Annotated in this window: 50 protein-coding genes and 2 pseudogenes (1 of these 52 cut by a window edge); 21 read left to right on the top strand and 31 right to left on the bottom strand. The window is 64.9% G+C overall.

Annotation, left to right across the window (positions count from 1 at the left end; translation table 11 throughout):
- The 8 genes from hpnN to ubiT all read right to left on the bottom strand — a co-directional run.
- Nucleotides 1-1,763, bottom strand: the 5' portion of a protein-coding gene (gene hpnN, locus CCR94_RS08010; RefSeq protein WP_104507345.1) for a hopanoid transporter HpnN. 853 nt of this gene lie to the left of the window's left edge; the window shows 1,763 of its 2,616 coding nt (coding positions 1-1,763); the start codon lies at nucleotides 1,761-1,763; the stop codon falls past the left edge of the window.
- A 102-nt stretch (nucleotides 1,764-1,865) separates the two neighbouring features.
- Nucleotides 1,866-2,963: an adenosyl-hopene transferase HpnH gene (hpnH, locus tag CCR94_RS08005; protein WP_104507344.1), complete on the bottom strand. Its 1,098-nt coding sequence runs from the start codon at nucleotides 2,961-2,963 to the stop codon at nucleotides 1,866-1,868.
- 103 nt (nucleotides 2,964-3,066) lie between these two features.
- Entirely contained in the window at nucleotides 3,067-3,585 is a 519-nt protein-coding gene (locus CCR94_RS08000; protein ID WP_104507343.1) for a hypothetical protein, read from the bottom strand.
- 25 nt (nucleotides 3,586-3,610) lie between these two features.
- Complete coding sequence (locus CCR94_RS07995) at nucleotides 3,611-5,956, bottom strand: efflux RND transporter permease subunit (protein ID WP_104507342.1); 2,346 nt, start codon at nucleotides 5,954-5,956, stop codon at nucleotides 3,611-3,613.
- Between the two features lie 271 nt (nucleotides 5,957-6,227).
- The gene (locus CCR94_RS07990) at nucleotides 6,228-7,769 is read right to left on the bottom strand and encodes an acetolactate synthase large subunit (RefSeq protein ID WP_104507341.1); all 1,542 of its coding nucleotides are present in this window, start codon (nucleotides 7,767-7,769) and stop codon (nucleotides 6,228-6,230) included.
- 160 nt (nucleotides 7,770-7,929) lie between these two features.
- The gene (ubiV, locus tag CCR94_RS07985; protein ID WP_104507340.1) at nucleotides 7,930-8,838 is read right to left on the bottom strand and encodes a ubiquinone anaerobic biosynthesis protein UbiV; all 909 of its coding nucleotides are present in this window, start codon (nucleotides 8,836-8,838) and stop codon (nucleotides 7,930-7,932) included.
- 1 nt (nucleotide 8,839) lies between these two features.
- Nucleotides 8,840-9,832 carry a ubiquinone anaerobic biosynthesis protein UbiU gene (ubiU, locus tag CCR94_RS07980; protein ID WP_104507339.1) on the bottom strand — a complete coding sequence of 331 codons (993 nt, stop codon included), beginning with the start codon at nucleotides 9,830-9,832 and terminating at the stop codon, nucleotides 8,840-8,842.
- Nucleotides 9,829-10,383 (bottom strand): ubiquinone anaerobic biosynthesis accessory factor UbiT, encoded by a 555-nt coding sequence (gene ubiT, locus CCR94_RS07975; protein WP_104507338.1) that lies wholly within the window; start codon nucleotides 10,381-10,383, stop codon nucleotides 9,829-9,831. Before ubiT ends, ubiU begins: the two co-directional genes overlap by 4 nt.
- An 81-nt stretch (nucleotides 10,384-10,464) precedes the next feature.
- On the opposite strand from ubiT, the gene CCR94_RS07970 reads away from it, so the two are divergent.
- Both CCR94_RS07970 and CCR94_RS07965 read left to right on the top strand, forming a co-directional pair.
- Nucleotides 10,465-11,988 (top strand): UbiD family decarboxylase, encoded by a 1,524-nt coding sequence (locus CCR94_RS07970; RefSeq protein ID WP_104507337.1) that lies wholly within the window; start codon nucleotides 10,465-10,467, stop codon nucleotides 11,986-11,988.
- Nucleotides 11,985-12,554 carry a UbiX family flavin prenyltransferase gene (locus tag CCR94_RS07965; protein ID WP_104507336.1) on the top strand — a complete coding sequence of 190 codons (570 nt, stop codon included), beginning with the start codon at nucleotides 11,985-11,987 and terminating at the stop codon, nucleotides 12,552-12,554. Before CCR94_RS07970 ends, CCR94_RS07965 begins: the two co-directional genes overlap by 4 nt.
- A gap of 387 nt (nucleotides 12,555-12,941) precedes the next feature.
- On the opposite strand, the gene CCR94_RS07960 is transcribed toward CCR94_RS07965, so the two are convergent.
- The 6 genes from CCR94_RS07960 to CCR94_RS07935 all read right to left on the bottom strand — a co-directional run bounded on the left by CCR94_RS07960 (nucleotide 12,942) and on the right by CCR94_RS07935 (nucleotide 21,193).
- Nucleotides 12,942-13,721 (bottom strand): hypothetical protein, encoded by a 780-nt coding sequence (locus CCR94_RS07960; protein ID WP_104507335.1) that lies wholly within the window; start codon nucleotides 13,719-13,721, stop codon nucleotides 12,942-12,944.
- 80 nt (nucleotides 13,722-13,801) lie between these two features.
- On the bottom strand, nucleotides 13,802-14,998 hold the full coding sequence (locus CCR94_RS07955) for a hypothetical protein (RefSeq protein ID WP_104507334.1): 1,197 nt from the start codon (nucleotides 14,996-14,998) through the stop codon (nucleotides 13,802-13,804).
- A gap of 350 nt (nucleotides 14,999-15,348) precedes the next feature.
- Complete coding sequence (locus CCR94_RS07950; RefSeq protein ID WP_104507333.1) at nucleotides 15,349-16,785, bottom strand: ATP-binding protein; 1,437 nt, start codon at nucleotides 16,783-16,785, stop codon at nucleotides 15,349-15,351.
- Complete coding sequence (locus tag CCR94_RS07945; protein ID WP_104507332.1) at nucleotides 16,785-17,495, bottom strand: response regulator; 711 nt, start codon at nucleotides 17,493-17,495, stop codon at nucleotides 16,785-16,787. The genes CCR94_RS07950 and CCR94_RS07945 overlap by 1 nt, the downstream gene beginning before the upstream one ends.
- 78 nt (nucleotides 17,496-17,573) lie before the next feature.
- Nucleotides 17,574-19,031 carry an HlyD family type I secretion periplasmic adaptor subunit gene (locus CCR94_RS07940; protein WP_104507331.1) on the bottom strand — a complete coding sequence of 486 codons (1,458 nt, stop codon included), beginning with the start codon at nucleotides 19,029-19,031 and terminating at the stop codon, nucleotides 17,574-17,576.
- On the bottom strand, nucleotides 19,028-21,193 hold the full coding sequence (locus CCR94_RS07935) for a type I secretion system permease/ATPase (protein ID WP_104507357.1): 2,166 nt from the start codon (nucleotides 21,191-21,193) through the stop codon (nucleotides 19,028-19,030). Before CCR94_RS07935 ends, CCR94_RS07940 begins: the two co-directional genes overlap by 4 nt.
- A gap of 745 nt (nucleotides 21,194-21,938) precedes the next feature.
- On the opposite strand from CCR94_RS07935, the gene CCR94_RS07930 reads away from it, so the two are divergent.
- The 3 genes from CCR94_RS07930 (at nucleotide 21,939) to CCR94_RS07920 (ending at nucleotide 24,737) form a co-directional block, all read left to right on the top strand.
- Nucleotides 21,939-22,145 carry a hypothetical protein gene (locus CCR94_RS07930; protein WP_104507330.1) on the top strand — a complete coding sequence of 69 codons (207 nt, stop codon included), beginning with the start codon at nucleotides 21,939-21,941 and terminating at the stop codon, nucleotides 22,143-22,145.
- 182 nt (nucleotides 22,146-22,327) lie between these two features.
- Nucleotides 22,328-23,962 (top strand): NRAMP family divalent metal transporter, encoded by a 1,635-nt coding sequence (locus tag CCR94_RS07925; protein WP_104507329.1) that lies wholly within the window; start codon nucleotides 22,328-22,330, stop codon nucleotides 23,960-23,962.
- 67 nt (nucleotides 23,963-24,029) lie between these two features.
- Nucleotides 24,030-24,737 carry an MgtC/SapB family protein gene (locus tag CCR94_RS07920; RefSeq protein WP_104507328.1) on the top strand — a complete coding sequence of 236 codons (708 nt, stop codon included), beginning with the start codon at nucleotides 24,030-24,032 and terminating at the stop codon, nucleotides 24,735-24,737.
- A gap of 160 nt (nucleotides 24,738-24,897) precedes the next feature.
- On the opposite strand, the gene frdD is transcribed toward CCR94_RS07920, so the two are convergent.
- The 7 genes from frdD to CCR94_RS07885 all read right to left on the bottom strand — a co-directional run bounded on the left by frdD (nucleotide 24,898) and on the right by CCR94_RS07885 (nucleotide 30,540).
- A complete protein-coding gene (frdD, locus tag CCR94_RS07915; RefSeq protein WP_104507327.1) occupies nucleotides 24,898-25,272 on the bottom strand; it encodes a fumarate reductase subunit FrdD in 375 nt (124 codons plus the stop codon).
- Nucleotides 25,269-25,667 (bottom strand): succinate dehydrogenase/fumarate reductase transmembrane subunit, encoded by a 399-nt coding sequence (locus CCR94_RS07910; protein WP_104507326.1) that lies wholly within the window; start codon nucleotides 25,665-25,667, stop codon nucleotides 25,269-25,271. Before CCR94_RS07910 ends, frdD begins: the two co-directional genes overlap by 4 nt.
- A gap of 4 nt (nucleotides 25,668-25,671) precedes the next feature.
- Nucleotides 25,672-26,457 (bottom strand): succinate dehydrogenase/fumarate reductase iron-sulfur subunit, encoded by a 786-nt coding sequence (locus tag CCR94_RS07905; RefSeq protein ID WP_338052979.1) that lies wholly within the window; start codon nucleotides 26,455-26,457, stop codon nucleotides 25,672-25,674.
- Nucleotides 26,450-28,243, bottom strand: coding sequence for a fumarate reductase (quinol) flavoprotein subunit (frdA, locus tag CCR94_RS07900; RefSeq protein ID WP_104507325.1), 1,794 nt, complete (start codon nucleotides 28,241-28,243; stop codon nucleotides 26,450-26,452). The genes CCR94_RS07905 and frdA overlap by 8 nt, the downstream gene beginning before the upstream one ends.
- Nucleotides 28,244-28,451: 208 nt before the next feature.
- Nucleotides 28,452-29,267: a purine-nucleoside phosphorylase gene (locus CCR94_RS07895; RefSeq protein ID WP_158254666.1), complete on the bottom strand. Its 816-nt coding sequence runs from the start codon at nucleotides 29,265-29,267 to the stop codon at nucleotides 28,452-28,454.
- Nucleotides 29,251-29,700: a cytidine deaminase gene (cdd, locus tag CCR94_RS07890; protein ID WP_104507323.1), complete on the bottom strand. Its 450-nt coding sequence runs from the start codon at nucleotides 29,698-29,700 to the stop codon at nucleotides 29,251-29,253. Before cdd ends, CCR94_RS07895 begins: the two co-directional genes overlap by 17 nt.
- Nucleotides 29,701-29,712: 12 nt before the next feature.
- A complete protein-coding gene (locus CCR94_RS07885; protein WP_104507322.1) occupies nucleotides 29,713-30,540 on the bottom strand; it encodes a hypothetical protein in 828 nt (275 codons plus the stop codon).
- A 315-nt stretch (nucleotides 30,541-30,855) separates the two neighbouring features.
- Between CCR94_RS07885 and CCR94_RS07880 the strand changes: the two genes are divergently transcribed.
- Nucleotides 30,856-31,374: a methylated-DNA--[protein]-cysteine S-methyltransferase gene (locus CCR94_RS07880; protein ID WP_158254665.1), complete on the top strand. Its 519-nt coding sequence runs from the start codon at nucleotides 30,856-30,858 to the stop codon at nucleotides 31,372-31,374.
- 59 nt (nucleotides 31,375-31,433) lie between these two features.
- On the opposite strand, the gene CCR94_RS07875 is transcribed toward CCR94_RS07880, so the two are convergent.
- Complete coding sequence (locus CCR94_RS07875) at nucleotides 31,434-32,759, bottom strand: hypothetical protein (RefSeq protein ID WP_104507320.1); 1,326 nt, start codon at nucleotides 32,757-32,759, stop codon at nucleotides 31,434-31,436.
- Between the two features lie 124 nt (nucleotides 32,760-32,883).
- Here CCR94_RS07875 and CCR94_RS07870 point away from each other — a divergent pair, with 124 nt between their 5' ends.
- The 6 genes from CCR94_RS07870 to CCR94_RS07845 all read left to right on the top strand — a co-directional run bounded on the left by CCR94_RS07870 (nucleotide 32,884) and on the right by CCR94_RS07845 (nucleotide 37,111).
- On the top strand, nucleotides 32,884-33,072 hold the full coding sequence (locus tag CCR94_RS07870) for a hypothetical protein (RefSeq protein WP_104507319.1): 189 nt from the start codon (nucleotides 32,884-32,886) through the stop codon (nucleotides 33,070-33,072).
- Between the two features lie 76 nt (nucleotides 33,073-33,148).
- On the top strand, nucleotides 33,149-34,114 hold the full coding sequence (gene trxB, locus CCR94_RS07865; protein ID WP_104507318.1) for a thioredoxin-disulfide reductase: 966 nt from the start codon (nucleotides 33,149-33,151) through the stop codon (nucleotides 34,112-34,114).
- Between the two features lie 162 nt (nucleotides 34,115-34,276).
- Complete coding sequence (locus CCR94_RS07860) at nucleotides 34,277-34,663, top strand: response regulator (RefSeq protein ID WP_104507317.1); 387 nt, start codon at nucleotides 34,277-34,279, stop codon at nucleotides 34,661-34,663.
- Nucleotides 34,664-34,784: 121 nt separating this feature from the next.
- The gene (locus CCR94_RS07855) at nucleotides 34,785-35,156 is read left to right on the top strand and encodes a phage holin family protein (RefSeq protein ID WP_104507316.1); all 372 of its coding nucleotides are present in this window, start codon (nucleotides 34,785-34,787) and stop codon (nucleotides 35,154-35,156) included.
- A 222-nt stretch (nucleotides 35,157-35,378) separates the two neighbouring features.
- Nucleotides 35,379-36,302 (top strand): SPFH domain-containing protein, encoded by a 924-nt coding sequence (locus CCR94_RS07850; RefSeq protein WP_184421463.1) that lies wholly within the window; start codon nucleotides 35,379-35,381, stop codon nucleotides 36,300-36,302.
- A gap of 329 nt (nucleotides 36,303-36,631) precedes the next feature.
- A complete protein-coding gene (locus tag CCR94_RS07845) occupies nucleotides 36,632-37,111 on the top strand; it encodes a cache domain-containing protein (protein WP_184421460.1) in 480 nt (159 codons plus the stop codon).
- A gap of 222 nt (nucleotides 37,112-37,333) precedes the next feature.
- Here CCR94_RS07845 and CCR94_RS07840 read toward each other — a convergent pair whose 3' ends face one another.
- On the bottom strand, nucleotides 37,334-38,032 hold the full coding sequence (locus tag CCR94_RS07840) for a phosphodiester glycosidase family protein (protein ID WP_244593978.1): 699 nt from the start codon (nucleotides 38,030-38,032) through the stop codon (nucleotides 37,334-37,336).
- Nucleotides 38,033-38,139: 107 nt separating this feature from the next.
- Between CCR94_RS07840 and ribB the strand changes: the two genes are divergently transcribed.
- From ribB to CCR94_RS25645, 3 genes are all read left to right on the top strand, one after another.
- A complete protein-coding gene (gene ribB, locus CCR94_RS07835) occupies nucleotides 38,140-39,435 on the top strand; it encodes a 3,4-dihydroxy-2-butanone-4-phosphate synthase (protein ID WP_104507314.1) in 1,296 nt (431 codons plus the stop codon).
- Nucleotides 39,436-39,514: 79 nt separating this feature from the next.
- Nucleotides 39,515-40,945, top strand: a complete 1,431-nt coding sequence (locus tag CCR94_RS07830; protein WP_104507353.1) for a cobyric acid synthase — start codon at nucleotides 39,515-39,517, stop codon at nucleotides 40,943-40,945.
- A gap of 74 nt (nucleotides 40,946-41,019) precedes the next feature.
- A complete protein-coding gene (locus CCR94_RS25645; RefSeq protein ID WP_104507313.1) occupies nucleotides 41,020-41,238 on the top strand; it encodes a hypothetical protein in 219 nt (72 codons plus the stop codon).
- A gap of 7 nt (nucleotides 41,239-41,245) precedes the next feature.
- On the opposite strand, the gene cbiB is transcribed toward CCR94_RS25645, so the two are convergent.
- Nucleotides 41,246-42,220, bottom strand: a complete 975-nt coding sequence (cbiB, locus tag CCR94_RS07820; RefSeq protein WP_104507312.1) for an adenosylcobinamide-phosphate synthase CbiB — start codon at nucleotides 42,218-42,220, stop codon at nucleotides 41,246-41,248.
- Here cbiB and cobD point away from each other — a divergent pair.
- Nucleotides 42,219-43,223, top strand: coding sequence for a threonine-phosphate decarboxylase CobD (cobD, locus tag CCR94_RS07815; RefSeq protein WP_104507311.1), 1,005 nt, complete (start codon nucleotides 42,219-42,221; stop codon nucleotides 43,221-43,223). The genes cbiB and cobD overlap by 2 nt on opposite strands.
- A gap of 48 nt (nucleotides 43,224-43,271) precedes the next feature.
- Here cobD and CCR94_RS07810 read toward each other — a convergent pair whose 3' ends face one another.
- Nucleotides 43,272-44,111: a DUF1499 domain-containing protein gene (locus CCR94_RS07810; protein ID WP_158254664.1), complete on the bottom strand. Its 840-nt coding sequence runs from the start codon at nucleotides 44,109-44,111 to the stop codon at nucleotides 43,272-43,274.
- Nucleotides 44,112-44,219: 108 nt separating this feature from the next.
- Here CCR94_RS07810 and aroC point away from each other — a divergent pair, with 108 nt between their 5' ends.
- Both aroC and CCR94_RS07800 read left to right on the top strand, forming a co-directional pair.
- A complete protein-coding gene (aroC, locus tag CCR94_RS07805; protein ID WP_104507309.1) occupies nucleotides 44,220-45,329 on the top strand; it encodes a chorismate synthase in 1,110 nt (369 codons plus the stop codon).
- Nucleotides 45,330-45,402: 73 nt separating this feature from the next.
- Nucleotides 45,403-47,226, top strand: a complete 1,824-nt coding sequence (locus CCR94_RS07800) for a phospholipase D-like domain-containing protein (RefSeq protein ID WP_104507352.1) — start codon at nucleotides 45,403-45,405, stop codon at nucleotides 47,224-47,226.
- A 4-nt stretch (nucleotides 47,227-47,230) separates the two neighbouring features.
- On the opposite strand, the gene CCR94_RS07795 is transcribed toward CCR94_RS07800, so the two are convergent.
- Nucleotides 47,231-47,917, bottom strand: a complete 687-nt coding sequence (locus CCR94_RS07795) for a fumarylacetoacetate hydrolase family protein (protein WP_104507351.1) — start codon at nucleotides 47,915-47,917, stop codon at nucleotides 47,231-47,233.
- A gap of 10 nt (nucleotides 47,918-47,927) precedes the next feature.
- On the bottom strand, nucleotides 47,928-49,178 hold the full coding sequence (locus tag CCR94_RS07790; protein ID WP_425332321.1) for an MFS transporter: 1,251 nt from the start codon (nucleotides 49,176-49,178) through the stop codon (nucleotides 47,928-47,930).
- 116 nt (nucleotides 49,179-49,294) lie between these two features.
- On the opposite strand from CCR94_RS07790, the gene CCR94_RS07785 reads away from it, so the two are divergent.
- Complete coding sequence (locus CCR94_RS07785; RefSeq protein WP_104507308.1) at nucleotides 49,295-50,923, top strand: FMN-binding glutamate synthase family protein; 1,629 nt, start codon at nucleotides 49,295-49,297, stop codon at nucleotides 50,921-50,923.
- 211 nt (nucleotides 50,924-51,134) lie between these two features.
- Here the strand turns inward: CCR94_RS07785 and CCR94_RS07780 are convergent, their stop codons facing one another.
- Complete coding sequence (locus tag CCR94_RS07780) at nucleotides 51,135-52,607, bottom strand: ATP-binding protein (protein ID WP_244593977.1); 1,473 nt, start codon at nucleotides 52,605-52,607, stop codon at nucleotides 51,135-51,137.
- A gap of 51 nt (nucleotides 52,608-52,658) precedes the next feature.
- Nucleotides 52,659-52,958 (bottom strand): annotated as a pseudogene (locus CCR94_RS26590) (PAS domain-containing protein); the annotation flags it as partial.
- Between CCR94_RS26590 and CCR94_RS26585 the strand changes: the two are divergent.
- On the top strand, nucleotides 52,944-53,171 hold the full coding sequence (locus CCR94_RS26585; protein ID WP_158254662.1) for a hypothetical protein: 228 nt from the start codon (nucleotides 52,944-52,946) through the stop codon (nucleotides 53,169-53,171). The pseudogene CCR94_RS26590 and the gene CCR94_RS26585 overlap by 15 nt on opposite strands.
- Nucleotides 53,172-53,516: 345 nt before the next feature.
- Here CCR94_RS26585 and CCR94_RS07775 read toward each other — a convergent pair whose 3' ends face one another.
- Both CCR94_RS07775 and CCR94_RS07770 read right to left on the bottom strand, forming a co-directional pair.
- Nucleotides 53,517-54,074, bottom strand: coding sequence for a hypothetical protein (locus CCR94_RS07775; protein ID WP_104507306.1), 558 nt, complete (start codon nucleotides 54,072-54,074; stop codon nucleotides 53,517-53,519).
- A 92-nt stretch (nucleotides 54,075-54,166) separates the two neighbouring features.
- Nucleotides 54,167-55,831 carry an electron transfer flavoprotein-ubiquinone oxidoreductase gene (locus CCR94_RS07770; RefSeq protein ID WP_244593975.1) on the bottom strand — a complete coding sequence of 555 codons (1,665 nt, stop codon included), beginning with the start codon at nucleotides 55,829-55,831 and terminating at the stop codon, nucleotides 54,167-54,169.
- A gap of 138 nt (nucleotides 55,832-55,969) precedes the next feature.
- Between CCR94_RS07770 and CCR94_RS07765 the strand changes: the two are divergent.
- A pseudogene (locus tag CCR94_RS07765) lies at nucleotides 55,970-56,155 on the top strand (hypothetical protein); the annotation flags it as partial.

The following is a 56,155-nucleotide window of genomic DNA, read 5'->3' as shown; positions in this document are numbered from 1 at the left end:
GCGGCTTCTTCCAGCCTTTGCGCGGCCTCGTTCAACGAGTCCACGACTTCGGCGTCGGTTGGCGCCGGCTGGACGTCGGCGGGTTTCAACGAATCCTTGAGCGCCGCCGCCGCTTGACCGATCACGGACAGTTTTTCGTCCTGCTCGGTCGGGACCATGTTCGCCAGCGTGCGCACATAGGCCACCTCCGGCACTTGCGCGAGGCGCGCGGCCTTCTTGTCGGCTTCGGCCAGATTGGGCGCGAGCAACTGGATGTTGTCGATCTCCAGGTTGCGGTCGCGCTTCAGGTCGAGATAGGTGGCGACGGATTCCGTCCTGGAATCGCGCAGGTGGATGGGGTTGAAGTCGAAGGTCAGCCAGTGGAACAGCGGCAGACCCGCTGCGACGACCAGCGCGACGCCCGCGATGATCGCTTTGCGGTTGCGCGACATGAACGCGTCGACCGGCGCGAGGCTGGCGTAGCCCATCGGCTCCGGCTCGCCGGCGGGATTGAGCAGGTAGATCAGCGCCGGCAGCAGGGTCACGCTGACGATAAAGGCGACGATCATGCCCTGTCCGGCGATGATTCCCAGTTCCGAAACGCCCTTGTAGTCGGTGGGCGCGAACGACAGGAAGCCGCAGGCGGTGGCGAGGCCGGCGAGTGTGAGCGGCGCGCCGAAATGATAGCCGGCGCGCGCGATCGCCTCCGCGAGATTGTCGAACTCGTGGCGCTCGGCTCGGTAGCGCACGCTGTACTGGATGCCGAAATCGACGCCGATGCCGACGAACAGCACGAAGAAATCGACCGAGATCAGATTGAGCGAGCCGACGATCGCGAGGCCCGCCGCCGCCGTGATGGAGAGGCCGGCGACGATGTTGAGCACGACGGCGCCGATCAGACGCCAGGAGCGCAGCGCGCGCCACAGGATGAACAGCACCACCGCGCCGGTGATCGCGCCGTTGCGGGCGGCGTTTTCCTTGATCGTGCCGAATTCCTCGTCGGCCATGGCGACCGGACCGGTGAGGCGCAGCCGCGCCTGGAAGCGCGGCAGGATGTCGGCCGCCGCGTCGCGCAGCGCCGTGCTCGCCGCCAGACCGGCCTGCACCTCCTTGAAGTCGAGCACGGGGCGGACCTCGATCACGCCGCGCAGGTCCGCGGGTGTCGCTGGCGCGCCCTGGGCCAGCACGCGCCAGGAAAACGAGGCGGGACGGCCGGCGACGACATCCTCAAGCGTCTGTGACGAGGAGGCGAACAGGCGCGTCATGTCGTTGAGTTGCAGCTTGTTCGAATTCACGCCGATCAGGCCGTCCTCGAGCGCGGAGACGAGGCCGCGCAGGCTGGGATCGGACGAGAGATCCTGAATCAGCGGGCCGCCCCGCGACAGCCCGCTCATGGCGCGTTGCAGATCGGGCAGGGGCAGGAACAGCAGGCCGTTGCGCGCGAAAAACGGCAACCCGGCTATGTTCACGACGCCGCGAAAATGAGTCTTGTCGGTTTCCAGCTTGTCCGTCAGCGCGCGCGTCGCTTGCGACGCCAGCTCCGGGGTCGGCGCTTCGATCACGGCATAGAGCGTGTCGTAATGATGAAACGCCTTTTCGAAGGTCTGCTCGGTTTTGCGCCAGTTCAAGTCCGGCGACAGCATGGCGTTGATGTCGGAATTGATCTTGAAATGCACGCCGGCGTAATAACCGCACAGCAGCGTGATCAGGGCGAACAGCGCCACCACCGCCCGCGCATGGCGCACGCAGAATTTCACCTGTTTAACGATAGCGGATGTCAGCATTCTCGCCAAACCTCAAAAATCTCGCTATCGCCAGGAATCAGTCAAGTCCGATGGTCAGTGTTAGCGCAGGTCAAACCCAAAGAGAACCCCGCCTCCTCTCGATCATTCGGCGGGGTGGGGCGCGCCTTGCGGCGGCGGCGCTGTCGGCGCGGGCATGGGTTCGGGGGTGAAGGGTTCGGGGGCCATGGGGCCTTGCGTGCGCGGCCCGCGAAAAGTTCGCCACAGCCCCGCCAGCGGATGGCGGATCGCCTCGTCGACGGCGGTTGGCTCATAGCCGCAATGGGCCATGCAATTGGCGCATTTTTCGTGCTTTCCGGTCCCGTAATTCTCCCAATCCGTGGCGTCCATCAATTCGCGATAGCTGGCCGCATGGCCTTCGTCGAGCAGGTAGCAGGGTTTTTGCCAGCCGAACACGTTGCGCGTCGGCATGCCCCAGGGCGTGCAGGCATAGGCGCGGTTGCCGGCGAGAAAGTCGAGGAAGAAGCTGGAATGAAGCAGGCGCCAGTTCCGGCCCTTGCCCAGTTCGAAGATGCGGCGGAACAAGGTATTGGTGCGCCGCCGCGATAAAAAGCGCTCCTGGTCCGGCGCGCGCTCATAGGCGTAGCCGGGCGAGATGGAGACGCTGACGTCGAGGGTTCCCGCAAAATCCATGAAGGCGGCGACCTGCTCCGCCGCCATGCCCTCGAAAATGGTGGCGTTGACATTCACGTTGAAGCCGCGCGCCCGGGCCTCGCGGATCGCCGAGACCGCGATGTCGAAGGCGCCGGGCAGATTCACCGCCTTGTCATGCGCCTCCTTCAGCCCGTCGAGATGAATCGACCAGCAGAAATAGGGCGAGGGTTCGAACAGGCGCAGCTTCTTCTTCAGCAGCAGGGCGTTGGTGCAAAAATTCACAAATTTCTTCCGCGCCACGATCCCGCGCACGATCTCCTCGATGTCGCGGTGGATCAGCGGTTCGCCGCCCACAAGGGCGACGATCGGCGCGCCACATTCGTCCACGGCGTCGAAGCATTCCTGCGCCGACAGGCGTTTGTCGAGGACCGCGTCGGGGTGCGCGATCTTGCCGCAGCCGGCGCAGGCGAGATTACAGCGGAACAACGGTTCGAGCATCAAAACCAGCGGATAGCGCTTTCGGCCGAGCAACTTCTGCTTGAACAAATAGAAGGCCACCATCGCTTCGCGACGGAAATCTCTCGTCATAAGCAACTCCGCGGGAGAGGCGACGCCCTCGGGCGCGCGCCGCGGGACGCGCGTCGGTCCGGCGCTTGAAACGTCAACGCCTCAAGCGCGGCTGTGGTTCCGTTCAGCGCGACAGGCTGACTTCGACGCGGGACACATCGCCGTCGCTCGGCGCCAAGGTCATGGACAGGCCGTGGCCACTGGCGCGCAGCGAAACCGAGGCGCGAAAGGTTCCGCCATCGACGCCGCCGCTGAAATGGCCGTCGCTCACGCGGCCGGAAATCGAGCCGGATACGCCGCGCGTGGTCTCGGACCATTCGCCGCTGACACGGCCGCCCTGGGCGACGACGTTAAGGTTGATGCTAAAGCGATAGCTGTCGCTGGCGCAGACGATGGTCTGCGACAGCGACTGGCCGCCCTCGCTCACGCCGCCCCTGGCGCGGCAGGAAATGCGCTCGCGGTGGCCATCCGAGCCGACCACCGAGCCGCCGCCGTGGAAGCTGCCGGCGAAACCTGAAAAGGCGCCGGCCGATTGCGCCAGCGCCGGAGCGGCGCCTGCCAGGATGGAAAAACCGGCGCCGACAAGCATGGCAAGCGCGAGGCTGCGCAGTGGGACGCATGTGGCCTTGGTGTCGAGGGGCATAGCGCACTCCTTTGTCATATTTTATTCAAATTGCGGGTCGCGGGCGCCGGGCCAGCCGCATCAGGGCGGCCACGGTCGGGCGCAGAATCAGCAGATCGGCGGTCAGGGCCGCGATCATCGCGAAGGCGCTGAGCCAGCCGAACAGCCGCAGCAGCGGCAGGTTGGAAAACGACAGCGCCTCCAGCCCGCAGGCCAGCACGAAAGCGGTGAGGATCAGGGCCGGTCCGATCAAGACAGTGGAGCGCGCCACCGCCCGCGTCGGATCCGCCTTGGGATCGTCTTCCCGCTGCATCCGGTTGATAAAATGAATGGTCGCGCTCAACCCCAAGCCGAAGGACACGATCAGGGCGATCACGCTGGCGAATTGCAGGCCGTCGCCGAGCACGCGCAGCAACGCGCCGGCGGCGAAGACCGGAAACACGCCGGCCGGCACGCAGGCCAGCGCGACGGGAAACGAACGGAACGCCAGTCCGATGAAGGCCGCGACAAAGGCGAATTCGATCGTCAGCCCGCGATTGAGCTTGCCGATCATATCCGCGCTGTTGCGCGCGGCGATCACCGACAGGCCGTTGGGACGAATCTCGAAGCCGGGATGTTTCAGGCGGATCGCGTCGAGCCGCGCGTTCAATTGTTCGACGATGGGCAGGAGGTTGCCGGCGTCCTTGTCCGGCACGCGGCCGGAAATCAGCGCGGACTCGCGGCTTTCCGCGATGAAGCGCTGCACCAGGAACGGCGGGAGCATGTCGACATATTGCTTGAGCGTGGCGACATCGCTCTGCCCGAGCTTGTCGGCGAGCCAGCGGCGCAGCGTCTCCAGCGACCAGACATTGGCGATTCCCGGTTGCGTCTCCATCGCGCCATGGACTTCGCCGAGGACATTTAACGTTTCCGGCGCGAACAGGTCCGTGTTCGGCGGAAAGGCGACGTAGACGTCGATCGGGTTGGCGCCTTTCAGCTTGGCGTCGAGGCGCTGGCTGGCCTCGACCACATGCTCCTGGTCCGGCGTCAGGTCGGCGAGGCGATAGCGCGGCGACAGGCCGGAATAGGCCCAGCCCAGCGCGGTCACCACGGCGAGGCCGATGAGCGCGTTGGCGCCGGGACGGCGCAGCATGCGATCGGCGACGAAACTGCAAAAACCGCGCAGCGCCTGCACGCCGCCGTCGCGGCCCCTGGCCGGCAGCGAGTCGCGGCGGGGGGCGAGCAGCACGCCAAGCGCGGGGAGCAGGGTGAGCACGGTGACCAGCGCGATCAGGATCGACAGCATCCCGGCGTGGCCGAAGGCGCGGATCAGGTCGGAGTCCGAGAAGAACAGCCCGAACATCGACAGGCCCGCCGCGCCATGGGTGAGAACGCAGGCCGGGCCGACGATGCGCACGGCGTCCGCGAAGGCCTCACGACGCGTCGCGCCGGCGATGAGCCGGTCGCGCGCGGCGAAGGTCATCTGCATGCTGTCCGAAAAACTGATCACCATGATCAGCGGCGTCATCACGTTCAGAAACATGTTGAGCTGGAAGCCGAGCCAGCCCAAGGCGCCGAGCGACAGCAGGATCGCGGCGAGCGGCGGCGCGGCCGCGATGATCATGAAGGCGACGCGGCGGAAGAAGAGAATGGCGATCAGGCAGCCGGCGGCGAGGCCGAGCGCGTTATAGACGATGCGGTCGCGCTCCAGCGCCTTGCGGATTTCGATCTGCATCGCCGGCACGCCGGACAGTCGGGCCGTGATCGGCGCGCCCGCGAGATCTTCGTCCAGCGTTTTCCGGATTTCGTCGACAGTCGGGCCGAGTCGCCGGCCGTCCACGATGTCCGGCTCCAGCGACAGCACGACGAGGGCGAAATCGCCCGATTCCGAGACCAGCCGGCCGCGAATCAATTCGTTGGCCAGAACCTTGGTCACGAGATCCTGGTAGGCTTGGCCTTCGGGCAGCGGATCGGGGAACAACGGACTGGGCAGTCCGCCGTTTTGGGCGGGCTGGCGCGCCGAAAACATCGAGATGACGCCGCGCGCGCCCTCCACCAATTGCAGATCGGTGACGGCCGTGCGCAGTTTTTCGATCGTGTCGCGCGCCAGCAGCCCCTGGCCCTCGATCACGACGAGCACGTCATATTCGGAGGAGGGGAATTGACGGGAAATCTGCTCGAACTGGCGAAATTCCACCGAATCCGTGCGAAACAGCTGGCTCAGGGAATCGTCGATGGCGATGCGCTGCACGCCGAATACGGCGGCGAGGGCGAGCAAGACCGCGACAACTACGGTCGCCAGGGGGGCGCGCAGGCCGAGCAGGCCGATGCGTTCGAGCCCGAGTGCGATCGCTCTCTCCGCGCGGGGGGATTTCCGCGCGTCGATTACCGCCTTCGGTACATTATCATCCATGCCCTGCAGATCCGGGAACGAGCGGCTGCCGCCGCGTGGGGGCTAAATGCTGAATTTGGGCTTTCTGTCCCAGAATCTTAAAATCACTCTCGATTCTTCTGATTAGAAAGGGACGGCGGCGCTTTGTCAACGCTGTCGGGCGGCTTGACCTCGGCGGCTGAAAATGAAACGACGGCGGCTCCTTTGTCCACCAGGGCGGCCCGATCACGGCGCGAGGACGCGGTCGAAATGGCGCGGAGGCGCGGTGCGATGGGCGCGACCTTGCCCTTGATCAGAGGCAGACTTCGATCAGCATTGGCCCCGGCTCCGCGCAGGATTTTGTCAGGCCGCGATGGAAATCCTCGACCCCTGCGACGCGGAGCGCGGGAACCCCCATGCTTTTCGCCATCGCGACCCAGTCGATTGTCGGCTTGTCGATGTCGATCATCGCGCTCGCCCGCGGTCCGAGGGCGCCGAAACCCATATTGGCATATTCGGTCCGGAGAATCTCATAGGCGCGATTGGCGAAAATGATGGTGGTGACGTTGAGCCCCTCGCGCGCCTGCGTCCACAGCGCCTGGATCGTGTACATGGCGCTGCCGTCGCCGGTCATGCAGATCACCCGGCGCTCCGGGCAGGCCAGCGCCGCGCCGGTGGCGACCGGCGTGGAAAAGCCGATGGAGCCGCCCATGTTCTGGATCATGTCGTGCGGCGCGGCGCCGGCGGTCAGGCCCATGGAGTTCCGGCCCGTGGTCAAGGATTCGTCAACCACGATGGCGTTTTCGGGCAGCGCGGCGGCCAGCGCCAAGGCGATGCTGGTCGGGTCGAGCTTTCCGGTGGGCGCGACGGTTTTGTCGCGCGGCTGCTTGCGGGCGACGGTTTTACGCGCGTGTAAAAGATCGAGCAGCATGGCGAGGGCCGCCGCGCCGTCCTCGTCCTTTTCCGCCAGCCCATGCACCGCGCAGGATTCGGGTTTGAGCAGGCTGGGGCAGTCGGGATAGCTGAAGAAGGCGACGGGCTCGTCGGTCTCGACCGTGACGATGTGGCGGAAATCCTTCAAAAACTCCAGCGCCGGCGCGACGAAATAGGGGATGCGCTCCAGCGGGACTCGGCCCGCGCCGCGCTCGATGCGCGCGGAAAAGAATTGCGTGGCCAGCCGGCAACCGGTCGCCGCCGCCAGTTTGCCGGCCAGGTCCAGCGCCTCGCCCCGGCAGGCGCGGCCGCCGAGAATGACCAGCACCGGGCCTTCCGGTTTTTTCAAGACGCGCGCCAAAGCCTCCACGCGCGCCGAAGGCGGCGCCTTGAACGCGGGGGATTCGACGGGGCAGGGCGCTGGCTCGCCGGCTTCGCCCCATGAGGCGTCGCCGGGCAGGATCAGCGTGGCGATGCGGCCGGGGCGCGCCGCCGTGACCGCCCGCGCCGCGTCGGCCGCGATGGTGTGGGGGCCGTCGGCACGCCGCACCCAATGGCTCAGCGGACGGGCGAGGCCGTCGAGGTCGCTGGCCAGCGGCGCGTCATATTTCAGGTGGTTTGTTGCGTGGTCGCCGACGATGTTGACCATGCCGGAGCCGGCCTTGCGGGCGTTGTGGATGTTGGCGAGGCCGTTGGCGAGGCCCGGCCCGAGATGCAGCAGGGTCGAGGCGGGCGTTCCCTTCATGCGGAAAAAGCCGTCGGCCGCGCCGGTCGCCACGCCCTCGAACAGGCAGAGCACGCTGCGCATCGCCGGATTGTCCAGCGCCTTGAGGAAATGCATTTCCGAGGTGCCGGGATTGGCGAAGCAAATGTCCACGCCCTGGGAAACCAGGGTTTTGACGAGGCTTTCCGCGCCGTTCATGTCATGCCTCGATCCGTGGACCGCCCTCGCCCTTCGAGACGGCGCCGCCGCGCCTCCTCAGGGTGAGGGCTCCCTGTAAAGGTTCCAGCCATCGCAAGAATAGCCCTCACCCTGAGGCGCTTGCGAAGCAAGCGTCTCGAAGGGGGCGGTCCACGAAAGCTCAGGCCGGCGTCAGTTCCGCCGCGCCGCAAGCGCCGAACAGGAAGCCATTGGAGAATTCCGCCTCCGGCGCCGTCGCGCGCAAGCGCGTAAGACCTTCATCGCCGGAAATGGCGCCCGAAGCCACATCGGCGAAGGCTTTGGTCACGGCCACGAAATCGCCGGTGTGGGGCGAAAGCCGCAGCGAGCGCACGCCGGCCGCCGCGAGGCGGTCGAGATCGCCGATCAGGTTGCAGGTGTTGTGCGACATGGTCTGCACGCCGTTGACGGCGAGAAAGTCGGCGCCGTCGAGCGTGCGCACGGTCAGGCCATCGGGGTCCTTGTCGCAGACGAACTGACACGAGTCCTTGCTCAACCCATGCACGCGCGCATGATAGCAGCGGCTGGAAATGGCCAGGGGGATGCGCCCATAGGCCCAAAGCTCGACCTCGGCGCCGCATTCCCCGGCCGCCGCCGCCAGTTTTTCCACCGAAGCGAACGGGGCTTCGGGCGGCAGGCAGAACATTTTGGCGCCCTGTCCGGCGAGATAGGCCAGGGTCGCCTCGTTATAGACGTTGATGAGCGGCCCGATGGAGAAGGGCGGCCGCGCCCAGTTCATCAAGGTCAGATCGTTGATCTCGACTTCCAGCGCGGTCTGCTCGAACAATTCGCGCGCGGCCCGCTTTTCGCGCTCCAGCGTGACCATGGCCAGCGATCCCAGCACGACCGTCTTGCCGCCGCTTTGCAAACGCTCGATGGCGGCGGGGATGCGGTCCTCGTAAAAAGGCGTGCGCTTGGAGCAGACGGTTTCGCCGATCACCACGCGATCCACCGGCGCCTCGTCGGCGATGCGGGCGTAGAAATCGGAAAAGGCGTCGGCGCTCCAGTTGAACTGCAGGGGTCCAACGGTCAGCGAGAATTTTTTTGTCATCTTACCGCCAAGTTTTGCGATACGAGCCCGCGGTGGTGGTCTGGCCCTCGGTCAGATCGCGCAAGGCGCCGGCGACGACCGGGCGGCCCGCCGCATAATCGTCCACCGCCTTGCGGAAGTTGCGCACCACCGATTCCGTGTAGGAGCGGCTGCGCTGCCGGCCCTCGATTTTCAGCGCGGTGACGCCGGCTTCCGCCAATTGCGGGATCAGCGCGGCGGCGTCGAGGCTCGACGGGTCTTCAAAGACATGGCCCTTGTAGTCGCCGGCTTCAAAGCAGCCCTTGCACAAAGTGGGGTAGGGCGCGGGTTCGCTGGCGCCGACGCGATGGATGGCGAAGCCGCCGAGACGCGACACCAGTTCGCCGTCTTCCTCGCGATATTCGACATGGCTCGCCGGCGAGCAGGCCCCGTTCATGTTGGGCGACTTGCCGGTTGCGTAAGAGGACAGCGAGCAGCGCCCCTCCGCCATCACGCAGAGACCGCCGAAGATGAACACTTCGGTTTCGATCTCGATGTCGCGATTGATCGCGGCGATTTCCTGCACGGTCAGCACGCGCGGCAGCACCACGCGCTTGACGCCGAAGGCGCGGGCGTAAAAAGCGATGGCGTCGGAGTTGGCCGCAGCCGCCTGCACCGACAGATGCAGCCGTAGGTTCGGATGCTTTTTCGACGCATAGTCGAGCAGGCCGATGTCGGCGAGGATCACGGCGTCGGCGCCGAGCCGCGCCGCGTCATCCACCGCCTTGTGCCAGAATCCGACGGCGCCGGCGCGCGGAAAGGTGTTGATGGCGACCAGCGTATGCGCGCCTTTTTTATGCGCGTGCGCGATCGACGCGCCGAGTTCGTCGCGCGAAAAATTCAGGCCGGGAAAGTTGCGGGCGTTGGTTTCGTCGTTGAAGCCGCAATAGACGGTATGGGCGCCGGCGTCGATCGCGGCGCGAAAGGCGGCGGGGGTGCCCGCCGGGCAGACCAGTTCGAGTTTCCGGGCGCTCATGCGTGACGCTCGTCTTCGCGGGTCAGGGCGACGCCGAACCAGCTGCCGACCAGCGAGGACACGCGCCGCGCCGGAGCAGCCGCGAGATGCTCAAGCGGGCCGAGCAGGGCGGTCAATTCGGTCGCGAGGTCGATCTCTTCATTGTCTATGGCGTTGCGCAACGCCAGCACCGCTTCCGTGTCGCCCTCGATCACGAGGTCGCGGGAAAAGAACAGGGCGTCGCCGTCATAGACCCCATGCACCAGACCGAGCAGAGCGGCGAGCGGGCCGCCGATTCGCGCGTCCCAAGCACCGGCGTCCTCGCGGCGCACCGTTTCAAGGCTGGGCGCGTCCACATGCGGCGCCAGACGGAACGCGAAAGGCAGGTCGGTCGGGTCGATGAGAAAAGTCTTGTCAGCCTGCTCGCCGAGCCGCGCGAACAGCGAGGGGTGGCGGCGAATCAGGGTTTTCACCAGATGCGCGCCGGCCAGCGACAGGGGCGTGAGCGGCGCGAAGCGCAGCACGGCCGCCCCGACGGCGGGGAAAAGAGGGATGTCTTTAGAGTTCCACATTGCCCCACCAAATCAGATAATGTTCAGCCTCACATTGACTTTCGTCAATGCGCCGGCGCGACTTTCCAAGCACGACACAGTATGACTTTCAGAGAACTGCCACCCTTCCGCGATCTGCGCGCCTTCGCCAAATATCTTGAGCAGGAGCGTCTTTTAGCACGCGTCGGCGAAAAGGTCAGCCTCGTTCATGAGATGACCGAGTTGCACCGCCGCGTGCTGGTCGCCGGCGGTCCCGCGCTTTTGTTCGAAAAAGCGGTTTCGCCGCGGGGGCCTGCGACCATGCCGGTCCTGACCAATCTGTTCGGCACGCAGGAGCGCGTCGCCGCCGGTTTCGGCGTCGCTTTGTCGCGCATCGGCGAACTCGGCGAAATGCTGGCGGCGCTGCGCGAGCCCGCGCCGGTCGACGGCTTCAAGGATGCGATGAGCCGCTGGCCCATGGTGCGCGCCGCCTTGTCCACGCGCCAGCAGGTGATCTCGAAGCCGCCCTGCCAAGCCGAGGTGTTCAAGGGCGACGATGTCGATCTGGGCAAAATTCCGGTCCAGACCTGCTGGCCGGGCGAACCGGCGCCGCTGATCACCTGGCCGCTGGTGATCACCCGTCCGCCGGACACCGACGCCGATGAGACCGCGCGGATGAACATCGGCGTCTACCGCATGCAGGTTCTGGGCAAGGACAAGGCGATCATGCGCTGGCTGGCGCACCGCGGCGGCGCGGCGCATCATCGCGCCTGGGCGCGGCGGGGCGAGGACATGCCGGTCGCCATCGCCATCGGCGTCGATCCCGCCACCATCCTTTCGGCCGTGCTGCCGCTGCCGGAAACGGTGTCGGAACTGCGCTTCTCCGGCGTGATCAGGGGCGAGCGGCCCCATGTGGCGCAGGCGCTGACCGTGCCGATCATGGTCCCGGCCGACGCGGAAATCATCATCGAGGGCTATGTTTCCGCCACCGAGACCGCGCCGGAGGGGCCTTATGGCGACCACACCGGATATTACAACAGCGTCGAGCAGTTTCCAGTTTTACGCATCACCGCCATCACCACGCGGCGCGACCCAATTTACCTGAGCACGTTCACCGCCCGCCCGCCGGATGAACCGTCCGTCATCGGCAGCGTTCTCAACGATCTCGCTTTGCCGACCATGCGCCGTCAACTGCCGGAGATCGTCGATGTCTGGCTGCCGCCGGAGGCCTGCTCCTATCGGATGGCGATCGTTTCGATCAGAAAAACCTATCCGGGGCAGGCGCGGCGGGTGATGATGGGGCTGTGGGGCATGTTGCCGCAGTTCAGCTACACCAAGACCGTCATTGTGGTGGACGAGGACATCAACGGCCGCGACTGGAACGATGTCGCCTGGGCTTTGGCGACGCGCATGGACCCCTCGCGCGACCTGACCATTATCAGGGACACGCCGATCGATTATCTCGATTTCGCCTCGCCGGAATCGGGGCTGGGCGGCAAGCTCGGCATTGACGCCACCAACAAGATCGGCGCGGAAACCCATCGCGAATGGGGAACGAAGCTCGATACGTCCGAGGAGATCAAGCGCCGCGTGGACGCGCTGTTGCCCCAGGTGATGGCGGGATTCAAGCGCGACGGCTTGCGATGAAGCCGCGCGTCGTCGTCGGATTGAGCGGCGCTTCGGGCGCGGCCATCGGCCTGCGCATTGTCGAAATTCTGGACGAACGCGGCGCGGACGTTCATCTGATCGTTTCGCGCGCGGCGGAATTGACGCTTGCGGCGGAAGTCGGGCCGGACGCCCTTTCGCGGCTGCGCGCCCTCGCAAAACATTGCCATGACATCGACAGCGTCGGCGCCAGCATCGCCTCCGGTTCGTTTCCGACCGGCGGCATGATCGTCGCGCCCTGCTCGATGCGTACCCTTTCGGCCATCGCCAATTGCCTCGCCGACAATCTCCTCACCCGCGCCGCCGACGTACACCTTAAGGAGCGGCGCAAACTGATCCTGCTTGCGCGCGAAACGCCCTTGCATCTCGGTCATCTCAGGGCGATGACGGCGGCGACCGAAGCCGGGGCGATCATCATGCCGCCGGCGCCCGCCTTCTACCTCAAACCGAACAGCGTCGCCGACATTATCGATCAGATCGCGCGGCGCGCCGTCGATCTGCTGCATCTGTTCGAGCCCTTGGCCGCGCAATGGCGTGGGGAAGAATGACCATAGGCGCTAGGTTAAGCTTGGTGGCTGCCGAGAACATCGTGAGTTGATCCCCTCGTGCTTCGAGACGGCGAGCCTTGCTCGCCTCCTCAGCATGAGGGGAGCAATGGAATCAATCGAGTAGCCCTCATGCTGAGGAGGCTCCGAAGGAGCCGTCTCGAAGCACGAGGGCGGTCCACGGCTCTTGCCGCAGCCCGCCAGCGCTTAACCNGCGTGGGGAAGAATGACCATAGGCGCTAGGTTAAGCTTGGTGGCTGCCGAGAACATCGTGAGTTGATCCCCTCATGCTGAGGAGGCTCCGAAGGAGCCGTCTCGAAGCACGAGGGCGGTCCACGGCTCTTGCCGCAGCCCGCCAGCGCTTAACCGAGCGCATATGGGACGTATGACTCAAGCCGCGCGGTGCTGAAGCGCTGAATTGGTCGGGGGCGGGAACCGCAGATTTGGCGCGCCGATAAATTCATGCGGGCCGACATGGGTCAGCACGCCCTGCGTGTCCAGCCAGATCTCGCCGCCGAGATCGCGCCAGCGCCGGCAAAACGTGTAGTCCTCGCTGAGATAAGTTCCGGTCTCCGGCTCGATCATGCCATCGAAGAACGCATATTGATTGGGGCTGAAACTCGGCCGGTGCGAATTGTGACAGGCGGCGTAGCGCAGATGCGGATAGGCCTGCGCCATGCGCGCGAAAACCTCGCGGCGGATCAGCATGAAGCCGGTTCCCGCGTAATCGGCGGTGACGAAACCGTCGCGGTTTTGCGCCTCCTCGCCCTCGCGGGGGGCGCCGACATAGCGCATCGGCGCGGTCTCGACGGGTTCGCCGGCATGGGCGCGGCTGAGCCCGCTTTCCCAGTCGATGAGTTTGAGCGGGTACATGCCGGCGACGACATCGGCGTCGAACGCCAGCATGCGGAACACCTGGTCGGGTTCGAAGCCGATATCGGCGTCGACGAACAGCAGATGGCTCGCTGAGGGGGTGTCGAGGAAGCGACTCACCAATGTGTTGCGGCCGCGTGTGATCAGCGATTCATAGCCGAGCATTTCGACCTGAGTGGTCAGGCCGGCCATTACGCCGCGCTGGACGAGCCCCATCATCGAATACATGAAGCGCTGTGTGACGAGACCGCCATAGCAGGGGGTCGCGACGAACAGGCGAGAGCCTTGGGGAAACATGAACTTTCTCCTGGAGGAGGCCGCCGTCGGGGCGGCGGCCCGGGGTCATGAGGGATCGGGTAAGGGATCAGGCAAAGGGATCAGGTCTGCGTCCCGCCGAGCGCGGCGAGATCGGCGTAGAGGGATTGCTCAACGCTCTTCTGCGTCGTCGTCGAGGCGCTGGATTGCGCTGCCGATATCAGCGCCTCCAGGTCTTTCAGCACGCTCGATTCCGTCGTCTCGTCCGACGAGGAGGACGCGGCGGACGCCGTTGACGACGTCAGGTCGGACAATTCGCTGGAGAGCGAAGTCGCCGCGCTTTTCGCCGTGGACGAATCGCCGTTGGCCACAGCCGTCAGCAAATTCGCCAGATTGTCGGCCACGTCGGACTCCGAACCGGACGAAGATCCCGCAGTGCTCGAGGGCGGAGGCGGCGGGGGCGGGCTGTTTTCGAGTTTGTTCTGCATGGAAGAGGCCAGTTTTTGGGCGCTCGACGTGTCGCCGGACTGCACGTCCGAAATCAGACTGTTGAGGTCCTTGAGGAAGGGATCGCTGGAGGAACTCGACGAACTCGACGAACTGGAGGAGAGCGACGCCAGTTGGGTTTTCAGGCTGGCGGCGAGGGTTTGCGCATTGGTGGTGTCGCCATTGGCGACCGCCGTGAACAGGCTTTGGATGTCGGAAGCCAGGCTTGAGGACGAAGACGAAGAAGACCCGGCGGAATCGCCCTGCGGCGGCGGCGGGGGCGGGCCGTTTTCGAGTTTGCTCTGCATGGAGGAGGCCAGGCTTCGCGCGCTCGACGTGTCGCCGGACTGCACGTCTGAAATCAGGCTGCTCAGGTCCTTGAGGAAGGGATCGCTGGAGGAACTCGACGAACTGGAGGAATCCTTGGCGCTGGAGGAGAGCGACGCCAGTTCGCTCTTCAGGCTGGCGGCGAGGGTCTGCGCCGTGGTGGTGTCGCCATTGGCGACCGCCGTGAGCAGGCTCCGGACATCCGCGCCGAAGCTTGACGATGAGGATGACGATCCAGACGTTGACGAAGTCGTCGAACCGCTTTGTCCCGAACTGGAACTCTGTTGCAAGCCATAGCCGCCAAAGGAGTCGTCGCTATCGTCATCGCCGGAAGAGTTGAAAGAGATGGCGGACGAAGTGGTGGACGCTTGCGCGGCGAGGGCGGAAAATGCGGCGTCGGTCGTGGTTGACTGGGAAGAGTCCACTTCGCTGGAGCGATGCGAACGGTGGCGCTGGAGAAGAGAAATCAGACTTGAGGCGTTGGAATCGAGGCTTGAAACCGACATGTTCAGCTCCTTGTGAAGCGCGGTCTCCCGGATGAGGCGCGCTGGAACTGGAACGAAACTGGATTTATTAGAATAGGATCAAAAAGATAATGGTATTGTCTTGGTTTCCTCGTGTTGTTTTATGGATAGAACAGAAACAACACTGGAATAATATTTGTTAATTTGATGTCATGTTTTCCTTTGGCACAGTTAAAATCTTCGTTTAGCGCTGATTGCGCCAAAACAAATGGCGTGCGAACTTGCATAAGTGGGCCTTTGTCCAAGTTTCCCTCTTGCGGGCGTGCGAGGCGGCGCTTGGCGCGCGCATCCGTCTGATTTTTTAGACTTTCGAGAAACATTGTAACAAAATGTTAGCTTGCGCGCGTTTCCGCCCCGCGCGGCAGAAAAATCGTCACGCGCAAGCCTCCCGATTCGCGGTTTTCCAGCCGGATGTCGCCACCCTGCGCCAGCACCGCGTCACGGGCGATGGTCAGCCCCAGGCCGGAGCCGGGCCGGCTTTCTCCCGTCTCCAGCCGGCGAAACGGCGCGAACGCCTCCTCCCGCAGGTCCGGCGCAATGCCCGGTCCGCGATCGAGGATGTCGATTGTCGTCGCGTCGCCGAGATCGCTCAGGGTCACTTCGGCCTGTTCGCCGAATTTGCAGGCATTTTCAATCACATTGGCCAGCGCCCGCTTGAGCGCGAGCGGTTGCAGGTCGAGAATGCAATGGTCCGGTCCGTGATAGAGGGCGCGGCCGCCATGATCGGCGACGTCGTCGCACAGGCTTTGCGCGAGAATGGCGAGATCGGTGGCGCGCCTCGGTTCGTCGTCGGCGTCGTCGCGGGCGAAGCGAAGGGTCGCCTCGATCAGTTGGCTCATCTCCTCGATTTCGGCGATCAACTCCTCGCGCTGGCCCTGGTCGGCGATCTCGCGCGCGGCGAGCCTCATGCGGGTCAGCGGCGTGCGCAGGTCATGCGACAGCGCCGCGAGCATCAGCCGGCGCTCGTCGAGAAAGGCCGCGATCCGGTCCTGCATGCGATTGAACGCCTCGCCGAGGGCCGCGACCTCATGGCTGCCGCCCAGAGGCGCGCGGGCATGGCCGCGGTCGCGGCCGATGCGCTCCGCCGTTTCCGCCAGCGCGCGCAACGGCCGGGTCTCGCGCGCGGCAAACCCTTGCGCGAGGGCGAAAATCGCCAGCAGGCTCGCCAGCAGGGAGACGAGCGGCAGGGTGGCGCGGGGAAAGCCGTCGTCGCGGGCGTCCCCGACGATCGCCCACGCGTTCGACGGTCCCCGCAGCGCGAGATTCAGCGGGCCGAAATAGCCGACGTCCGGTCCGGCGTCGTCGAGCGCGACCACCGGCCCGCCGCCCAGTCCGGGCGGCGGGGGGCGGGCCAGCCCGAACAGGTTGAGCACGTGGAAAGGAAACGGAAATTCGTCGGTGAACCGAACCTCGACAATCTCCGGCGCCCGCGCCTTAAGCGTCGCCGCCAGCAGCCGGAGATCGTAGGGCGTCCCCTCGTCGATGGCGCGCCCGCCCTCGAACCCGTCGACGCGGCGCAGGGTGATCAGTTGCGCCGCGCTCGCGTCGGCGGGCGTCACCGCGCCCGGCGGGGCCGAAAAGACGCGCGGCGCTTCGGCGGCGAGGATTTTCGCCAGCAGGCGCGCGCCATAGGGGTGCGGACCCAGCCGTGGCGCGAAATGAAACGCCAGCAGGTTCAGGCTCTGGATCGCCAGCAGGGCCAGAATGATGGTCCCGGCGATGCGAAACCCCATGCGCCGCCAGGGCGGGACGAGAGTCCGCGCGACCATCAGGCGACCGTCTCCGTCGGCGCGGCGAACATGTAGCCGCCGCCGCGCACCGTCTTGATGAAGCGCGGCGCTTGCGGATCGCGCTCGATCTTGCGCCGGATGCGCGAAATCAGCACATCGACGCCCCGGTCGAACGGCGCGGCGACGCGCCCGCGCGCCTGGAGCAGATGTTCGCGCTGGAGAACGGTCTGCGGATGTTCGACGAAAACCTGGAGAAGATCGAATTCCGCCGTGCTCAATTCCACGCGCACCTGGTCCGGCGTCCATAATTCCCGGCGCCGGCAGTCGAAACGCCAGCCTTCAAAACCATAGATTTCGGTGTGGCGCGCCTGCGGCGGCAGGGCGCGCGCCCGGCGCAGCACCGCCTTGATCCGCGCCAGCAGCTCCGCCGGATCGAACGGTTTCACCACGTAATCGTCCGCGCCGGCGCCGAATCCCACCAGCTTGTCGGCTGCCGCGTCGCGCGCTGTCAGTAGAATGACAGGCGGCTGACCCGGCTCGCGAAACCCCTGGCACAGCATAAAGCCGTTGTCGCCGGGGAGCATGACGTCGAGCAGGACCAGATCGACCCGCGCGGCCTCGAGCGCGCGTTTCATCTCCGCGCCATTGGCGGCCTCGCTGACGCGCATGTCGTTTTCGCCGAGCAGGCGGGCCAGTCCGCGCCGGATCAGTCTGTCGTCGTCGACAATGAGAACGTGAGTCCGAGCCATGGCTGACCGCAACGAGGAGCGGCCATGTTTCCTCGCCGATGGCGCCCGTGTCAAACCAGCGGGCGGGCGAGACCCCGCTCAGCGCTCCTTCATCGCCTCGGACGCGGTCTGGACCAGGGGCGAGAAAATATATTCCAGAATCCTGCGGTTGCCGGTGGCGACTTCGACGCTCACCGCCATGCCCGGCGTCAAGGGCACGGTCTGACCGTCGATGGTCATCTCGACGCGCGACGGCGTGAGCGTCACCGGAAACACCAGATTCTGGGTGCGCTGGGCGCCGGCGAAGGTTTTCTCGCGGTTGAGGCGGGCGGTGTCGGTCTCGCGCTGTTGCGCTTCGGGCTCGGGAATGGCGTCGCTGGACACCCGCGTCACCGTCGCCGGCAACGTTCCATACCGCGTGAAGGGGAAGGATTCGATCTTCACCACGGCGCTTTGGCCCGGCTTGACGAAGCCGACGTCGCGATTGGGGAGATAGCATTCGATCTCCAGCGCGGCGCCTTCGGGCACGATGCGCATCAATTCGTCGCCGCCGCCAACCACCTGGCCGATCGTGTTGACGCTCAGGCCGTAAACCGTGCCGTCCATGGGCGCGGTGAGCTTGGTGCGTGCCGATTTCAGCTTGGCCTTGACGAGCTTCTCCCGCCAATCGTCGGCCTGCCGCTGCGCTTCCGCCAATTTCTGGGCGTTGTCGGCGAGAAAGGCGGAATAGGCCTTTTCCATCTCGCGTTTGAGCACGTCGATATTGGCCAGGGCGGCGTCGCGCTGGCCCTTCTGCATGGCCAGTTGGGTCTTGTGATAGTCGAGCGATTCCTGGGCGTCGATCAGATTGGAGCGCGAACCGGAGCCGGATTTCGCCAGGCTGGCGCGCATGTCGACGCGCTGCTGCAAGGTGGCGATCAACGCGTCTTGCGCCGCCATGGTCTCGGCGGAGCGCTGGCGCTCGATGTCCTTCTGGTGGATTTGCGCGTCATAATCGGCGACGGACGCCGCGAGTTGGCGCAAGTCGCTTTCGAGCACGCGCTCCTCGCGCTCCCTGACGTTGGCCGGCGCGTCGGCCTCCCAGGCGATCGCGGGGATCGGATCGATCCGCCTGATGCGCGCGGCGTCGAGAGCCGCGCGGCGGCGCGTGGCTTCGGCGCGATAGGCGTCGAAGGAGCCCTGCGCATTGGCTTCCTCGGCGCGGGCGTCGCCCGGATCGAACGCGACGAGAACGTCGCCCGCGGCGACGTGACGGCCGTTTTCGACCAGGATGGCCGCGATCTTGCCGGGTTCCAGCGGCTGGATCACCTTGACGCGTCCCGTCGGCTGAATCTTGCCCTGGGCCACGGCGATGATGTCGAGACGACCGAACCAACTCCAGGCCAGCGCGACCAAAACCAGGGCGCCGATGATCAGGATCAGCGTCATGCGCACCGGCGAGGGCGGAGTTTCCAGGATTTCCAGGTCGGCGGGCAGGAATTCCCGGTCCGACAGCGGCGCGGGCTTGCCGTTTGGCCGCTTCGCCACGGCGAGCAGTTTTTCCAAGGCGGCGTTCATGCCGGGCTCCGGTCGTTCTGCATGGACCACAGCCGGGAATAGAGCCCGTTGGGATTCTTCAACAATTCGTCATGGCTGCCGGCCTCGACCAGCCGGCCGTCGATCATGCCGATGATCACGTCGCAGTCGCGCACGGCGGCGAGGCGATGGGCGATGATGAACACGGTGCGGTTCTGCACGATCTGCCGCATGTTGCGCTGGACGATGCGCTCGCTCTCATAGTCGAGCGCCGAGGTCGCCTCGTCGAAGATCAGGATGGGCGGATTGGTGGACAGGGCGCGGGCGATGGCGATGCGCTGGCGCTGGCCGCCGGACAGATTGGCGCCGCGCTCCTCGATCATGGTGTCGTAGCCCTGGGGGAGCTTGCCGATGAATTCGTCGGCGCCGGCGAGCCGGGCGACATTCATCACCTGGGCGCGCGGCATGGCCGGATTGGAGAGCGCGATATTGTCGTGGATCGAGCGGTTGAACAGCAGGTTCTCCTGGAGCACCACGCCGATATGCGTGCGCAGCCAGGCGGGATCGACCTGGGCGAGGTCCATGTCGTCGAGCAGGACCTGGCCTTCCTCGGGGATATAGAAGCGCTGGATCAGCTTGGTCAGCGTCGATTTGCCCGAGCCGGACGGCCCGACAATGCCGATGACCTTGCCGGGATTGACGCGCAGCGAAATCTGCTTGAGCACCTGCTGGCTGTCGGTTCGGTAGCGGAACGAGACATTGCGGAATTCGATCTTGCCGCGCGGCGGCGGCAAGTGTACGCGCACCGCCGGCGTCGGCTCCGGCGCCGAATTGAGAATGTCGCCGAGCCGCTCGACCGACACCTGCACCTGCTGGAAATCTTGCCACAATTGCGACAGCCGCAGCACCGGCTGCGCCACCTGGCCGGCGATCATGTTGAAGGCGACGAGTTCGCCAACGCTCAGATCGCCGTCGATCACCGCCTTGGCGCCAAACAGCAGCAAGGCGGCGGTGGAGAGCTTGTTGACATATTGAATGGCGTTCTGGCCCTTGGCGCCGAGCATGGTCGTGTCGAAGGCCGAGCGCACATAGGCCGCCAGCCTTTCCTCCCATTGCTTGGCCACCACCGGCTCGACGGCGGCGGCCTTGATGGTCTGCATGCCCACGATGGATTCGACCAGGAATTGCTGACTCTCGGCGCCGCGATTGAATTTCTCGTTGAGTTTTTCACGCAACAGCGGGCGGGCGATCGCCGCGATGACCAGATAGAGCGGGATGGTCGCCAGCACGACCATGGTCAGTTTCCAGGAATAGGCGAACAGCACGGCGATGAAGATAAAGGTGAACACCAGGTCGAGCGCCGAAAACAGTCCCTGTCCCGTGAGAAAGGCGCGGATCGTCTCCAGCTCGCGCAGCCGCGCCACGGTCTGGCCGGTCGGGCGGGTCTCGAAATAGGACACCGGCAGTTGCGCCAGATGGCGAAACAACCGCTGGCCCAGTTCGACGTCGATGCGGTTGGTGGTGTGCGACAGCGCGTAAGTGCGCAGATATTGCAGGGCGATGTCGAACAGGCCGATCAGCGCGAGGCCGCCGACCAGCACGAACAGGGTCGAATAGCCGCGATGAGTCAAGACCTTGTCGATCACCACCTGGAAGAACAGCGGCGAGACCAAAGCGAACAACTGGACGAACAGGGACGCGACGAGAACGTGGATCAGCGGCTTGCGGTAGCGCCACAGCGAGGGCGCGAACCACATGAAGCCGAAGTTCTTCGGATCGATCCCGGCGCCCTGGAATTTACGGGCGACCAGAATGAGCAGGGGGTCGATCTCGGCGATCAGGTCGTCGAACGCCAATTCGCGCGCAATGCGCGTGACGGGATCGACGATGCGCCACAGGCCGGCGGGCGATTTGCCGCCGAACACGCACCAGACGCCGGTCTTGAGCCGCAGCAGCGCGGGGACCGGCGCGCTGGCGAGGCGGGTCGACGACGGGGCCTCGACGATGCGGGCTTTCAATCCGATCAGCCGCGCCGCGCGCACGAGATCCCCCGCGGCGGCCTCGCTCTGTCCCAACGCCAGTTCCTTGGCGAGATGGGCGGGATCGGCCGCGATGCGGTAATAGGCGGCGATACCGCACAGGGCGGCGAGGCCCGAGGCGTGCAAGGGCTCGGGCCTCGCGTCGAGGGAAACTCTCTGGTTCATCGAATGTCCCAACCGAACAGCCAAGGATAGCTTAAATATTCACATGACAGCATACCGCGTCGCCGGCGTAAGCAAGCTTTTCTGGTCCGGTCGATGGCGCCATATGTCTTCACACGCGAAGGTTGATAGTCCGTTATAGCTTGCCGGTTGCGCCAGGGGCGCGTGGTTTTGCGCGCGCCTTGTCAGACGAATTTGAAGTCGCCGGCATTGGCTTGAGCCGAAACGTCGCCTTGATGACGCCGGTCAAGGTCAACGTATCGCCAGATGTCGGGGATACCAGCCGCTCCCGCCGCATTCTTGCCTTAGAGCAAGTTCGGCGAACTCTCGTTCACCGAACTTGCTCTAAATCTTTGGTATTACGCATATTCTTTTCCGAAAACGGCGCACACTTTTCGGGAATATGCGCTAGCGGGACGCATTCTCGATCAGGTTGAAGAAAAGCCGCCGCCATTCGGCGAGCGAGCCGAGGACAAGCTGGCGCGGCATTGATGACGCTTCGCTTTTTCGGCTTGACAGCGGAAATGTTCGGGCGCAGAGGAAAATTTATCGGCGCGGCGTGAGCCTGCCGTTTCTCAACCCAAGTCAAGGACACATGGGCAGTATTCCCTTTGGCGGCGCGATCCCGGCGATGAGCGGGAAAGCCTCGCCGCAACATCGTGAAGGGCTCGCGGCGCCGGCCGCGTGAGGGACGCCAGGCCTTAGGCCATGTGTCGCTCGCCATCCGGCCCGAAGCCGGAGGCGAGACATGATTGTGAACTTCCCCTGCAAGGGCGACGTCCATCGCCCAACCCTCCGTTCGGCATTCGCGGGCGCGGCGGCGCCGCGTCTGATCTGCCGCTGGACCCGCGACGCCTCCGGCCGCCTGGTCGCGCAATGGATTGCCGAACAGCGCGAAACCGGCCTGCACGGCGCGGAACGCCCTCCCTCGCCCCGATCGCGGTTCGCCGCCTGAACTCTGGAGGACCTCTTGAACGACGGCCCTAGTCGCTCCGCCCCCGGCCCAATCGCGGGGGCGGATTCCCTGAAAATCTTCATCGCAAGACAAACGGCGCGCCATCGGCGCGGCTTCGCCAGGTTTTAGACGCGACCCGCGTCGCTCCTGGCCGGCGCCGAGGCGAACCGCCAGGAGAGCAAATGAACGCTCGTATCGATCCGCCTCACGCCGCCGCCGTGCTCGACGAGAAGCATATCGGCCACATCCACGGCGCTTTCGGCAGCATTTTGCAAGGCGACCATGGCCCGCGCGAAAACTGGCGCCATCGCCTGCAAACCCTGCTCGCCATTCTCGGGCCGGGCCTGATCGTCATGGTCGGCGACAATGACGCCGGCGCCTTCGGCACCTACACCCAGGCCGGACAGAATTACGGCACGACCCTGCTGTGGACCCTGCTGCTGCTGGTTCCCGTGCTCTATGTGAACCAGGAGATGGTGCTGCGCCTCGGCGTGGTCGCCGGCGTCGGCCATGCGCGGCTGATCCTGGAGCGTTTCGGCAAGTTCTGGGGCGCCTTTTCGGTCATCGACCTGTTCGTGCTCAACGGCCTGACCATCGTCACCGAATTCATCGGCATCGCCCTGGCGCTGAATTATCTCGGGGTCTCCAAGGAACTCGGCGTCGCCGTTGCCGCGATCCTGATCATGGCGGCGGGGAGCACCGGCGATTTTCGGCGCTTCGAGCGCTTTTCCATGGTTCTGGTCGCCGGCAGCCTGCTGCTCGTCCCAGTGTTTATCGCGATCCATCCGCCGATGGGGCAGTTGGCGCGCGATTTCGTGACGCCGCAATTGCCGCAAGGCGCCAAGCTCAGCGACGTGATGTTGCTGATCATCGCCATTGTCGGCACCACCATCGCGCCGTGGCAACTTTTCTTCCAGCAGAGCTACGTGATCGACAAGCGCATCACGCCGCGCTTCATGGCTTATGAAAAGGCCGATCTGTGGCTTGGCATCGTTTTGGTGATCGTCGGCGCCGGCGCCATGATGGCCTTCACCGCCGCCGCCTTCGCCGGCAAGCCCGAGTTCGGACACTTCGCCGATGCGGGCGCGGTGGCGGCGGGACTTGGCCACTATGCCGGCCGCGTCCCCGGCGTCATGTTCGCGCTGGCGCTGATCGACGCCTGCATCATCGGCGCTTCGGCCGTGTCGCTCTCGACCGCCTATGCGATTGGCGACGTGCTCTCGCTCAAGCACTCGCTGCACCGCAAGCCCTCCGACGCCAAGGGTTTTTATGTCGTCTATTTCGCGCTGATCATTGTCGCCGCCGGCCTCGTTCTCACCCCCGGCGCGCCGCTCGGCCTGCTGACCAATGCGGTGCAGACGCTCGCCGGCGTGTTGCTGCCGTCCGCCACCGTGTTCCTGCTGCTGCTTTGCAACGACAAGGATGTGCTCGGCCCCTGGGTCAACGGGCGCTGGCTCAACGTCTTCACCAGCGCGGTGATCGGCGTTCTGGTGATCCTCTCGATCATCCTGACCGCCTCGGTGGTGTTGCCCGACGCAACCGACGAGAAGGCCATTCTGGTCCTTCTGGGCGGCGGCTGCGTCTTGGCCTTGCTCGGCGCGCTGGGGGCTTTGGCGCTGCGCGGCAAGGGCGACGAGTCGGAACGGATCGATCCGGAATTCCGCGCGATCTGGCGGATGCCGCCGCTCGACCGATTGCCGCCGGCGCGCCTTTCGCAGCCGGCGCGGCTGTGGATGGGCGCGCTGCGCTTCTATCTGGTCATCGCCGGCGGTCTGGTGCTGTACCGGATCGTGACGCTGGCGCTTTCGGCGCAATGACGCGGGCTCATCGCGTCGGGCCGTGCTGCTGAACGCTTGACGCCGTTGAAAATTCGGAACGAGAGTCATGATCAAATTCGAATTCTGGCCGGCTGCCGATTTGACTGTCGGCGTTTTCGTCGCCTTCGTTCTGGCGACGCTGATCGGCGCGGAGCGGCAATATCGCCAGCGCAGCGCCGGACTCAGGACGAATGTCCTGGTCGCCGTCGGCGCGGCGACCTTCGTCTCGCTCGGGTTTCGCATCAATGGCTCGGCCGGCGCGTCGCAGCTCGCCGCTTATGTGGTGTCCGGGATCGGCTTTCTCGGCGCCGGCGCGATCATGAAGGAGGGGAGCAAGGTCTGGGGGCTGAACACCGCCGCGACGCTATGGTGCTCCGCAGCGATCGGCGCCCTGTCCGGTTACGGTCTCGTCGTGGAGGCCTGCGTGGTGACGGCGGCGGTCTTGGCCGGCAACACGCTGCTGCGGCCCCTGGTTGACGCCATCAACCGCGCGCCCTTCGACGAGAGGACTTCGGAAGCGACTTACGAAGTGCATGTGATGACCGAGGCCGAACATGTCGGCGAAGTGCGCGATCTCCTCATCGAGGCGCTGGAGGAGGCCAGCTACCCGATTCGGGATGTCGAGGTGCTCGAACGGTCCGACGAGATCACCGAAGTCGTCGCCACCTTGGTCAGCACGTCGGTCGAGCCGGCGGAACTGGACGCGGCCGCGACAAAGCTCGCGGCCTCGCCTCATGTGTCACACGCCACTTGGTCGTCGAACGCCGACGAGTGAGGACCCATGGCGGCGGCGTGATCACGGCGTGATCCGAGGGGGCGGCGCCAGCCAAGGTCATTGGGCAGGGGCTTCGTCGCGACGCCAGGAAAGCCCGTTGCCGAAGTCGAGCTGCGGCCCACTTCGGCAACGGGTTGTACTATTTACATGAGGCGGACGCTCAGAATCCGATCGCCAGCAACAAAACGGCCGTGGCCAGCGTCACCACGGCCGCGACGCCATAGGTCGCGAGCTTCAGCACCGCGAGCGGCGCCGCCTTCATGTCCTTGAGGGTGAGGAAAAGCCGTTCGGCGCCGTGCCAGAAGAACAGGGACACCACCACCAGCACGACCAGCTTGCCGAGCGGGTTTTGCGCGAAGGCGAGAGCATGGCCATAGCTGGAGAAATCCGCCGGCAGCCCCGTTCCCGTTGGCGCGAGCAGGCCGGTGATGACGATCAGACCCGGTCCGAACAGCGCGGACAGCATGCCGCCCGCCCCGAACAGCAGCCAGAAGATCGGGGATATGCTGCGTTTGGCTTGCACGGATTCGCTCATCTCGACACCCACAGCGTGAACAGGATCAGGGCCAGCGAAGTGGCGGCTGCGGCCAGGGTGGCGATTCGGGTGATCGTCCTTGCCGCGACCGGCTCGCCGCCGACGACCACGTGCGGCATGGTTTTTGGCAGGGTCTGGAACCACGTCACCACGTGGAACAGCACGGCCGCCAGCAGCAAGACGTGAAGGCCAAGGGAAAGCGGGCTCGCCAGAAACCGCAGATAAGTCTCGTAAGACTCCGGCCCGCGGAAAAGGCTGACGAGGCCCGCGAACAGCACGCCGCCATAGATCGAGACGGCGACGCCGCTCAACTCGCGGGTCGTATAGGCGCGATAGGGCGGCTTGGCCCACCAGTTCGCCGCAATCGGGCGCCGATAAGGGCGTCTCTTGCTCATGAACTCAATCCTTCTTCAGGAAGCGCAGGAAGAAGTCCAACGCGCTGTTGGTCTTGTTCTGATTGACGGCGTGGGCGGGGTTGACCTGCTTGGGGCAGACGTCCGAGCAAATGCCGACGGCTGTGCATGACCACACGCCGTCCTCGCCGTGGATTGTGTCGAGACGCAGTTTTTGGCCGCCGTCGCGCGAATCGCCATTGTACCGTTGCAGCAGGGCCATGGCGCCCGGCCCGATGAAATCCGGATTTTCGCCGAATTGCGGGCAGGCGGCGTAGCACAGCATGCAGTTGATGCAGTCGCTGTAGGATTCGTAAGCCGCGAGCTGCGCGGGGGTCTGGTTATACGGCCCCTCGGCGATGGTCCGAGGCTCCTTGGGGATGATATAGGGATAGATGCTCTCGATCTTCTTGACGAAATCGCCGACGCTGATCACGAGATCGCGCTCGATCGGGAAGTTGTTCAAGGGCTCGACGGTGATCGGTCCCGGCGGGAGCTTGCGCAGCAACGTGCTGCAGGCGAGCTTCGGTTCGCCGTTGATCATCATGCCGCAGCTTCCGCACACGGCCATGCGGCAGGACCAGCGGAACGACAGCGTGCCGTCCAGCGTGTCCTTGATGGTTTGCAGCGCCTCCAGCACCGACATGTCGTCGGTGACGGGGATCGTGAAGGAGCCGAACGACGGCGCTTCGTCGCTTTCGGGCCGATAGCGGAGGATACGCAGTTCGACCGTCTTCTGGGCGGTGGGTTCAGGCATTTTGGCGGGTTCGGTCGTCATGGCGGGGTCAGACATGGGTCCCGTCCTTCCTGGCGTTTTCGAGTTGTTCGCCCAGGGCGCCATAGGCGCGCTCGCCCGGCGGCAAACGGGTGATCTTTACAGGTCCATAAGAAATTTCGGGCGCCGCGCCCTCGCGATATTTCGCGAGGGTATGGGCCAGGAATTTCACGTCATCGCGGGCTTCAAAGCCGTCGAGCCGCTGGTGTGCGCCGCGCGATTCCTTCCGCTCCAGCGCGCCATGCGCCATGGCTTCGGCGACATCGAGCTGATAGCCAAGCTCGATCGCCGAAAGCCAGTCGGTGTTCCAGATACCCGAGCGATCTTCCAGCGTGATGTCGCGATAGCGCTGCTTCAGCTCCGCCAGTTTGTCGCAGGTCGCCTGCATCTCCGGTCCGAGCCGATAGATGCCGCAGCCCTTCTCCATCGTGGCGGCCATTTCCTTCCGCAGAACGGCATGGCGTTCGCCGCCGCCCTTCTGGTCGCGCAGGGCGAGGGCCTTGGCGACGCTGGCCTTGGCCTGATCGGCGACCTTGCCGGGCTGGACCGCCGCAGCGCCCTTGGCGAATTTCACCGCCTGTTCGCCCGCGACGTGGCCGAACACCGTGAGTTCCCCCAGCGAATTCGAGCCGAGCCGGTTGGCGCCGTGGATGCCGACGCTGGAGCATTCGCCGGCCGCGAACAGGCCCGCGAGCGGCGTGGCGGTGTGAATGTCGGTGAGGATGCCGCCCATGGTGTAATGCACGGCGGGACGGACGGGGATCGGTTGCGTGACCGGGTCCAGACCCATGAATTCCTCGGCGAGGCCGAAGATCAGCGGCAGTCGCTCCATCAGCTTGGCGCGGCCGAGATGCCGCATGTCGAGATAGACAGCCGATTCGCCCTGCGCCGTGGTAAAAGTCCGGCCCTTGCGCTCCTCCTGCCAGAACGCCTGGCTGAGGCGGTCGCGCGGCCCCAGCTCCATGGCCTTGTTGCGGGGCTCCGGCGACACCGGCCCGAGCCCGTAATCCTGCAAATAGCGGTAGCCGTCCTTGTTGATGAGATGGCCGCCTTCGCCGCGGCAGGCCTCGGTGAAAAGAATGCCCGTGCCCGGCATGCAGGTCGGATGGTATTGCACGAATTCCATGTCGCGCAGCGGAACGCCGTGGCGGAAGGCCATCGCCATGCCGTCGCCGGTGACGATGCCGCCATTGGTGTTCTGGCGGAACACCCGGCCGGCGCCGCCGGTCGCCAGGATCACGGCGCGGGCGTAAATGGCGGTGAATTCGCCGGTCGAGGGCGAAAGCACCGTCGCGCCCTGGACGCGCCCGTCATCCACGATCAGGTCGAGGCAGAAATATTCGTCGAATCGCTTGATGGACGGATATTTCGTCGAGGTCTGGAACAGGGTGTGCAGGATATGGAAGCCGCTGCGGTCGGCCGCAAACCAGGTCCGCTCGATCTTCATGCCGCCGAAAGCGCGCACGTTGACCGCGCCGTCGGGCCTGCGGCTCCAGGGGACGCCCCAATGTTCGAGCTGGATCAGCTCGGGCGTGGCCTGCCCGACGAAGAAATCGACCACATCCTGCTCGCACAGCCAGTCGCCGCCGGCCACCGTGTCATGGAAATGGTTGTCGAGCGAATCGTGCGCCTGGATCACGCCGGCCGAGCCGCCTTCCGCCGCAACCGTATGGCTGCGCATCGGCAGGACTTTCGACACCAGCGCGATTTTGAGCGAGGGGTCGGCCTCGGCGGCCGCGATCGCGGCCCGCAGGCCTGCGCCGCCCGCGCCAACAATCAGGATATCGGCTTCGAAATGGTCCACGGCGGACTCCGTTCACGACAAAGGAAAGCGGGTCAAAGGTTCGACCCGCTATGACGACTGCGACAAGCGCCTGAACACCTTCAGGCTCGGCCCGACAGGCCTAGGCCTGCTTAACGGCCACCGCCTTCAATTATATGAACAGGAGTTATGAGCCGAAATGCGACCCATGCCAAGCAAGGGTGAGTCTTTTCACCAGGCATGAGACTTTTCAAATGGTGTCTGCCGTCTTCATGAAGGCGCGCAGCAGGCGGCGCAGCGGCACGACGGCGGCCAGCGCATGGCGCTGGGTTTCGGCGATGCTGGGGTCGGAGGCTTGCAGGCCCGATGCGAAATGCGACGCCGCCACGATCGCCGCGGCGCGCAGGCCTATCGCGCGCGCAAGGATGATCTCCGGCGCGACGCCGAAGCCGATGGCGTCGGCGCCCAGTTGCCGCGCCGCCCGCGCTTCGGAGGGCGTCGCGAAAGTGGGGCCGGTCGTCCACATGAACATGCCTTCCTGCAGCGGCACGCCGCTGGCCGCGGCGGCGCGCTTGAGGCGGCGCTGCAGGCGGGCGTCATAGGCGTCGCGCATCGAAAGGATGGTCTCGCCCTCGGCGACGCCGATCAGAGGATTGAGGCCGAACAGCGCGATATGGTCGCTGACCAGCATCAGGTTGCCCGGATAGAGATCGGCCTTGGCCGAACCGGCGCTGGCGAAGATGAGCAGAAACTTGGCGCCCAGACGCTTGACGGTTTGCAACGGCGTCAGCATGCAGCTGGGGTCGCCGGCGCCGAAAAAATGCGCCTGTCCGTGGAGCAGGCAGACGTTGGCGCCTTCGGAACGACCGATGCTCACGCGCCCGGCGGCGCCCGGTTCGTTGATCGGCTCAAATCCCGGCAGATCAGCGTAATCGACGGTGACGACGTCGTTCAGGGGTTCCGAAAATCCCGCGAGGCCGAAGCCGAGCAGCACCGCGAAGTCGATGGGCTCCACGGCGCCCCGCGCGTGCAAGATTTCGGCGGCCCGGTCAGCGTTTTCGGACATCGGCGACACCTGTTGCGTCATCCCCTTTGAGGGTGTCCGGCCCGAACGCATGGGGGAGCAGCTCGGAAAGGAGGTGACGACTGCATTCGCCCCGCTCGTCGGCAAGATAAACCAAAACTGAGCCATTAGCGAATTCGGAAATGCGCTGCCGGCAGGCGCCGCAGGGGGCGATGCGCCCCTTGCCCGAAGCGGTCCTTGGTCCCAGCACCAGGATTTCCGCAATTTCGCGTCCGCCGCCGGCGATCATGGCGGCGATGGCCGAAGTTTCCGCGCAAACGCCGAGGGGATAGGCGGCGTTTTCCACATTGGCGCCGGCGAAGATGGCGCCGCTTGACGTCCGCAGCGCCGCGCCCACGGGAAAACGCGAATAGGGCGCATAGGCGCGGGCGCGCGCCTGCTTCGCCTGTTCGAACAATTCGGAAATTCCGTCCACGCGTTCCGTCCGTCAAAACCGCCGCCACAGGGCGAGCACCGCGCCATATTCGCGGTAAGCGTTCACGCCGGCAAGGGTCGCGAAGCCGCCAACCTGCGCGCGCCATTCCGCGTTGAGCGAATAGACCAGACTCAATTCCCCCTTGGCCTGCGCCCAGCGCGGGTGGGACGGGTCGTTCGAGGGCGCCGAGACCACGTTGAAATTCTGCGCAAGCAGCATCAGCTCCGGCCAGAGATAGACGCCGAGGCTCAGGTCGGCGCGTCCCTCGTTGGGGGCTTTTCCACCACGCGCGCGAAAACCGAACGAGACATCGACAAAGCCCGGCAGGGCGCCGATGGCGATGTTCTTGCCGCCGAGCAGGCGGAGGTCGAAATCGGCGTTTTTCGAGCCGCCCAGCGAGGGGTTGGCGGCGCCGGCCGTGCTGGGCAGTTGCGCCAGCGCCTGGACGGAAATAACAGCCTCGTCGCTCTTCCACACCCGGCCGCGCACGCCGATCTCGCTGTCGCCGAAGCCGGTGAATTTCTGATTGGCCGGCGCCCCGAGCGTCGAGCTTTGCAGCGAAGGTTTTATCGTGGCGGCGAGCCAGTCGGCGAGGCCGTAATCAAGATAAACCGACGCCAGATACGAACGGTATTTTGGCGTCGGCGCGAAGCGTCCCGCCTGGTCGAAGCCGGTGTTCGATTGGTCGAACAGGGTGGTGACGATGACCTCGCCATGTCCGGCCTCGGGCGTCCAGGCGCCGGCCTCGGCCGGGGAAGCCAGCGCCGCCGAAAGCAAAGCCGCCGAAAGCGGCGAAGCGACTTGAGCCAGGCGGGTGAGGGGTTGGCCAAGGACCGTCATGATCGGATCGCATCGTTTGGGACTCGCGACGTTCTGATTTGGATGAAGTTATCGCCTGTCGCGCGCCGGGGAGCGCAACTTATTTTTGCAAATGCGCGAGATACAACCTTGCGATGCGTAAGCCTTTGATCGGATCCGCGGTCTTTTCCAGCTTTGCTTCGACGTCCCGGGCCGCTATGGTTCCCGCTTGGGGCGCGTGGGGGCCGCTCCGGCGCGTGCGCTCCGCCGCGTCAAGCTCCCGCGCGTGCGCGTGATTCTGCTGCGGGTTTCGGTTAAGCGCACATGGTTGGCGGCACACAAAAGGCGAAGAGCGCCGTGGGCGATGGCGAAGATGTCGTCTACGGGTTCGGCGACACTGTTCTGGGGTCGGTTCTGGTTGCGCTTTCCTCGCAGGGGGTCTGCGCCCTGCTGTTTGGCGAGCAGGAAAAGAAGCTGACACGGGATGTGCGCGCGCTCTACCCGCTCGCCCAGCTCGCGCCGACCGAAACGCTCGATCCCGCCCTGGCGGCGGCCCGCGACCTCGCCGAACAGCCCTGGCGCGCGTTCCCGCTGCCGCTGGACATTCGCGGCACGGAGTTTCAGCGGCGGGTGTGGAGCGCGCTGTGCGACATCGCGCCGGGAACGACGGTGAGCTATGCCGAAGTCGCGCAGCGGATCGGCGCGCCAAAATCCCTGCGCGCCGTCGCTGGCGCCTGCGCCGCCAACCGGCTGGCCATCGTCATCCCCTGCCACCGCGTGTTGAGGCTCAACGGCTCGCTGTCCGGCTATCGCTGGGGCCGCGAGCGCAAGCTGCGGCTGATCGAAATGGAGAAGGGGGCGCTCGTCGCGCGCTAGACTCTTCGTTTCCGCATGATCTTTTCCAAAAACAGGTGTCCACTTTTTGGGATCATGCGCTAGCGCAGGTCCGTGAACGCGCCTGAAAACGCCCCCTGGTCGGAGCGCGTCGCCGGCGCGAGATTGACTTCGGCGGCCTGCGCCGCGTGGTTCGCCCGCGCGCCATCTTCGTCGGGCCAGGGCCAGCGCAGATAGGCGCGGCGCGTTGGCGCGGCTTCAGCGAATTCGATGCGGTCGCCGCTCACGCGGGCGTGGGCGCATTCTTCCGCCGCCCCGTCTTGTCCGCGGCCTTCCGCGCGACTCTGGGTTGGGTTGATGGTTCGGCACACAAGATCGCCTTGGCGGCGCCAGGCGCCGATCCACAGGCTGACGGACCGCCGCGTCAGTCGCGCGACCTCGAAGACCTGTCCGTTCGGAGCGAAGAAGGCGGCGGCGCGATTGGCGTCCTCGGCCCGGCGCAGCAGCAGGGCGCCGACAAAACCTTCTCCGCCGTTGTCCGTCCATTCGCGGTCGGGCTTGTCGTCCATCAGCGGAACGTAGTCGGGCAGGCCGCGAATGTCGCCGCGCAGCAGCCTGACCTCGCCCTCGCCAAATCCCCGCACTTTTCCGATCAATGTTCCGGCCGCGCTGTCGCGGATGCGCGCGTCCAGCGTCGCCGCCGCGCCCTTGCGCAGGGGGGCGTCGAGTTCGACCGCCAGATAGAAGCATTCGCGCATGTCGGCGCCGAGGGCGCGGCACAAATGGTCGTCGTCGCGCGACCATTGCCGCGCCTCGATCCCGCGCCTGTCGAAATCGGCGACGAGTCCGCGCGGCGCGAAATAGACATGGCGAACGTCGCCGCCGCGCCGGGTGATTTCCAGCGTATTGCCGATCACGGCCGCGATGGCCTCGTAGCGCCGCAGCAGCGCCGGGGTCGGCGGACCCGGCGGGGCCGTCTTCTCGTCCTCGGGTTTCTGGCCGGCGACTTTTTCTTCGACGATCTTCTCTTGCCCCGCCTTCTCTTGGACCGCCTTTTCTTCGGCGCCGGTGTCCTGAACCTGTTCGACCGGCGGTTCCCCCTTCTGTCCGAAGGGCTTGCCCTCCGCTGTTTCTGTGTCGTTTTCGGACGGCGTTATTCCGGCCGCCTCGTCCGGGGCGGGCGAGGGGTCTGCGGCCGGCGCGGCGACAATCGCGCTCGTGAGGGCCGACTCGTCTTGGGCGGCCGGCTGTCGCGCGTCGGGCGCCGTCACCGGGGGCGCGTCCGCCATGACCCGCTGTATGGGCGCTTCTTTGTGGGGCGCGGCGAAATACAGGCTGGGCGCGTTGAATTGCACGAACAGGCCACTCGCGAAGCCCGTGGCGAGCAGCAGTCCGAAGGCGCGAAACGTGCGGCGGTTTTGTTCCATGACGGGGAAGTCTAGCGCCCAAGACTAAATGTTACGTTAGGTGCGCGCGTAAAGGCGTCGCCGCTGCTCTTAAGCGAAATTTCAGTCTTTGAGCGTTTTGCTTTCAATCCGTTGGGAGAGGGGCATGGATCAAACACACCACCTGATGTTGGCGCTGCCGGCGACGCTCGTCGCCCTTGGCGCTCTGAGCTGCGGCCTGCAACGGCTGCTGCGCGAAAAAGGGCCGGGCCTCGCCGGCACGGCGGCGCTGCTGTCGCTCGGCATGGCGGCCGGCGTCGGCTTGATGGGCCTGTGCCAGTCTTTGGCGAGTTAATCGGTCAGCCCATCGCTTTCCCTCCGCCGCGACCTCATGTTATGCGGAACGCATCGTTTTTGTCTGCGGAGAAGACATGTCCAGCGCCGAACCCGCCCAGCGTCACGCCAAAATCGTCATCATCGGCTCGGGTCCCGCCGGCTACACCGCCGCGATCTACGCCTCCCGCGCCATGCTGAAGCCGCTGCTCATTTCCGGCTTCGACGCCGGCGGCCAGTTGATGATCACCACCGATGTCGAGAATTACCCCGGTTTCGCCGAACCGATTCAGGGCCCCTGGCTGATGGAGCAGATGCGGTTGCAGGCCGAGCATGTCGGGACGGAATTCGCCAGCGACCATATTGTCGCGGCCGACCTGTCGCGCCGGCCGTTCCGGCTGACCGGCGATTCCGGCGTGGTTTACACCGCCGACGCGCTGATCGTCGCCACCGGCGCCAGGGCGCAATGGCTGGGGCTGCCCTCGGAAGAGAAATTCAAGGGCTTCGGCGTGTCGGCCTGCGCCACCTGCGACGGCTTCTTCTTTCGCGGCAAGACGGTGATCGTGGTCGGCGGCGGCAATTCGGCGGTGGAGGAAGCGCTCTATCTCGCCAATATCGCCGCGAAAGTCATCCTCGTGCATCGCCGCGATTCCCTGCGCTCCGAACGTATCCTTCAGGAGCGTCTGTTTGCTTGCGCCAATGTCGAACCGCGCTGGAACCGCGCCATCGACGAGATCATGGGGTCGGAAGCGCCGCTGTCGGTCGAGCGCGTGCGCCTGCGCGACACGCTGACCGGAGCGACTGAGGAGGTGGCGGCGGACGGCGTGTTCGTCGCCATCGGCCACAAGCCGGCGACCGATATGTTCGCGGGACAATTGGAGTTGAAACCCGGCGGCTACATAAGAACCGCGCCGGATTCCACCGCGACCAACATCGAGGGTGTGTTCGCGGCGGGCGATGTCGCCGACGACAAGTACCGGCAGGCGGTGACGGCGGCCGGCCTCGGTTGCATGGCCGCGCTGGAGGCCGAGCGCTGGCTGCTGGCGCGGGCCGGGGGCCGCTGAACGCGCGGACGGGATCGACGAGTCTTCGCCGATGTTCCACTTTCTTTAACGGTTGCGCTCGCATATTCGCGCTGATTGTAGGCGGCGCGCTTGCGCGCGTCCGCACGGATGGTCGGCGCCGGATCGGATCGGGCGCGTATGTCTGGAACGCCGGGGCGCGGGATGAAACAAGGGTTGGTCGTCGATGATTCCGCGGTGATCCGCAGGGTGACGGGGCGCATTCTCGAACTGATGGGCTTTGGCAGCACGGAACTCGACACCGGCGACAAGGCGCTGGACCATTGCGGCGCGGCCATGCCCGACGTGATCCTGCTTGACTGGAATATCCCCGGCCTCGATGGCATCGAACTGCTGCGCAAGCTGCGCCGGTTGCCCGGCTCCGAGCGCGTCAAGATTGTCTATTGCGCCACCGAGAACGATGCCATGATGATCGGTCGCGCGCTGCGCGCCGGCGCCGACGACGTGCTGCTGAAACCGTTTGATCTCCGGGAGGTGCAGGAGAAGTTCGAGGATCTCGGCCTTATCTTGCGACAGGCTAAGGCGTCCTGACGTTCCCGCGGCCCGCGGGAACACGCTGGTCCTCGGAAAACGCTCTTGGCGCTTGCGCCCAAGCTTCCTATCTATGCGTAAGCGAGGCTCGCCCTGTTCGCGGGCGGTCCAGGAGGCTGTCATGATCGGATTTCTGCTTCGCGCCCTGGTCGTCGCGCTCGGCCTATACGTGGCCTCGCGGATCATTCCCGGCGTGTCCTTCACCTCGACCGAAAGCCTGTTATGGGCGGCGGTGCTGCTCGGCGTTCTCAACGCGATCATCCGCCCCATTCTCATCGTCCTGACCATCCCCATCACGGTTTTGACCTTCGGCCTGTTCCTTCTGGTCATCAACGGCCTGATGATCGAGCTTGTCGCGCATGTACTCGACGGCTTCGCCGTCAGCGGCCTGGGCGCGGCCATCCTCGCCTCACTCGTGGTGAGCGTGGTCAGTTGGCTGGTGTCCTGGTCCGTTGGTCCCGGCGGCGTCGAAATCATGGTTGTCAGGCGCTAAAGCATGATCCCAAAAAGTGGACACCGGTTTTTGGAGAAGATCATGCGAAAACAAAGAGTCTAGAGCACGATGCGTTTCCGTGGAAACGCATCGTGCTCTGAAGCCTTATCCAGCGAAGCGGATGCCGGTTCGCGCTAAGAGAATGCGTCAAAACAGGAAACTGGCGCCTGATCCGATCCAATCGAATCGGATCAGGCGCTGACGTAGAATGGACCATTGCGGATGATCAACTCTTACGCGGATTTCGCCGTGAACGCAGTGCTGGGCTTGGGCCTGTTCCTGTTGCTCGCGATCGTGCTCAGCTCGTTCTTCACGGTCCAGACGGCGGAAATGGCCATCATCACCCGGTTCGGACGTTATGTGCGCGCCGCCGCCGCCGGCCTGAACTGGAAAATCCCGTTCATCGAAAGCGTGGCCGGGCGCATGAGCCTGCGCGTCAACCAGATCGCGCTGACCATGGAGACCAAGACCAAGGACAATGTCTTCGTCACCATTCCGATCTCGGTGCAGACGCGCGTCAGCGCCGAAAAGGTGTTCGCGGCCTATTACAGCCTGTCCGACCCGGAGGCGCAGATTCGCGCCTATGTCGAGCAGGTCGTGCTCGGCCATGTGCCGGGCATGACGCTCGACGCGGTTTTCGCCAGCCAGTCCAGCATAGCGGCGGCGGTGAAACGCGAATTGGACGTCGACATGGCCGCGTTCGGCTATGAAATCGTCAATGTGCTTGTCACCGACATCGTCCCCGACGCCAAGGTGAAATCGGCGATGAACGACATCAACGCCGCCCAGCGCGAGCAGGTGGCGGCGGCGGCGCGCGGCGAGGCGGAAAAGATTCTGGTGGTGAAGAAGGCGGAGGCCGAAGCCGAGTCCAAGGCCTTGCAGGGCCAGGGCATCGCCAACCAGCGCAAGGCGATCATCGAGGGCCTGCGCGGCTCGATCGAGGATTTCCAGCGCACGCTGGGCGACGCCAGCGCCAAGGAGGTCATGCAGCTTGTGCTGGTCACCCAGTATTTTGACACGCTGAAGTCGATCGGCGAGCAGAGCAAGACCAATACCTTGTTCATCTCCCACGCGCCGGCCGCCGTGCAGAACATTTCCGATCAGATTCTCGCGGGAATTACGGCCGCTGAAAAACTCAAGGGCTGAGCACAACGGCCCAGCGCTCGAATGCGAGGGCCTTGGCCGCGTTCGACTCGAAGCGAACGACGAGTCAATCGTTGCGGGAATCACGAAAAAATGAACCCGCGTCGTCCCCGCGCTTGAATGCAAAATAACTTTAAAATTCAAACTATTAAAATTGAATCGCGGCGTTGGCGTCAGCCCTGTTGCTTCGACAACGTGAAAAGCCGGATTACAATGGCGAAAAAGCTTTCTTGATGGTTGCGCGACACCCTCGGAAAGTGCGGGCGTCGGCGACGTGCTCGCAAAGCCATGACAATAATTAAGCCATGACAATAAAAGCGAGGAGGAAACCCATGGTCCGCATAGTCTTGATCGGCGCGGCGTCCGCTGCAATCGTCGCGCTCTCGCCGGCCGCTTTCGCTCAGCAGGCCGGCGGCGCCGCGGCCGAGGCCAAATCCATGTTGGAGAGGGCGGTCGCCGCCGTGAAAGCCGACAAACCCAGGGCGCTCGAAATGTTCAACAAAGGGGAGGGCGGTTTCCTTGACCGGGATCTCTATGTCTTTTGTGACAGTCTCGCTGACGGCAAGGTTGTCGCGATAGGCAACCCCAATGCCAAATATCTGCTTGGAAAGGATGCGCGGGCGCTCATGGACGTCACGGGCAAAGCTTATGGCCGGGAAATCTTTGACGGCCAGCACAAGCCCGAAGGTCAATTCGCCGAGGTCAGATATTTGTTTCCAAGGCCAGGCGCCGACGATACGCCGGTTCCAAAGGTGACGCTGGTGGCAAAGGCGGGCGATCTGGGCTGCGGCGTCGGGTATTACAAGCAGTAGGCCGTCGGCGAACCCGCGCGGACAGGGCGAATTCCGATTGAACCGCCGCCAGCGAGATGGCCGCGCGTTTTTCGGCCATTGGGTCTTTTCGGACGGATCGGCGAGCGTCGAAGGCGTCTTTCGAGTGGCCCAGCGTTCAAGGCGGACGCCACGCGCAGGGATTTGCCTTGCGTCGCGGCGGGCGCTGTGGCGAGGTCCTCCTGGCGCACCGCGAGCCAGCGGCTATTTTCCCTTGACCACGACCCCAATCATCGGCCCGAGCGGCAGGGTGAAATCCTCGCGGCCGAGGTCCGGGGCGTAAAGCGCGGAAATCGAGCCGTCGAGAAACAGCGCGTTGTCGCAATGCAGCGTGTCGTGGAACAGGTCGGCGAAGGCGTGGAAGGTCACCGGTTCGTTGGAAATGGCGAACACCGCGAGCCCATCGCGATCGACGCCGACGCCATTGCGCGACTTTTCGGAAACGCCCTCGGCATGGATGCGCGGGTGGATCTTGCCGCCGATCACCAGCATGGGGCCGGACTGGGTGGCGTAGTCGGCGGCGGGCCGCTCTTTCAGGAAGCGGGTGGTTTCCACCACGCCGGCCCTGCCGCCGCCGACGAAGAACACGCCGTTGGGTTTCAGATGGAAATTGCCGGGGCCGCCGCGGGTGTTGGCGCGGCGCAATTCCTCGGCCTTTTCGATGTAGAGACCGACCGGCGCATCGTCGCGGTCGTACATGCCGCCGTTCATGGCGAAGACCAGTTTTTCGCCCGGCGCCAGCGTGGCGGACACGGCCGAGAACGAGCCCAGCGGCGCGCCGCTGGGTCCGCGCCAAAAAGTGCGGATGTCGTCCTGGCGCGGATCGAACTTGCAAATCGTGTAATGCCTGCCATCCTGCGTCACATCGTCGCAGGCGTTGGCGAGGGCAGGGCCGGCGATCAAAGCGGCGCTCACGACCAGAACGGAAAAAGACGCCGCGCGCGCGCCGGATGTTCCGACAAGCGATTTTAGTATTGCTAAAATCAGCAAAAGCTCTAGCCTCTGACGCCATGAAGCTGGCGAATTGGTTGCGCAAATCCGGCGTGAGCCGAATCGAATTCTCCCGGCGGCTCGGCCTGACGCCTGGCGCTGTGAGCCAGTTGTGCAATCAGGAGAGCGTGTGGATGTCGCGCGATACGGCGCAAGCCATAGCGCGCGAAACCGGCGGCGCGGTTACGCCGAACGACTTTCTGCACGAATTTCCGGCAGACAACAAGAGGATGGATGTTGGCATGACTCATTCGGTGAATGAGGCGATCGAAGCGATCAAGCGGGGCGAAATCGTTGTTGTCACCGACGACGACGACCGCGAGAACGAGGGCGATCTGGTGATGGCGGCGAGCCTGTGCTCGCCCGAAAAAATGGCCTTCATCATTCGCAATTGCTGCGGCATCGTCTGCGCGCCGCTGGCGGCCGAGGAAGCGCGCCGCTTGCATCTCGCCCCCATGGTCGCCGAAAACGATGCGCCGCTCGGCACCGCCTTCACCGTCTCGGTGGATGTGAAGCACGGGCTGACCACGGGGATATCGGCCGAGCAGCGCGCCAACACCGTACGGGGGCTGGCCAACAACAATTTCGGCGCGAGCGATTTCGTCCGGCCGGGCCATGTGTTTCCGCTGCTGGCGCGCGAGGGCGGGGTTCTCATGCGCTCCGGCCATACCGAGGCCGCCGTCGATCTGTGCAAACTCGCGGGCGTGCCGCCGGTCGGCGTGATCTGCGAACTGGCCAATGACGACGGCACGGTGATGGTCGGGCCGCAGATCGCCGAATTCGCGAAGAAACACGGACTCAAGCAGATTTCGGTGGCGGAGCTGATCGCCTACCGCCAGTCGCGCGAGCATCTGGCGCAGCGCGTCGCCGAATTTCCGGTCGCGACCAAATTCGGGACGTTCAAAGGCTACGCCTTCGTCACCCCGTTCGATCAGGTCCAGCATATCGCCTTGGTCGCCGGCGACATCGGCGACGGCCGCGACGTTCCCGCTCGTCTGCATCGCGCCGATATTCTGAAGGATGTTTTCGGCGGCGGCGCGCAGATCGACGCCGCGCTGGAAACCTTTCAGAAGCAGGGACGCGGCGTGCTGATCTATCTGCGCGACGGCGCGGCGGGCGTGCCGGCCAATCTGGTGGGACAGGGCGAGGAGACCGGCGCCGAAACCGCGCGGGCGAAGAACTGGCTCGACATCGGCCTCGGCGCGCAAATTCTGCGCGATCTCGGCGTGGTCTCGATCCGCCTGCGCACCAAGACGCCGCGCACCTATGTCGGCCTGTCCGGTTTCGGCATCGAAATCACGGCTTTCGAGGAATGACGCATATGCCGATCGCTGGCTGTCCCTCTCCCCGCGCGTGGGGAGAGGGCAGGTCGAGGCTTCCGTGACCCGCGCGCTGATGTTCCAGGGCACGGGCTCCGATGTCGGCAAGTCGCTGCTGGTGGCGGGCTTTTGCCGCGCCTTCGCGCGCCGGGGCCTGCGCGTCGCTCCGTTCAAGCCGCAGAATATGTCGAACAACGCCGCCGTGACCGCCGACGGCGGCGAGATCGGCCGCGCGCAGGCTTTGCAGGCGCGCGCCTGCGGGCTGGCGCCGAGCGTCCACATGAACCCCGTGCTGCTGAAGCCCCAAAGCGAGGTCGGCGCGCAGATCGTGGTGCGCGGCCGGATTTTCGGACAGGCGAAAGCGGCCGACTATCAGAGCCGCAAGGCGCAACTGGCCGGTTTCGTCGCGGATTCGTTCAAAATTTTGGGCGAAGGTCGCGATCTCCTGCTGGTCGAGGGCGCGGGGTCCCCGGCCGAGGTCAATCTGCGCGCCAACGACATCGCCAATATGGGATTTGCCCGCGCCCATGACGTGCCGGTCGTCCTGATCGGCGACATTGATCGGGGCGGGGTCATCGCGCAGATCGTCGGGACCAAGGCCGTGCTCGACCCCGAGGACGCCGCGCTGATCCAGGGTTTCCTCGTCAACAAGTTCCGTGGCGACCCGCGACTATTTGACGCTGGCATGGCGATCATCGCGGATCGAACCGGATGGGCGCCGCTGGGCCTCATTCCCTTTTTCCATCGCGCGGCGCAGCTCCCCGCTGAGGACGCCTTTTCCCTGCGCGGGGCGCGGCACGGGGTCGGCAAGAGAATCGTGGTCCCGCTGCTGCCGCATATCGCCAATTTCGACGATCTCGACCCGCTGAAAGCGGAAGCCGATGTCGAACTTGTCATGGTAGCGCCGGGCCAACCGCTGCCGGTCTGCGATCTCGTGATCCTGCCGGGCAGCAAGACCACCATCGGCGACCTCGCCTTCTTTCGCGCCCAGGGCTGGGACATCGATCTTGCCGCCCATGCGCGGCGCGGGGGGAAGGTTTTTGGGATTTGCGGCGGTTATCAGATGCTTGGCGAGAAAATCGCGGATCCGCTGGGCATGGAGGGGCCGGTGGGCGCCGCGCCGGGCCTTGGCCTGCTGGCGGTGGAGACCGAGCTCTCCGGCGACAAGACCCTGGCTGCTTGCGCCGGCGTCTCGACGGATGGCGCGGCTTTTTCCGGCTATGAAATGCATGTCGGCGTCACCAAAGGCGCCGATTGCGCCAGGCCCTTGCTGCGTTTCGCAGATGGCCGCGCCGAGGGGGCGCGCAACGCGACGGGGACCGTGCGCGCGGCCTATGTCCACGGCCTGTTCGCGGCGGACGCCTTTCGCGCCGAATTTTTGGGCTGGATCGGGGCGGAAAGCGCCGGGCTGAATTACGAGGGCGAAATCGAGCGCATTCTGGACGAACTGGCTGATCACCTCGGCGCCCATGTCGATCTCGACGCGCTGTTGGGTCTGGCGAGGTAATCGTAGCTGGCGGGCGAAGTCTGGCTTCAAAAGGCGGAAGGAGCTAGTTTTGGCTCTTCTTGGAGGGCTAGCTCTTGTCCGACCGCACCAAACCGAAAAGCCGCCATCTCAATCGTGATCAAAAACGCGCGCTGCAAGCGGCCGCAATCGGACGTTTCCTTCGGCAATATGGTCGGAAAACGCGAGCAAACCTCGATCCCAATGATCGCAATTACGATCGCGACATCGAGTGCAAACTCAAAAAAATGAAGCCGGCCCTGCTGGGCCGGCTCATGTACGAGGACGAGGACTGATCTGGTTTTACCACACCAGGATCAGCACCACGGCGATCACCGCCGCCTGAACGATGCAGGCCTTGCGATAGAGCGTCAGCGCGCGCTTGACGTCGGCGAAGTTCAGTTCGGCGCGGCCCGTGCCCATATAGGCGTCCTCGACCAACGCGCCTTCATAGACGCGCGGTCCGGCCAGCTTATAGCCGAGCGCGCCGGCGATCGCCGCTTCCGGCCAGCCAGCGTTGGGCGAGCGATGGCGACGGGCGTCGCGCAGAACCGCGTCCTTGGCCGCTTTCCAGTTGGCGCCGGGGGTGATCGCGGCGGCGATGGCGAGCCACACGGCCGAAAGCCGCGAAGCCGGTATGTTGAGGATGTCGTCGAGCAGCGCGGTCGCGCGGCCGAACACGGCATATTTCTCGTTCTTGTGGCCGATCATCGAATCGGCGGTGTTGACGGCCTTGTAGGTCGCGCCGCCGACGAGCCCGAACAGCACGGTCCAGAACACCGGAGCCACCACGCCGTCGGAGAAATTCTCGGCGAGGCTCTCGACCGCGGCGCGGGCGACGCCCGCCTCGTCCAGGTCGGAGACATCGCGGCCGACGATCTTGGCGACCTTTTCGCGCGCGACCGGCAGACCTTCAAGCTGCAACGCGCGGGCGACGTCGTCCACGTGGTCGAACAGGCTGCGCTGCGCGATCAGGCTGGAGATAATGGCCGCCAGCAGCAGGAACCCGATGATTCCGTGGCCGGCCCAGTCGGCGAACAGGTAGGAGGCGCCGCCCGCGACCACTACAATGATCGCGATGGCGGCGATCCCGCCGGTCTTGCGGGTCTCGGCGGAAAGGCGGCTTGCATTCAGCCAGCCGTCGAGACGCGTGATCAACGCGCCGATCCAGCCAACCGGATGGCCGATTGCGGCGTACACCTTTGGCGGATAGGAGAAGAAGGCTTCGATCAACAAAGCCGCGAGGGCGAGGGCGAGAGTGAAGGCGGATATTATCATGGCGAATCCCTGTGACGCGCCTCATTATCATGGCGGGAGCCTTTCCGCCGCAACAAAAAAATACCCCGACGCGCCCAAGCCCTGGCTTGATCTTTCGACGGGGATCAATTGCGTTGCTTACCCCTTCGCCGCGCCGAGCCGGGACGCTTACGCCCGCCTGCCGGAGCGGGAGGGAATCGCGGCGCTGGAGGCGGCGGCCGCGCGCTGCTTTGGCCTGGGCGAGCGCGCCGCCTGCGTCGCGGCGCCGGGCACGCAGGCCCTGCTGCAGACGCTGCCCCGGCTCATTCCGGCCCAAAAAGTCGGCGTGTTCGGCTTCGCCTATGCCGAACACGCCCGCTGTTGGGCCTTGAACGGCGCCGAGGTTTTCATCGCGGACACGTTGGACGATTTGCTCGCGGCGGAGGTCGCGGTGATCGTCAATCCCAACAATCCCGACGGGCGGCTGCTGGGCGGGGATGCGCTGCGCGATCTGGCGCAACGCCTGTCCACGCAGGGCAAATGGCTGATCGTGGACGAGGCTTTCGTCGATTTCCTGCCCGGCGCCAGCCTCGCCTCGATGCTGCCGCTGCCGGGCGTGATCGTGCTGCGCTCCTTCGGCAAGGTGTTCGGGCTGGCGGGGCTGCGGCTCGGTTTTACGCTCGCGCCCGAGCCTTTTGCCCGGCGGTTGCGGCAGACGCTCGGCCCCTGGGCGGTGAGCGGCGCGGCGGTGGAGATCGGGCTTCAGGCCTATGGCGATGTGGACTGGGTGAGACAAAGCGCCGCGCGTCTGGCGCGCGAGGGCGAGACGCTGGACGCGGTTTTGCGCGAAGCGGGTTGTGCGCCCGTGGGGGGAACGCCGCTGTTTCGCCTCGTCCGCCACGACAAGGCGCCGGACATCTTTGAAAGCCTGTGTCGCGCCGGCGTGCTGGTCCGGCCCTTCGCGGAAAAGCCGGATTGGCTGCGATTCGGCATCCCGCACGGCGATGAGCAGTTCGACCGGTTGCGGGGGGCGCTGGCGTTTTAGAGCGAAGGGGAGTCCGGTTCGCGTTAAAAAAACGCGTAAAGCCGAACACTAATCCTCGCTGTCCTTGTCCTCCAACGCCTCCGTCAGCTTGCCGATCAAGCTCGCGCCCGCGCCAAGATCGTTGGGCGCGTAGCGCATGACCACGCGCATGTCGACGCGGGTCTGGTCCGCGGCCGGTTTGATTCGGATGGAAACGGCGATGGGGATGTGCAGGGCCAGGGAATAAGTGAGCGCCTCGATTCGCCCCTCGGGTCGCGCCGCGCCGCCCGGACGGATTTCGTCGAGGACGGTCCAGCCCATGTGCGTGGCCGCGTCGCGCGCGGCGTTGAAGGCCTCGTCGGTTTCGAGATCGAGCAGGATCGGTTTTGCGTCCGGATAGGCGTCCACTTGCTCCTGCGCGCGCCCGGCGTCGAGCGGTTTGGGAACCCAGCCGCGCGCGCCCGCCACCGCCGCGTCAGCCGAAAACGCCGGCGGGTCTTCGTAATCGGTGGAAATATCCGCCAGGAAGGGCGGGGCGCCCGCCGAATGGATCAGCCAGGCGGGATAGGGGATGAACAGGGTCAACAGCAGGAAGACGGCGATGACGTGTCTGGCGCCGCGCCGGCCGTCGCGCCAGATGGCGACAAGCGCGGCCAGGGCGAGCAGCGCCGCCGCCGCCGCGATAACCAGGGCGGTGACGAACAGGAACAGGCCGAGGCCCGGAGACGGCGCGCGGGTCGGGCTGAGCGTGAGCACGGCGACAAAACCGGCGACGCCGCCGCGCGCATGGCTGGCGGCCAAGGCCAGCAGCGCCACGACGATGGAGGTCTTGGCCAGCGTGTTCGCCCAGATCGCCAGCGGCGTCATCGGCTGGTCGTAGTTGAGCCGTCGCAATGCGCTTCCCGCCATGCCCTCGTCCCGCTGTTGGATGACAGGCCTGGGGTAACAAGGCTTGGCGTTCCCCGCAATCCATGATTTAGGGGCTTGTTGACGAACCACTCGCAGGCCCCACCGCCCATGTCGCACAACTCTTTCGGCCATTTGTTCCGCGTCACCACTTTTGGCGAGAGCCACGGCCCCGCGCTCGGCTGCGTGGTGGACGGCTGCCCGTCGAGGCTGCCGCTGGAGGCGGCGGAAATCCAGCAATTCCTGGACCTGCGCCGGCCCGGCCAGTCGCGCTTCACCACGCAAAGACAGGAGCCGGACGCGGTCAAAATTCTCTCCGGCGTAATGACCGACGAGACCGGCGCGCAGCTCACCACGGGTACGCCGATCGCGCTGCTGATCGAGAACACCGACCAGCGCTCCAAGGACTACGGCGAGATCAAGGACTCCTACCGTCCGGGCCATGCCGATTACGTCTATGACGTCAAATACGGCATCCGCGACTATCGCGGCGGCGGGCGGTCCTCCGCCCGCGAGACGGCGGCGCGCGTGGCCGCCGGCGCCGTCGCGCGCAAAGTGATTCCCGGCGTGATGCTTCGCGCAGCCATGATTCAGGTGGGGCCGCATAAAATCGACCGTTCGCGCTGGGATTGGGACGAGGTTTCGCGCAACAGCCTGTTCTGCCCGGACGCCCAGGCCGCCGCGCTCTGGGCCGAGTATCTCGACGACATCCGCAAGAAGGGCTCGTCCGTCGGCGCGGTGCTGGAAGTGGTCGCGGAGGGCGTCCCCGCCGGCTGGGGCGCGCCGGTCTATGGCAAGCTCGACGCCGATCTCGCGGCGGCGCTGATGTCGATCAACGCGGTCAAGGGGGTGGAAATCGGCGACGGTTTCGGCGTGGCCGAACTCACCGGCGAGGACAACGCCGACGAAATGCGCGCGGGGAACCAGGGGCCGCACTTTCTCGCCAACCACGCCGGCGGCATTCTCGGCGGCATCTCCACGGGCCAGCCCATTGTGGCGCGCTTCGCGGTCAAGCCGACCTCCTCGATCCTGACGCCCCGGCTTTCGGTGGATCGCCACGGCGCGGAGGTCGAGTTGCGCACCAAAGGCCGGCACGACCCTTGCGTCGGCGTGCGCGCCGCGCCGATCGCCGAAGCCATGATGGCCTGCGTGCTCGCCGACCATTTCCTGCGCCATCGCGGCCAGCAGGGCGAAGGATTTTCCTGGCCGTTCGCGCGGTGAGCGCCGGGCGTCTTTGAAATGTTACGGCTTGGCGCTATTCTGAACCGGTTTTTTTGGTCCGGGAGGCATGTTCATGAAAGCCCTCGCCTTTTCAAACAATGACATTGCCGTCATCGCCTGGAGCTTCGACAAGGAGATCGAAGGCTGCCTGGGTTTCTCCGTCCATCGCATCGATGTTCACGCGGGAACCGAAACGCCCTTGCCGGCCATGGCGACTTTCCCCGGCGAGTCGCCGCGCGCTGGCGGGACGACCGAACAGGCGCCGGTCCAGAAATTCTGGTGGAAGGATCTGGGCGCCGCGCGCGAGGTCGAATATCGCTACAAGATCGTGCCCTTGAGCGGAGCGCCCGGCGCGCTGAAGCCGCTCGACGGCGTTGCGCCGCTCGAAACGAACACGGTCGTCCTTTCGCCGAAACGCGGCTCGTTCCGCGCCTATTTCAACCGGGGGATCGTCGCGACACCGGCGGTGACCAGGGCGCTCGGCACGCCCAGCGTTCCCCGCCTGATGCGCCACCTGGCGAACCCGGATGACAAGCTGCGCAAGATGCTGTGCGGCCAGTTGTTCGAGGGCCTCACCGAACTGCTCGACCGCGCCGATGGCGGGAATGGCGAGATCCGCGCCGCGCTTTACGAGCTGAACGATCCGGACGGGCTGGAAATCCGGCTACAGGCCAAGGACAAGGGTGATCCGAAGGCGCGCGCGGTGGTGCTCGGCAACGAGCGCTCCTCGGACGGCAAGGGCGCGGACCGCGAGGTGGTCGAGGATGTGGATTCGGACAACCGCGCGGCGCTCAAGGCCGCCGGCGTCCCCGTCGCCGACCGCATCCTGCCGGACCAGCACATTCCGCACAACAAGTTCCTGATCCTGAAGCAGGACGACAAACCGGCGCAGGTTCTCACCGGCTCGACCAACTGGACCATGAACGCGCTGGCCGCGCAGACCAACAATGGGCTCGTCATAGATAACGCCGAAGTCGCCGCGCTCTACCAAGCCTATTGGGACCAATTGGAGAAGGACACCGGCGACGCCCAGGACGACAGCGATCTGCAAGGCCCGGACTTCCGCAAATGGGTCCGCGCCGCCAATGCGGACAGTGTGCAAACTCCCGTCACGCTTGACGACGGCGCCAAGGTCCACGTCTTCTTCGCGCCGAGCACCAAGGTCAAGAGCTGGAATCCCAAGGCCAGGCGAATCGAGGACCCCGCCGACATGGGCTTCGTGTTCGACCTGATGCGCGGCGCGAAGCAGGCGATCCTGTTCCTCGCCTTCGACCCTGGCAACAAGTCGATTCTCGACGTCGCCGGCGAGACCCTGGCCGCCAATCCGCACCTGTTCGTGCGCGGGGCGCTGACCAGCCCTCAGCGCGCGGCCAATTTCGCCGCTGCGCTCAAGGGCCATAAAGGAAGCGACGCGCCCGACGGCGATGTGGGGCTGATCGGCGAAGGCGGCAGCCCTGGCAGCGAAACCGAGAAGGGCGACATCGACTATCGCGCCATTCCGGCCGGCCATGTCGGCAAGGACGACGCCTTCGGCGCCTGGGAAGCCGAATTGTTGAAGGCTGGCCACGCCATCATCCACGACAAGATCGTGGTGATCGACCCGTTCGACGACGATTGCGTCGTGGTGACCGGCTCGCACAATCTGGGTTATCGCGCGTCCCACAACAATGACGAGAATTTCGTCGTGGTGCAGGGGCACAAGGCGCTGGCGCAGGCCTATGCCTGCCATGTGCTCGACGTTTACGACCATTACGCATGGCGCTACTGGCTGCACATCAACAAGAGCGTGTTCGGCAAGCCGCTGGACACGACGGACCACTGGCAGGCCCGCTATTTCAAGGGCGGCAAGCCCGTGTCCGCCGAGCTGAACTTCTGGCTCGGCGCCAACGCCGGCTGACCCATTATACGATCCGCGTCGTCACCTCGCCCACGCCCTCGATCTCGCCGCGTAAAACGTCGCCGCTGAGCGCCGGTCCCACGCCTGCCGGCGTCCCGGTAAAAATCAGGTCGCCGGGCGCCAGCGACACATAGGTCGAGAGGATCGCGATGATATCGGGGATCGACCAGATCATGTCGGCGAGATCGCCGTCCTGGCGCGGGGCGCCGTTCAGGCTCAGGCTGATGCGCCCCCGGTTGATCCGGCCGGTCTGGCTCAGCGGGCGAATCAGGCCGACGGGCGCCGACGCATCGAACCCCTTGGCCATGTCCCAGGGGCGGCCCGCCTTTTTCGCCTCCGCCTGCAAGTCGCGGCGGGTGAGGTCGATGCCGGCGGCATAGCCGAAGATCGTCTCCTCGGCCGCGCCGGCCGCGATGTTTGAAGCGCCCCGCGCCAGCGCCACCACCAGTTCGATCTCGTGGTGGAGATTGTCGGTGAGGCTGGGGTAGGGCGCATCGGCGCCGTTCACAACAAGGGCGTCGGCCGGCTTGCTGAAAAAGAACGGCGGGTTGCGATTGGGGTCGCCGCCCATTTCGCGGGCGTGATCCGCGTAATTCTGACCGACGCAGAAAATGCGCCGCACCGGAAACAGGCCCCCGCCCGCGACCGGAGCGCAGGCCTGGGGCGGCGGGTCGATGACATAAGTGTTCACAAGCACGTCCTCATTGCGCCGGTTGGGCGGCGGGCTGCTCCACCTCGCGTTCGACCACCGGCAAGTTGAGCAGGGCGGAAATCACCCCGAGCGCGATCGACAGCAGCCAGACCGGCATATAAGAGCCGGTCGCCGCCCGTGCAAAACCGCCGAGGAGCACGCCGAGAAAACCGCCCAATTGGTGCAGGAAAAAGGCGAAGCCGTAAAGCATGGACAGGTTGCCGGCGCCGAACATGCGGCTGATGGCGCCCGACGTCGGCGGCACCGTGGACAGCCACAGCAGGCCGGTGACGGCGGCGAAAACAAGCGTCGAATCGGACGTCGCCGGCAGCGCGATGAAGATGGCGGTGGCCACCGCGCGGGCGAAATAGATGAAGGCGAGGATGTAAGGGCGCGGCAGGAAGCCGCCGAGATAGCCGGCGAGCAGCGAGCCGAAAATGTTGAATATGCCGACCAGCGCGAAGGCCCAGGCGCCCAGTTGCGGCGAGAGGCCAGCCTCCACGACATAACGCTGGAAATGCACGGTGATGAAGGCGAGTTGGAAGCCGCAGGTAAAAAAGCCAGCCGCCAGCAGCATGTAGGATTTATGGCCCAGCGCCCGCCGCAACACAGCGCCCTGACCGCCCCGCGCGGAAAAATCGCCGCGCGGGGTTTTGAGCGCGAAAGCGAGCGGCGCGATCAGCAGCGTGACGCCCGCGAAGATCAGGCAGGTCGTCTCCCAGCCCTTGCCGGCGACAAGGCCGCCCGCCAGCGGCGAGAACAAGAATTGTCCGAACGAACCCGCCGCCGTCGCCGCCCCGAAAGCATAGGACAGGCGCTTGGGCGGCAGCAGCTTGGCGAAGGCCCCCAGCACCAGATTGAACGAGGCGCCCGACAGGCCCAGCCCGATCAACAGGCCGGCGGACAGGTCGAAGGTCAGGCCCGAGGGCGCGACGCCCATCAGCGCCAGCCCCAGCGCATAGAACAATCCGCCGAAAATCAGCACGGGGCGCGCGCCAAAACGGTCGGCCAGCGCGCCGGAAAAAGGCTGGCACAGCCCCCACAGCAGGTTTTGCAGCGCCAGCGCGATGGCGAAATGGCCGGCGCCCCAGTCGCGCGTGGCGAAAATCGGCAGTTGGAACACCCCCATCACCGAACGCGGCCCGAACGAAATCAGGGCGATCAGACAGCCGGCGACGACAATGAGGGCGGGAGGAGTGGTTTTTGACGTTTCGGACAGGACTTTTCTCGTGGCGCGGTCGGGGGACGAGGTGGATTGCAAAATAACACCGTTAACGCAAGGCGTCCTTGCACGCCTGCGCAACGCCTCCGCCAATTTCGCACAAGTGTCACCAGCGCATCTATAGTCCCGCTTCAGAATTTGCCAAGGAAACGCCCATGCGTACGCTTTCCGTGATCTTCGCGCCGCGCCATTGGGCCTTGCTGTTCAGCATCGGCGCCTTCGTGTGGACTCTGGCCTTCATGGCGCGCCATCCCGGCGAATACGATTGGCTGGCGCTGCCGCTGGTGGTTTTCGGCTTTCTCACCACCATCGGCCTCGGCGACCTCTGGCAAAAGCCGCATGCGATCCTGCGCAATTATCCGATTCTCGCGCATCTGCGTTTCCTGATCGAGCAGCTTCGCCCGGAAATCCGCCAATATCTGTTCGAGAGCGAAACCGATGGCGCGCCCTTTTCGCGCGACCGCCGGGCGCTGGTCTATCAGCGCGCCAAGATGCAGCTCGATAAAAGGCCGTTCGGCACACAGCTCGCGACCTATGCCGACGGCTACGAATGGCTGCTGCATTCCTTCGCGCCGCGCCCGCAAGCCGACGCGAACTTTCGCGTCACGGTCGGCGGCCCGGATTGCGCGCAGCCCTATTCGGCCTCGGTGTTCAACATATCCGCCATGAGTTTCGGCGCGCTCAGCGCCAATGCGATTCGCGCGCTGAACGGCGGCGCGAAAATAGGCGGCTTCGCCCATGACACCGGCGAGGGCTCGCTGTCGCCCCATCACGAGGCGCAGGGCGGCGACGTGATCTGGGAGATCGGCTCCGGCTATTTCGGCTGCCGCACCCTCGACGGCGCGTTTTCGCCGGAGAAATTCGCCGCCATCGCGCAAAAGCCGCAAATAAAAATGATCGAGATCAAGCTGAGCCAGGGCGCCAAGCCAGGCCATGGCGGCGTGCTCCCGGCGGCGAAAGTCACGCCCGAAATCGCCGCCATTCGCGGCGTGCCGCTCGGCCAGGATTGCATCTCGCCCGCCGCCCACAGCGCGTTTTCGACCCCGCTGGAGCTGATCGCTTTCGCAAAGCGCTTGCGCGACCTCTCGGGCGGCAAGCCGGTCGGCATCAAACTCTGCGTGGGACAGCCCGGCGAATTCCTCGCCATCGTCAAGGCGATGCAGGAGACCGGGATCCTTCTGGATTTCATCGTGGTCGATGGCAAGGAGGGCGGCACCGGCGCGGCGCCGGGAGAATTCATGGACCATCTGGGCACGCCGATGCGCGACGGGCTGAGCTTTGTGCATAACGCGTTGATCGGCGCCGGCCTGCGCGAAAAAATCCGGATCGGCTGCTCCGGCAAGATCACCACGGCCTTCGACATCGCCCGCGCCATGGCGATCGGCGCGGACTGGTGCAATTCCGCGCGCGGGTTCATGTTTTCGGTCGGCTGTATCCAGTCGCTGTCCTGCCACACAGACGCCTGCCCGACCGGCGTCGCCACCCAGGACCCTGCTCGGTCCCGCGCTCTCGTGGTTTCGGACAAGATCATCCGCGTCGCCAATTATCACGCGGCCACGCTGCATTGTCTGGCGGAACTGGTGGCGGCCTCCGGCCTCGACCATCCTGGCGATTTCACGCTGAGCCTGTTCCGGCGCCGCGTGTCCGAAAGCCAGGTGGCGAGCTTCACCGAACTTTATCCGGCTCTGGAAGAGGGCGAGTTCTTTCGTGGCGCGCGCGATCCCAACCTGCGCCAGTTATGGGCGCGCGCGGATCCCAAGAGTTTCGCGGCCTCGCGGGGCTGACGGTCGAAATCGTCGCCGGGCGACCTCAAGCGACGATTGGATCCGGCCTCATTGCGGTCCTGCGACAGGAAAGCTCCAACAGGCGGCGGCCGCACACTCAGCGGTCGTCGTGGCGCTTATCCGGCGCCGGAATTGAAGCGGTTATTTCGCCTCGTCGCCTTAGAGCATTTTCAAGCGAAGTGGATGCCGGTTCGCGTGAAGAAAATGCGCTCTAGCTCTTCTCGACGGCGACGAAAGCCCGTTGCAAAGCGGCTTGCAAATCATGGCGCCGGTAGGGTTTGCTCAAGACCTCCGCCTCGGCCGCATGCCCATCTTCCTCCAGTGACAGGCTGTAGCCAGTCGCCAGCAACACCGCGAGGCGCGGATAAACCCGTCGCAGCGTGCTCGCCAGCCGTAAACCGTTCATCGCCCCCGGCATCGACACATCGGAGAAGACGCCGTCGATCAATTCTCCGCGCTCAAGCAGCGCCAGGGCCTCGGCGGCGTTCGATGCGCATTTGGCGACATAGCCCAGTTCTTCGAGCATTGACGCGGTGAAACTGGCCAGAGCAGGGTTGTCCTCGACCACAAGCACAGTTCTGGCCGTTTGCCGGACCGATTGCGTCGCCATTTTTTCCTCCTGCTTCGCCTCTCTGATGAGTGTCGCCGCCGTTGGGCGCGGAAGATGGAACAGGACGATCGTTCCCTTGCCCGGCGCGCTCTCGATGGCGACATCGCCGCCGGATTGCTTGGCGAACCCATAAACCTGAGCAAGGCCGAGTCCGGTTCCCTTGCCTTCCGTCTTCGTCGTGAAAAAGGGCTCAAACGCCCGAGCCAGAACGGCAGGAGACATGCCTGATCCGGAATCCTCGATCGCAAGGCAAACGTAGTCGCCCGCCGGGCGCTCGAACGTCGCCTCCAACGACACATTGTAAGTCCGCAGGATCAGCGCGCCGCCATCCGGCAACATGGCGTCACGCGCGTTGACCGTGAGATTCAGGATCGAAATATCGAGTTGGTTCGGATCCGCGATCGCCGGCCAGAGATCCGCGGCGCAATCGGTCTGCAAACTGACGCTCGCGCCGAGCGTGGCGGTCAACAATTCGCGGATATGGGCGATGCGCGCATTCAAGTCGAACACTTCCGGTCGAAGCGCCTGCTTGCGGGCGAATGTCAGCAGGCGGCTGATGAGGGCCGCCGCGCTTTCCACCGCGTAATCCATCGCGTCGAGCACGGGCGCGTGAATCTCGTCCGAAAGCCCGGGGCGGCGCAGGAGACCAACCCCGGTCATGAAAACTTGCAGCAGATTGTTGAAGTCGTGAGCTATGCCGCCGGTAATCTGGCCAATGGCCTGCATTTTCTCGCCTTGCCGCAAGGTCTCCTCGGCGCGCCGCCGCTCCTCGACCTCACGCATCAACGCCGCTGTGCGCTCTTCGACGAGTCTTTCCAGCGCGGCCTCGCTTGTGGCCAGAAGTTCGTTATCGCGGCCGAGGATCTTGTTGGCCAACTCGCTGGCGACAAGGTCTGATTGTCCCTCGCTGGCTTCCTTCCGCGACAGAGCCAGCGCAACGATGGTTTCCATCAGGTCGGAGCGCCCCACCCTCGTTTCCTCGCGAGCCGACGCCAGCAATTTCTCCAGCGCGGCCTCGCTGGTGACGAGCAAGTCATTCGCCAGGATCAAGGTCTCGGCGTCAGCGTTCGCCACTTTCAGATCGTGAATATCCGTGCAGGCGCCGAACCATCGTGCGATTGATCCGCTCCCGTCCAATTGCGGCGCGCCGCGAATCAACCACCAGCGGTAAGCGCCGTCCGCTCGACGAAGGCGACATTGCAGCGCGTATTCGCTGGTGTTCGCAACGGCGTTTTGCCAAGCCTCCCAAGCTCTTTGGCGGCAATCGGGATGAAAGGGCTTGTTCCAGCCATCGCCATGGCTTTCCTCCAGCGTCAGGCCTGTATATTCAACCCACTTCTGATTGAAAAAAATGTTGCGCCCGTTGGCGTCGGTAATCCAGACGATCTGGGGCAAGGACTCCGCCAACACATGGAAGTCGGCCATTCCGGCGGTAAATCGTCCGGAACCATTCAGATCTTCAACTGGGCCGACCGCCGCGCGGCTCGCCCGCATGCCGGCCAAATCATGGCTATTGGTTGCATGGAGATGCCGGGCTTTCGCCAGTGTTTTCCGCAGCGCGGCGTTTTCTTCACCCACCGCCGCCAGTCTCAAACGCAATTGATGGACATCGTCCAGCGACGATGCATTCCGCGATGACCGTCGAGACGCGCCGTGTTTTGCTGGAGCCATCGTTCAGCACTCTTGAGAGGCATGTGAACTGAGCACTGTTTCGAAAAAAGCATGCGATTGATCGCGTCTTGCCAAGCAAATCCGTTCTCGAAACCAAAATGATTTTATCATTATGGGTAACGAATTGTCGATAATTTAAATTATAGCGCCCAATAGCTTCCGTGGGTAAGCGGCGTTGATTTTATGACTACGAAGTCAGAGATAAATATTTCATGGAATACAAAGTGAAGCCGGTGTTTTATCGGGACCGGTCCTTCGCGCCATGCCCGCAATCCGCCCTTTTGCGTCATCCCGGGCGAACGGCCGCCGACCCTACTTCTTCAGCAGATTGGCGATGCGCGGCGGCAGTTCGGGCTCGATGAGGGCGGCGCGCTGGACGTTGAGCTTGCGCTGCGACCGCCAATAGAAGAAATTGACGGTGGCGCGGCTGCGCAGATTGGCGAGCATGATGGCGAGGATCAGGGCCGGCACGGCGGCGCCGCCGACCAGCACCGCCAGCAGGAAATCATGGGTGCGGCCCTGAACCTGCGACAGCAGGCCATATTTCGGGCCGAGCAGATAGAGCGCGAGACAGCTTCCGACGAGACCGCACAGCCCGTTGAGCATGACGCCCAGGCCGGCGCCGCGGAATCCCAGATGCGAGAAATAACCGAAGCCCAGCCCGAACAGGATCAGCACGAACGCCAGCAGGTCGCGCTGGTCGCCCTGCAAATTGTCGTAGCCAAGGAGAGCGATCAGGCTGTCGAAGCCGGGAAGGGACGAGTCCTTGGCGTAGCCTTGCGCGAGCGCCGGCAAGCCGCCCGCCACGAGAAAGGCCAGGGGAGTTCCGGCCGCGAGCAAGGGCCGGAGGTATCTGCGCGGGCTGACCATGGGCGAAATCCTCTGGGGTCGAAATCCTCTGGAGTTCGACCCAGTGTAAGCCCGCGCGCTTGATACTTGGTAAAGTCTGGACGTCTGTTAGGTCACATATTCGGATAGTTCGGACCGCCGCCGCCTTCCGGCGTCGTCCAGGTGATGTTTTGCGCGGGATCCTTGATGTCGCAAGTCTTGCAGTGGACGCAATTCTGCGCGTTGATCACGAAGCGCGGGTCGGCTTTGGTCGCCTCGTCGCCATAGACCACTTCATAGACGCCCGCCGGACAATAAAGCCGCGCCGGTTCGCCGTAGAGCGGCAGGTTTTTCGCCACGGGAATCGAGGGATCGGCCAGTTTCAAATGCACCGGCTGGTCTTCCTCGTGATTGGTGCAGGAGAGGAACACCGAGGACAGCTTGTCGAAGGAAACGATTCCATCCGGCTTGGGATAGACGATCGGCTCGACCTCGCTCAGCGGCTTCAGCGTGGCGTAATCCGGCTTGCCGTGGCCGAGCGTGCCGAACAGGCTGAAACCCAGCGTGTTGGTCCACATGTCCAGCCCGCCGAGCGACACGCCGACGATGGTGCCGTATTTCGACCACAGCGGCTTGACGTTGCGCACCTTCTTCAGATCCCGGCCGATCGGCCCGTCGCGCCAGCCGTTTTCATAAGCCGACAATTCATCATGCCCGCGTCCCGCCGCCAGCGCCTCGGCCGCGGCCTCCGCCGCCTCGATGCCGGAAAGGAACGCATTGTGCGATCCTTTTATGCGCGGGACATTGATGAAGCCCGCCGCGCAGCCGATCAGCGCGCCGCCGGGAAAAGCCAGTTTGGGCGCGGATTGCCAGCCGCCTTCGCTGATAACGCGGGCGCCATAGGCGATGCGCTTGCCGCCGACAAAGGTGTCGCGGAGTAACGGATGCTGCTTGAACCGCTGGAATTCGTCGAACGGCGACAGCGTCGGGTTCTTGTAGTTGAGATGGAGGACGAAGCCGACGGCGACCAGATTGTCCTCGAAATGATACAGGAACGAGCCGCCGCCGGTGTGGTTGTCGAGCGGCCAGCCGAAGGTGTGCTGCACCAGGCCCGGGCGGTGTTTCGCGGGGTCGATCTGCCACAGCTCCTTCATGCCGATGCCGTATTTCTGCGGCTCGCGGCCCGCGTCGAGCTGGTAGCGGGCGATGATCTGCTTGGTCAGCGATCCCCGCGCGCCCTCCGCGAACAAGGTGTACTTGCCGCGCAGCTCCATGCCCCGTGTAAAAGACTCCTTGGGCTTGCCGTCGCGGCCGACGCCCATGTCGCCGGTGGCGACGCCGAGCACCTCGCCTGCGTCGCCGTAGAGCACTTCAGCGGCGGCGAAGCCGGGATAGATTTCGACTTCCATCGCCTCGGCCTTGGCGGCGAGCCAGCGGCAGACATTGCCGAGCGAGCCGATGAAATTGCCGTGATTGCCGAGAAGCGGCGGCATCACCGCATTGGGCAGCTTTAAGCTTTTGGTCTCGCCGATCAGGTAGAAATGGTCGTCGACGACCTCTGTCGTCAGCGGACGCGCCGGATCCTCGCGCCAGTCGGGCAGCAATTTGTCGAGGCCGATGGGATCGATCACGGCGCCGGACAGGATATGCGCGCCGATCTCCGATCCTTTTTCCACCACGACCACGGTGAAGTCGGGGTTGATCTGCTTGAGCCTGATCGCCGCCGCGAGACCGGCCGGGCCGCCTCCGACCACGACGACATCGTAATCCATGGACTCGCGAGGTTCGAGTTCGCTCATTTTCTTCTCCCCACATTTTCCTTTTATAAATGTCTTAGCGGTTCACGCGCGTCTGTCCACTGTCCCCGGGCCTTGTCCGCCGATTTTTCCAGCGGCGTGGAAATGGACGTTCGCCTGCGCAGGGGCTAGTAAACGGCGATGATCGATCCGACGGCGTTCGACCGGGACGGCGCGGCGGCCCTGCTGCGCTTCTATCGCGACATTGGCGTTGAGACGCTGGTGGCGGAAAGCCCGTTCGACCGTTTCGCGCAATCGGAGGCCGAAAAGCTTTTGCGCGCCGCCGAGCCGGCGCACAGGGCGGAGTCCCGCGCCCAGCCGGCCGAT

The sequence above is a fragment of the Rhodoblastus sphagnicola genome (assembly GCF_002937075.1).
GTDB classification, from domain to species: Bacteria; Pseudomonadota; Alphaproteobacteria; order Rhizobiales; family Beijerinckiaceae; genus Rhodoblastus; species Rhodoblastus sphagnicola.
Note: the sequence above shows the minus strand (reverse complement) of the source record. Positions and strands in the feature narration are given on the sequence as shown.

Bases quoted from the DNA above. Each gene is read 5' to 3' on its own strand.
- hpnH (WP_104507344.1), bottom strand. From the start codon at position 2,963: ATGACGAGAGATTTCCGTCGCGAAGCGATGGTGGCCTTCTATTTGTTC.
- CCR94_RS08000 (WP_104507343.1), bottom strand. From the start codon at position 3,585: ATGCCCCTCGACACCAAGGCCACATGCGTCCCACTGCGCAGCCTCGCG.
- CCR94_RS07995 (WP_104507342.1), bottom strand. From the start codon at position 5,956: ATGGATGATAATGTACCGAAGGCGGTAATCGACGCGCGGAAATCCCCC.
- CCR94_RS07990 (WP_104507341.1), bottom strand. From the start codon at position 7,769: ATGAACGGCGCGGAAAGCCTCGTCAAAACCCTGGTTTCCCAGGGCGTG.
- ubiV (WP_104507340.1), bottom strand. From the start codon at position 8,838: ATGACAAAAAAATTCTCGCTGACCGTTGGACCCCTGCAGTTCAACTGG.
- ubiU (WP_104507339.1), bottom strand. From the start codon at position 9,832: ATGAGCGCCCGGAAACTCGAACTGGTCTGCCCGGCGGGCACCCCCGCC.
- ubiT (WP_104507338.1), bottom strand. From the start codon at position 10,383: ATGTGGAACTCTAAAGACATCCCTCTTTTCCCCGCCGTCGGGGCGGCC.
- CCR94_RS07970 (WP_104507337.1), top strand. From the start codon at position 10,465: ATGACTTTCAGAGAACTGCCACCCTTCCGCGATCTGCGCGCCTTCGCC.
- CCR94_RS07965 (WP_104507336.1), top strand. From the start codon at position 11,985: ATGAAGCCGCGCGTCGTCGTCGGATTGAGCGGCGCTTCGGGCGCGGCC.
- CCR94_RS07960 (WP_104507335.1), bottom strand. From the start codon at position 13,721: ATGTTTCCCCAAGGCTCTCGCCTGTTCGTCGCGACCCCCTGCTATGGC.
- CCR94_RS07955 (WP_104507334.1), bottom strand. From the start codon at position 14,998: ATGTCGGTTTCAAGCCTCGATTCCAACGCCTCAAGTCTGATTTCTCTT.
- CCR94_RS07950 (WP_104507333.1), bottom strand. From the start codon at position 16,785: ATGGTCGCGCGGACTCTCGTCCCGCCCTGGCGGCGCATGGGGTTTCGC.
- CCR94_RS07945 (WP_104507332.1), bottom strand. From the start codon at position 17,495: ATGGCTCGGACTCACGTTCTCATTGTCGACGACGACAGACTGATCCGG.
- CCR94_RS07940 (WP_104507331.1), bottom strand. From the start codon at position 19,031: ATGAACGCCGCCTTGGAAAAACTGCTCGCCGTGGCGAAGCGGCCAAAC.
- CCR94_RS07935 (WP_104507357.1), bottom strand. From the start codon at position 21,193: ATGAACCAGAGAGTTTCCCTCGACGCGAGGCCCGAGCCCTTGCACGCC.
- CCR94_RS07930 (WP_104507330.1), top strand. From the start codon at position 21,939: ATGATTGTGAACTTCCCCTGCAAGGGCGACGTCCATCGCCCAACCCTC.
- CCR94_RS07925 (WP_104507329.1), top strand. From the start codon at position 22,328: ATGAACGCTCGTATCGATCCGCCTCACGCCGCCGCCGTGCTCGACGAG.
- CCR94_RS07920 (WP_104507328.1), top strand. From the start codon at position 24,030: ATGATCAAATTCGAATTCTGGCCGGCTGCCGATTTGACTGTCGGCGTT.
- frdD (WP_104507327.1), bottom strand. From the start codon at position 25,272: ATGAGCGAATCCGTGCAAGCCAAACGCAGCATATCCCCGATCTTCTGG.
- CCR94_RS07910 (WP_104507326.1), bottom strand. From the start codon at position 25,667: ATGAGCAAGAGACGCCCTTATCGGCGCCCGATTGCGGCGAACTGGTGG.
- CCR94_RS07905 (WP_338052979.1), bottom strand. From the start codon at position 26,457: ATGTCTGACCCCGCCATGACGACCGAACCCGCCAAAATGCCTGAACCC.
- CCR94_RS07895 (WP_158254666.1), bottom strand. From the start codon at position 29,267: ATGTCCGAAAACGCTGACCGGGCCGCCGAAATCTTGCACGCGCGGGGC.
- CCR94_RS07885 (WP_104507322.1), bottom strand. From the start codon at position 30,540: ATGACGGTCCTTGGCCAACCCCTCACCCGCCTGGCTCAAGTCGCTTCG.
- CCR94_RS07875 (WP_104507320.1), bottom strand. From the start codon at position 32,759: ATGGAACAAAACCGCCGCACGTTTCGCGCCTTCGGACTGCTGCTCGCC.
- CCR94_RS07870 (WP_104507319.1), top strand. From the start codon at position 32,884: ATGGATCAAACACACCACCTGATGTTGGCGCTGCCGGCGACGCTCGTC.
- trxB (WP_104507318.1), top strand. From the start codon at position 33,149: ATGTCCAGCGCCGAACCCGCCCAGCGTCACGCCAAAATCGTCATCATC.
- CCR94_RS07860 (WP_104507317.1), top strand. From the start codon at position 34,277: ATGAAACAAGGGTTGGTCGTCGATGATTCCGCGGTGATCCGCAGGGTG.
- CCR94_RS07855 (WP_104507316.1), top strand. From the start codon at position 34,785: ATGATCGGATTTCTGCTTCGCGCCCTGGTCGTCGCGCTCGGCCTATAC.
- CCR94_RS07850 (WP_184421463.1), top strand. From the start codon at position 35,379: ATGATCAACTCTTACGCGGATTTCGCCGTGAACGCAGTGCTGGGCTTG.
- CCR94_RS07845 (WP_184421460.1), top strand. From the start codon at position 36,632: ATGGTCCGCATAGTCTTGATCGGCGCGGCGTCCGCTGCAATCGTCGCG.
- ribB (WP_104507314.1), top strand. From the start codon at position 38,140: ATGAAGCTGGCGAATTGGTTGCGCAAATCCGGCGTGAGCCGAATCGAA.
- CCR94_RS07830 (WP_104507353.1), top strand. From the start codon at position 39,515: ATGTTCCAGGGCACGGGCTCCGATGTCGGCAAGTCGCTGCTGGTGGCG.
- cobD (WP_104507311.1), top strand. From the start codon at position 42,219: ATGGCGAATCCCTGTGACGCGCCTCATTATCATGGCGGGAGCCTTTCC.
- cbiB (WP_104507312.1), bottom strand. From the start codon at position 42,220: ATGATAATATCCGCCTTCACTCTCGCCCTCGCCCTCGCGGCTTTGTTG.
- CCR94_RS07810 (WP_158254664.1), bottom strand. From the start codon at position 44,111: ATGGCGGGAAGCGCATTGCGACGGCTCAACTACGACCAGCCGATGACG.
- aroC (WP_104507309.1), top strand. From the start codon at position 44,220: ATGTCGCACAACTCTTTCGGCCATTTGTTCCGCGTCACCACTTTTGGC.
- CCR94_RS07800 (WP_104507352.1), top strand. From the start codon at position 45,403: ATGAAAGCCCTCGCCTTTTCAAACAATGACATTGCCGTCATCGCCTGG.
- CCR94_RS07785 (WP_104507308.1), top strand. From the start codon at position 49,295: ATGCGTACGCTTTCCGTGATCTTCGCGCCGCGCCATTGGGCCTTGCTG.
- CCR94_RS26585 (WP_158254662.1), top strand. From the start codon at position 52,944: ATGGAAGTCGGCCATTCCGGCGGTAAATCGTCCGGAACCATTCAGATC.
- CCR94_RS07775 (WP_104507306.1), bottom strand. From the start codon at position 54,074: ATGGTCAGCCCGCGCAGATACCTCCGGCCCTTGCTCGCGGCCGGAACT.
- CCR94_RS07770 (WP_244593975.1), bottom strand. From the start codon at position 55,831: ATGAGCGAACTCGAACCTCGCGAGTCCATGGATTACGATGTCGTCGTG.